We start from the raw sequence: 57671 nt of genomic DNA on the forward strand, positions 1-57671 counted from the left end.
GGTCTTACTTCATTCAACATTTCGATTGTTAAACCGAATCCCCCAGCCCAATCCTGATACCAGTTCAAGTGACGCTCTTCCACTTTAATATTTTGAATGAGCCAATCTCTAGTCTCAGTTACGCCATCTAACGAAAATGCTGTCGCTTTTGCTAAAGCCCCAGCCATATACGACGGAAAATGAGCGACCAAAGGATAAAAATTTAAAAGTGCTGAACGGAAACACTCAAGGCTTAAAGTACCATTTGCCATGTCTAAGAATAGAGGGTGTTTACTTACCCGTTCTTTAGCTGGCACAAGATCATCCCAAAAACGCTGGGACCATTCTGAATGAGTCGTAATTTCTAGTTTTGTTCCATATTGATTCATAGCAGTCATTGCGATGCATCCTATTTCGTATGACTTAATTCAATCACGTTCCATGATTGTTGCTTTTTTATAAATTGTATCCTAATACAGCAAATATACAAACAATGTTATTTAATTTGTAACAGTTTTTATTCGATTCACCTTTATCAGGTTGAATAATTATATTATTTAGATGTAAAGTCTAGATATATATTCGAAAAGTATATAAATTTCTAATAATAAAAAGTTGATTTGGGTAGTAAATAAATATTTTTTTATTATCTAATACACATTTTATTTAATTGGGTGTAACGTAGTAAAAAGTAATCCCTATTTTACATTTATAAAAACATTGGGAGTGGTGAGAGATAAGATGAAGTTGAAAGCTTCCAATATATTGGGACAAGAACAAATCGACTTACTAATTTCTCGCGGGCTAAATTTAGTTTGGTTTCCTAAAGAATTAGAAGTAATTTATCGAGATCAGTACAGAAATGAAGCTGCACATGAGTTTCGCTATCGTGCGCCAATTATCTTAGGTTTATATTTATATCTTAGCTTTGGTACCTATCAAGTTTTGCCTGAAGATCTCCGACTGACATGGGTTGCATTTTATGGTTGGGTTGGGGTCATTATTTCGATCGCATGGGTCCTCGCCTTTGTTCCAAAACTCAATAAATGGTTTGATCATTATGTGGGTTTAGGGTCTATGGGTGCTGTAGCCATTACGTTCACTCTAATTAACGTTTTAGAGCAAGGTCAGAACAATGTTCTATTCCATGCAGCTATGATGTATGCAGTTGTCATCATTTACGGCTTTGTTGGAATGAGATTCTATACTGCGATTATCGCAGGTTGGTGTGGTGGCTTAATTGGTGTGATTGCAAGTACAGCACTAAGTGGTTCTATTGATTGGACTTTCTTGAACAGAACTTATACATTTAGTAGTTTTCTCGGCATGGCACTGGCCTATGCCACAGATCGTCAACATCGAGAAAATTATCTACAAAACTGCATGCTTGAATTAAACCGTCTAGAATTAATGCGTCAAGCTCAACAGCTTTCAATCCTATCTCAACAAGATGCATTAACTGGTTTAGCAAATCGTCGCTATTTGGATGAAGTGCTTGAAAATGAATGGAAACGTGCCATTCGCCATGAAGTTCCAATTACGATCATGATGATTGATATCGACTTTTTTAAACTTTACAACGATACGTTAGGACATATTCAAGGCGATCAATGCCTTCGCAGAATTGCAATCCTGCTCGGCTCAATCGCATCAAGAAGTGGTGATCTTGCTGCGCGTTATGGCGGTGAAGAGTTTTTGTTACTGTTCTCCATGACAGATAAAGAACAAGCAATTATCCAAGTTCAACGTTTAATGGAACTTGTTCGAACGATTGCGATTAACCACCCGAAAAGCAGTGTATCCAAGCATGTTACGATCAGCGTTGGCGTAGCTACGATGACTCCACATTTAAATGATAGTCTTTCGGAGTTTGTATCACAGGCAGATCATGCATTATACATCGCGAAAAGTAATGGTCGAAATCAATACCATATTGCAACTTCAGATAATGTCATTTCTGAGACACTATAATATTTTAACTATTATTTAAAAATATTTAATAATTTTTTATTTAAATTAATTTATTATTAAAAAGACCCACTAATAATATTTTACCAATGGGTCTATTATATTAAGGATCGATTGGTTTAAATGGTGACAATACGTCAGCATTTTGTGCACGATTTCTCATAAAATGATCCATCAGAACAATTGCTAACATCGCCTCAGCAATTGGTGTTGCTCGCACACCCACACACGGATCATGACGACCTTTGGTGAGTACATCAGTATTTTCACGGTCGATTGTAATCGTCTTGCCCGGTGTGGTAATGCTTGCCGTTGGTTTTAATGCAATCGCAACACGAATTGTTTGTCCACTTGAAATTCCGCCAAGTATTCCACCAGCATGATTTGCAAGAAAGCCATCTGTGGTGAGCTCATCACGCGTTTCATGCCCAAACTGACCAGCAACAGCAAAACCATCACCAATCTCAACACCTTTTACGGCGTTAATGCTCATCATGGCATGTGCAATGTCTGCATCTAAACGATCAAAGACTGGTTCACCCCAGCCTACAGGTACTTTTTCAGCAACAATTTCTAGTTTTGCACCACAGCTTGTACCTTGCTCACGCAAAGAAGTTACAAGTTGCTCAAAACGAGGAACTGCATCTACATCACCACAGAAAAAAGGATTATTCGGCACTTCTGCCCAATCTAATTTCTCTGCGACTTCATTACCGATTTGTGTGACATGTCCGCGAATATCAATACCAAACTTTTCAGCTAAATATTTCTTAGCAATCGCACCTGCTGCAACACGCATTGCAGTTTCACGCGCACTAGAACGACCACCACCACGATAATCACGGAAACCGTATTTATGCGTATAAGTATAGTCTGCATGGCCTGGACGGAAAGTTTGAGCAATATTGCCATAATCTTTAGATTTTTGATCTGTATTACGTATCAATAAACCAATCGATGTACCTGTCGTTTTACCTTTAAAAACACCTGAGATAATTTCGACTTGATCAGACTCTTTGCGTTGTGTAGCAAACTTTGATGTACCTGGTTTACGGCGATCTAAATCTTTTTGCAAATCTTCTTCACAAAGCTCAAGACCCGGCGGCACACCATCGACAATTGCCATCAAGCCGACACCATGTGATTCACCACATGTTGTTACTCGAAAGAGTTGCCCAATACTATTCCCTGCCATGTTTTAGCCCCTTACTTAATTTTGAACTGATTGCTGAAATATTTCTTTATAACGGCGGCATTGTTCAGCAGTTAATGCAAAAATACCTGAACCACCTTTCTGGAAAGTTAACCAATGGAAGTCAACTGTATTGAAGTTCTGACGCATTGCCCATTCAGAATTACCCACTTCAATTACAATCAGACCATCTTCAGTTAAATAATCGGCTGCTTGAGCTAACATTTTGCGAACTAAGTCCAAACCATCTTGACCTGCTGCAAGTGCGAGCTCAGGCTCATGTAAGAACTCTTCTGGTAAATCAGCCATATCTTCAGCATCCACATACGGTGGATTGCTAACGATTAAATCATATTGATTTTCAGCTGGAATTTTTGAGAATAAATCAGATTCAAGTAATGCGACTTGATATTGTTTATCATGATGTTCTGCATTGATTGAAGCAACTTCCAATGCTTCTTTTGAAATATCTGTCGCATCAACTTCAGCATCTGGATAAGCATAAGCAAGCGCAATTGCGATACAGCCCGAACCCGTACACATATCAAGAATACGTTGAGGTGTTTTAGGATTTTGGTGCTCAGGCAGGCTATTTAAGGCTTCCAACATTTGACCATTTTCATCTAAGCAATATGGTGCAAAACGCTGTTCAATCAATTCTGCTATTGGAGAACGCGGAATAAGCACACGCTCATCTACATAAAATGGCTTATTGAAGAAATAAGCAAGGTTTAATAAATAAGATGTTGGAACGCGCTCATTAATACGGCGTTCTAATAAGCTGAGGAATTCAGCTTTTTCACTAGGTAAAAGCTTCGCATCCAAGATTTCAGCATCTGCATTCCACTCAAGTGAAAGCGTTTGCAAGACAAGCGCTGAACTTTCTGCAAAATAATCTTCTGTACCTTGACCTAAGTGTGCATCGTATTGACGAAGTGCTGTCACACCGAAACGGATGAAATCTCGAATGCTGACTAGGTTTTCAGCCGCTTCTTGTAAATGTTCAGGGCTGATTGTAGGTCGCTCCACTTAGGCGTCTCCAAAATGCGAATTGCAAAAACGCTTTATTCTAACGGGATTCAGCCTTATTTAACAGAAAAAAAACCGCCTATGATCAAGGCGGTTTTTTAGTTAACATCGTGGAATATTAGACTTACAAACCTAATTTTTCAGCAACATAATCTGAGTCTTTATCGCCACGCCCAGATAAATTTACTACGATCTTGATATTTTTATCTAACTTTGGCGCTTCACGTAAAGCCCAAGCAACTGCATGTGAACTTTCTAAAGCAGGAACAATCCCTTCAACACGAGAAAGTGTCATAAATGCATCTAAACATTCTTGGTCAGTCGCTGTTTCATACTGTACACGACCAAGTTCTTTAAGATAACTATGCTGTGGCCCAACACCGGGATAATCCAATCCCGAAGCAATTGAATGCACAGGCAGTGGTTCACCTTTTTCATCTTCAAGCACGTAACAAGCCATACCATGGATCTGACCGGGTTTACCTAAAGTTAGCGTTGCGGAGTGTTTATCTGTATCCAAACCATGTCCAGCAGGTTCAACACCTACCAGTTTTACTTCTGGCGTATTCAAAAAGGCAGTAAAAGCGCCAATTGCATTTGAACCACCACCAACACAAGCCACTACATAATCAGGATGTTGACCAAAACGTTCATTTGCCTGAGTTTTAATTTCATTACCAATAATTGATTGGAAATCACGAACCATTTTTGGAAATGGATGTGGCCCCACCACAGAACCGATTGCATAAATATAGTTTTTCGGATCTTTTAAATATTCTTCGAAAGCACTATCTACCGCATCTTTTAGTGTTGCAGTTCCTTGTGTGACTGAAACAAGCTTAGCACCCAAAATTTTCATTTTCACGACATTTGGATGTTCTTTTTCAATATCGACTTGCCCCATATGAATCTCACATGGGATACCAACCAATGCACAAGCCGTTGCCAACGCGACACCATGTTGACCAGCACCTGTTTCTGCAATGACTTTGCTTTTACCCATATATTTAGCAAGTAAAGCTTCACCAAGACAATGATTAATTTTATGTGCGCCTGTATGATTCAGGTCTTCACGCTTTAAATAAATTTGCGCGCCACCAAGTTGTTCAGATAAGCGTTTTGCATAGAATAATGGACTTGGGCGTCCTACATAATTTTTGAACAGATCATTTAACTCATTTTGAAATTCAGCTGTATGACGAATTTCTTCATAAGCTGTATTGATCTCGTCCATCGCCTCTTTTAAATGAGGTGGAATAAATTGACCGCCGAACTTGCCAAAAAAGCCCGCTTCATTTGGTAAAGCTATCCCGTTAATATGATGTTCCATTCCAATTCCTGTTTTTATAAAGTATTAATATAAATTTTAGCGAGATAAGTATCGCGTCATATCCTCAATGCCTTTTAAAGTCATCGGATACATATGATCTTCAAAAGTTTCTTTAATCCATTGAATCGTTTGCGTGTAATGCCAATAGCCTTCCATCTCAGGATTAAGCCATGCTGTTTTATCAAAATGCTGACGCAAACGTCTCAACCATACTTCCCCAGATTCTTCATTCATATATTCAACTGAGCCACCCGCAGACTTTAATTCATAGGGAGCCATACTGGCATCGCCAACTACGATAACCCGATAATCACGTCCATAAGTATGGAACAGATCCCATGTATTCATACGGGTTGAACTACGACGATGATTATCTTTCCAAACATAGTCATACAGGCAGTTATGGAAGTAGAAATATTCTAAGGTTTTAAACTCCGACTTTGCCGCACTGAATAGTTTTTCACACTCAGCAATATAGGCATCCATCGAACCACCCACATCAAACAACATCAAAATTTTGATACGGTTACGACGTTCAGGCACGAGCTGTACATCTAAGATGCCTTGTTTAGCAGTTTCACGAATCGTACCGTCTACATCTAACTCTTCTGCTGCGCCCTGACGTGCAAACTTACGCAAACGACGCAATGCAATTTGCATCTGACGTGTACCTAAGACCTGATCATCATCAAGATTTTGGTATTTACGTTGTTCCCATACTTTTACAGCTGAACGTTTACGCCCTGGCCCACCAATTCGCACACCTTCTGGATGATCACCAAAAGCACCAAAAGGTGATGTTCCACCTGTACCAATCATACGATTGCCGCCCTGATGTTTTTTATGTTGTTCGCGTAAACGCTCTTCCAACATTTTCATCAGTTCTTCAAGCGAACCTGCTTTTTGTAGTTCGGCACGTTGTTCAGGTGTTAGATGTTTCTCGAGTAATTCAAGATCAAACCAGTCTTTTGGTAACTTATGAACTTGTTTCAGCAATTCGTCTAAATCAAAAGTATCAATGCCATCAAAGTAATCTTTCATAGCACGGTCAAACTTATCAAAGAAGCGTTCATCTTTGACTAAAACTGTTTTAGCCAATTGATAGAATTCTTCCTGATCAGCAAATACAAGACCTGAAGCAACCGCCTGATTGAGATCAATGAGTTCCCGAGTTGTTACAGGTACACCATATTTACGTAAGGTGTAAAACAATCGCACAAACATTGGCAAACACTCTTAACGGCGTGACATAAATGCTAAACGTTCAAGCAACTGTACATCTTGTTCATTTTTAATGAGCGCACCGTATAGTGGTGGAATCGCCTTTGATTTATCGTGATTACGTAATACATCTTCAGGCATATCATCAGCCATCAACAAACTTAACCAATCAATCAATTCAGACGTTGATGGTGGTTTTTTCAGATTCGGAATTTCACGTAACTTAAAGAAGACTTGTAAAGCTTCACTGACCAAGGTATTTGAAATACTTGGAAAATGTACAGCAATGATGTCACGCATCGTTGCTTCATCAGGGAACTCAATATAATGGAAGAAACAACGGCGCAAGAATGCATCTGGAAGTTCTTTTTCATTATTCGATGTGATGATCACAATTGGGCGCTGTGTCGCTGTAATTGTTTCACCTGTCTCGTAAACATAAAATGACATTTTGTCGAGTTCATGCAGTAAGTCATTTGGGAACTCAATATCAGCTTTGTCGATTTCATCAATCAACAAGACACAGCGTTCTTCACTGGTAAATGCTTCCCACAATTTACCCGGTTTAATATAGTTTTTAATGTCGTAGACACGATCATCACCTAACTGACTATCACGTAAGCGTGAAACAGCATCGTACTCATATAAACCTTGCTGCGCCTTAGTCGTTGACTTGATATGCCAAGTAATGAGCTTTAAACCAAGACTTGTCGCAACTTGCTCAGCAAGCAAAGTTTTACCTGTGCCTGGCTCTCCTTTAACCAAGAGTGGTTTCTGTAGAGCACGCGCAGCTTTGACTGCGAGTTTTAGGCTATCGGTAGCAATATATTGATCTGTACCAGTGAAGTGTTGTGTATCAGCAGACATTTAAAAACCTTATTTTTCTATATTTAACTTTGTATCTAAACTGTACTTGCAGTTTTATTGATCGTGTATTTTGACCAACAGAAACCAATGAGCAACCCAACACCGATTACAAATAGAATCAATGATGCATTTGCCCAAATAAGTGACTGTTCTTTGGTTAGCACGCCAAACAGCAATCCAAAAATCGCAGGAGCCAACTCTGAATTTGGACCTTCAGAAACCGTTGGGGTAACTAAAATCGCAAACACAATAATCCATAAAACCCCACCAATAGGATTTGGAAGACGTGTCATCAAACGATACCAGCACCACAATGCGATGAGTGTTCCTGTCACATAAACAATGATCGCAACATTTTCTTCAGGAAACTGATCCAGTACTGAAAGAATATGCGACCATATAGCTGTTAGTGTCTCAAGCACCACGCAGACCCTCTGGTTCAACCGCATTTGGATTAATTAATCCTTCAGGCGGCATTTGAATGAAAAAGCCTTTCGTTTGTAAAGAGTCCAAAACATGTAGGACATTTACACGAGCAAGCTTACGTTCTGTATGGAGTTCCAAATGCATGACAAAAGTCGCTTTACCAAATGCGGTTAAGACAGTCTCAGGAATAATTTCAAATGGGTTTTCCTGTTCTTTGTCATCAGGATAGTTTGGACGAGCAATATACATATACATTTCATCTTTTTTGCTCGATCTATAAATATCGCAGTGCATGTTTACTCACATCTATTAACAATCAAAGACAGCATACATCAAAATAAAAATGGATACATTAAGGATTGTTAACGCTTTAGTCGCCTTTTTCTCCTCTATAGAGAAAACGTAGCCTATAAAGTGAAAACAAAAGCATACAACGCTCTTTTATGACAAATGTGATAATTATCAAGCGATTTTAATTTGAACCTCTGATATGCAGCAAAATAAATACGACGATCCAAACTTCTTCACTGAATATGCAAAAATGCCCCGTTCTGTAGACGGTTTAAAAGCGGCTGGCGAATGGAGCACATTTCAAACACATATGCCTGATTTGAAAGATAAGCGTGTGCTTGATTTAGGCTGTGGTTACGGTTGGCATTGTCAATATGCGGCAGAACAAGGTGCGTTATCCGTGATTGGTATAGATCTCTCTGCAAAGATGCTAGAAAAAGCTAAACGAATCACTACATCAGATCGTGTCACCTACCAGCAGACAGCAATTGAAACATTCCAAGCAGATACAGCATCATTTGATACGGTTATCAGCTCATTAGCACTTCATTATATTCAAGATATCGATGCGGTATTTCAAAAAGCTGCCGATCTATTGAAGCCATTAGGAGAGTTTTACTACTCGGTTGAGCATCCTATATTTACAGCACGTGCTCAACAAGATTGGTTCTATGATGCAGAAAGCGCCGCTTTACATTGGCCAGTAGATCATTACTTCGAAGAAGGTCAGCGAAATACTCACTTCCTCGGTGCTGATGTCGTGAAATATCACAGAACTATTGAGACACATATTACAGGATTATTAAAAGCGGGATTTGAGATCACTGCACTCATTGAACCAACACCACCAAAAGAAATGGTTGAGCGAATGGGTTGGCAAGATGAACTAAGACGCCCAATGATGCTGATTATTAAAGCAAAAAAAAGAGCTAGTTAATTAGCTCTTTTTTATACTACCTAGAAACCTTCATTTGCATCGCTAGATAATCAATGTCTTGCTGAAGTAATTCGATCATTGGTTTGGTTAAAATATCGTATCGCCAACCCAGTAAATAAGGTGGTAGGTCTTGCTCATCTAAATGAAACACAACGTGTTCATAAATTGCATTCAACCACTTCTTACGTAGCAACACTTCTTTAGGAATAGATGTTTGAGCAACTATCTGCTCTATCAATGCATCAATTTTAGGAGCAATTTCTTTTGAATTGCTTTTCACTGGACGCGCTATTCTTAATGGCCACTCAGCTTCAGGGGGTAAAAACTTGAGTAGATCTAGAATCATTTTACCATGCTCACGCACAACATTCGGGCGAATATCTTTCACTTGAGCAAGTTGGAAGTTATTGCGAGGATTCTTTTCAACCAAATCAATCATAGTTGAATTTCTAAGAATAAAACTACGTGGTTGATTTAATGCTTTGGTAATTTGTTCACGCCAGATACTCAGTTGTTGTAACTGCATTAACTCACGGCGAGAGTGGCGGTAATTTCCAATATCTGTATACAGCTCAGGAAGTGGCGTTTCCATTGCGATATCTTTAGTTAAATTTTGGCAATCTTCCAACACATACTGATACAAACCTTTTGTTTGCAGATCATTTTTAACGGCATCAGCAAGTTTTACCAAATATAAAACATCATTCGCGGCATAACTCATTTGCTCTTGGCTCAATGGGCGAGCTAGCCAATCTGAACGCGTTTGATCTTTTTCAATATCTATATTTAAATATGTTTTAAGTGCATTCTGATAACTTACCTGTAAACCATGCCCAAGAAATGCCATGGCAACTTGAGTATCAAATACATTTTTGAGCGGCTTTTGATCTGCATAATGATAAATCAAATCAATATCTTCGCCACATGCATGGAAAATATTTTGTTGAGCAGCAAATAATTTTTGCCAGAAATGCTCGAGGTCTAAAGATGTTCCATCTAACAATACAACCTGACCATTCAAATTAATCTGACATACCCCTAATTTGGGGTAAAGGGTATCAACCTTAATAAACTCAGTATCAAGTGCATATGTGGAACATTGTTCCATCTGAGTGAGGAGAACAGCTAAATCTTTTTGCTGCTGGATAAACTGAAACATATTTGCTCAAGTAAAAAATAAAAGAACTACTCGCAATAGAACTGTAGAATTGCAGTTATTGCTCAACACAAGATCAAATGCAAAAAAAATTTAATCAGTATTCCACATGCAAAACATAAAAGTACTCCTAAATCCATTTAACAAAAGCGAAAGTCCTTTTCGCTCGCCAATAGTGCCATATTTTAAAGTAAATATATCTACGATAATGTAAGACAAAATGTAAAATTTAATTATTTGTTTAAATTAACAGCATGAATTTAATGTAAATAAATAAAATATCCGACAAAAGTATTATTTCATACGCATGCGGTTATGAACCGCCTGACTCAAGGTATGGCTGTCCACATATTCCAATTCACCACCTTGTGGTACACCTTGTGCAATTCGAGTCATATGAATCGGTAAATGCTTGGTTGCTTCAACCAAATAATGTGCAGTCGCTTGACCTTCAACAGTCGCATTTGTTGCAAGAATGACTTCTTCAATCGTTCCTTCGCTTAGACGCTGAATTAAATATGGAATACCAATTTCTTCAGGACCAATACCATCTAAAGGTGATAAATGCCCACCTAACACATGATATTTTCCACGAAAACTACCACTTTGCTCGATTGCCATAACATCTGCTGGAGATTCAACCACACAAAGTAATTGTTCATCACGCTCAACAGAAGCACAGATATCACAAATCTCATTCTCAGTTAGAGAATGACAAATACGGCACTCATGGATATGACTCGATGCTTCATGCAAAGCATGTGACAAAGCAAAAGCACCTTCACGATTTTTCATCAGTAAATGCAAAGCCATACGCTGTGCTGATTTTGGGCCAACACTCGGTAAAATACGTAATGCTTGAACTAATTGTTCAAATCGTTCACTAAACACAATTAGATTACTCGGTAAATTCTCCCCTCAGTCGTAAATCCCTCTTGATTCAAGAGGGATTTAGGGGGATTTAAAAATTAAAAAATGATGAATTAGAATAAACCAGATAAGCCTGGTGGTAAGCCCATACCAGAGTTTGCACCTTGTAACTTCTCTTCAGAAATTGCTTCAGCTTGACGTGCAGCATCATTCATCGCCGCTGCAATCAAATCTTCAATCATGTCCGCTTCGTCTTGTAATAAGTCTGGGCTAATTTCAATACGCTTAACGACATTACGGCAAGTCATGGTGACTTTAACCAAACCACCGCCAGCTTCAGCATGAACTTCTGTATTCGCAAGCTCTTCTTTGGCTTTTTTAAGGTTTGATTCCATATCTTTTTGCATGCGCTGAGCTTGCTGCATGAGCATATTAATATTCATAAGTCTCTCTCGTTAAACTAAATCTAGACCGCGTGATAAGTCGCGAATAATATCATTAATATCTTCTAAACCAACAGACACACGAATCAATCCTTCTTCGATTCCTGCTGCCTGCTTGGCTTCTGCGGACATTCTACCATGTGAGGTTGTTGCTGGATGAGTAATCGTTGACTTCACATCACCCAAATTACTTGTAATTGACAAGAAACGAGTATTATCAATCACTGTCCAAGCACCTTCACGCGCATTCTTTACCACGAAGGATACAACACCACCGAAACCTTTCTGCTGTTTTTTAGCAAGTTCATGTCCCGGATGATTTGGTAAGCCAGCGTAATATACTTTCTCAACTTTTTCATGCTGAGCAAGCCATTCTGCAAGCTTTTGAGCACTTTCACAATGCGCTTTCATACGTAGGCTGAGAGTTTCTAAGCCTTTCAAGAAAATCCAAGCATTGAATGGGCTCATTGAATTACCCAAAGTACGGATAACGCCATTCACTTCTTCAAGTAAATCATGTTTACCAACAACAGCACCACCTAAGGCACGACCTTGACCATCAATATATTTAGTCGCAGAGTACAATACCAAGTCAGCACCAAATTTAATCGGTTGCTGTAAAGCAGGTGTACAGAAACAGTTATCTACAGCAAATAAAGCGCCATGTGCGTGAGCAATATCCGCAATCGCTTGCATATCACCTACTTGAGCCAAAGGATTTGATGGTGTTTCAATGAAAAGAATGCGTGTATTTGGGCGGATCGCATTTTTCCAGCCATCAAGATCATCTAAATCAACGAAAGTGACTTCTACAGCAAACTTAGCAACGTATTTTTCAAATAAAGCGATGATTGAACCAAATACAGCACGAGAACAGATCACATGATCGCCAGCTTTTAAGTAAGCCATACACATTGCATGCACAGCCGCCATACCAGAACTGGTTGCAACCGCACGTTCCGCCCCATCCAATACCGCTAGGCGCTTTTCAAAAGCCTGAACTGTAGGGTTGGTATAGCGAGAGTAAGTATTACCAGCAACTTGTCCAGAAAACTTAGCAGCAGCATCAGCAGCACTTTCACAAACAAAAGATGATGTTAAAAAAATTGGTTCACTATGCTCACCCTCAAAAGTACGGTCATGTCCCGTACGAATTGCAAGAGTATCTAGCTGATATTCTAAATCATCGCTTGGATTCATCGTTTTGTATGCCTTATGATCATCGTGGTCGAATATGCCAACATTTTGAGCGCCTAAGGTATTTAAGGTCAAGGCATAAGATATAATTATCGCTTAGACTTCGTGCAATCTTGACTCATGATGAGACTATTAAAGATGAAATCGCTTGTGGAACAGCAAAAAATAAATTTTAAACATCTCGCGATGCGTGTTTTTGAATCGGACAAACTCGTATTGTCACAATCAACACCATACCAAGTGATTGCTCAGTTTAAACAAACTCGTGTTCGTTTTTATGCTTCTGAGAATAAACGCTATAAAGAGCCTTTGGTTTTTGTAGCACCGCTTGCAATCAATATGGATATCTACGACTTATATCCGTATCGTTCTCTAGTTAAACACTTCCAAGAAAGTGGTTATGACGTTTATCTTATTGATTGGGGCAAATTGACCTACAAAAATTATCAAATTAACTTTCTGTCTTTTATTGATAAATTTATTCCTCGCTGTATAGAAGCCATTCAACAACATTCGAAATCACAAAAAATATCTCTACACGGCTGGAGTATGGCAGGCATCTTTGTGACTTTATATACGGCTCGTCATCAACCCAATGCTGTTAAAAACCTGATTGTTCTGGGCAGCCCGATTGATAGCTATGCGTCTGGCTATATTGGCAAGCTATACAAAACGCTTGCCTACGTTACCTCTCGCAATCCAACTGTTAAAGATTATATTTATAATCGCTTACCAAAGTTGATGATTCATTCCCCAGGTTTCTTAAACTCATTAGGATTTAAATTACTAGACCCTAAAGGATGGCTGGATGGCAACATTCAACTTTTAAAGAATTTAGATAATTTAAAATTAGTACAAGAAGACGCAACACTCAGTCATTTCTTAAACAATATGATTGATTATCCTGGGGGTATTAATCAAGACATGCTATTTAATGTCTGGATGCAAAACCCGCTGAAAAACGGCGCTATCACCTTAAAGAATAAAACCATTGAGCTAAAAAATATTGATTGTTCTTTATTTGTGGGTGCAGGTAAAGGTGATCAAATGGTTACAGCAGATGCTGCATTTCCATTAACTCAGTTGACAAGTAGCCGAGATGTCACGTTTACTCTTATACCTGGCGGGCACTTAGGTTTAATGTCCAGTCAAAAAAGTTCAATCGAGTTCTGGCCAACACTCACTGATTGGTTAGCGGAACGTTCAACTCCAATAAAAAGGTAAACTATGACTCAATCTGTTGCATTTATCGGTTTAGGCGCTATGGGCTATCGCATGGCAGCTCATTTACCAAAGTATTTCGAAAAGGTTTTTGTTTGGAATCGAAACTTTAGTAAAGCAGAACAACATGCAACAGAATATGGAACAACTGCTGTCGAACTTGCACAAGCAGTTCAGGCTGACATCATTTTTTCATGCTTACCAACTAGTGATGATGTTGAAGCATTAATCGATACAGTCCAGTTGAAAGCAGGTTCGATTTGGATTGACTGTACGAGCGGCGTACCTAACTCAGCTCGACGCTTGACAGAAAAGCTAAAATCGCAAGGTGTGGACTTCTTAGATGCGCCTGTGAGTGGTCAAACCATTGGTGCAGAGAATGCAACACTCACTGTGATGGTCGGTGGCGATGTACAAGCATTTGAACGTGCTTATCCTGCGATGGCGGCTGTTGGTAAACTCATTCAGCATGTTGGCGAGTCTGGTGCTGGATTTGCAGTTAAAGCGATCAATAATATGCTGCTTGCGGTTAACTTATGGTCTGTTGCAGAAGGCTTTAGTACATTAAAAGCACACGGCGTTAACCTTGATGCAGCATTGAATTGTATAAATGCGTCTAGTGGTAAAAGTATGGTCACGGAGACCATTTTTCCACAACGCGTACTCAGCCGTGAATTTCCAGTAACCTTTGCTTTACCATTATTGGCTAAAGATACAGGTATTGCTTTAGATTTGGTGCATGATGCTAAGCTTCCTGCCCCGATTCTTTCTCTAACACAAAGTTTAATTCAAGCTGCGAATCTAACTTCAGAGCCAAATAGTGACTTCTCTTCAGCTGTCAAAATGTACGAATCATGGAGCAAAATTACGCTTAAATAAAGCTGCATGTGCTTTAGATTCTTTTGATTTAGATAAACTTTTAATTAGCACAAGTGCAATACTCAAACAGAATATTGCACACGCTTTTAGTTCATATCCATTACGCTTACTACAAAATTTTAAAACACATTTTATTGATCTTCATTTTCCTACTTACTCAAACTTTCCGATAATCAACCTTATTGAATATCTAATAAGTTAGTAGAATTAATTACAATGAAAACAATTAGCTAGATCAACATTATGAAGAAAGTAAATCTTTTGCTTCTTTCCACTTTAATTTTAATGTCTTTTGCATTTCAGAATGTGTGTGCAAAGCAATATGTATTTATTGGATATGATAGTTTTTGTGGCTTACCAATCTTTACGGGGCAAAACCCACAAATTGCCACAGCTGAAAAAGACAGCTATGGTCGACCAATTATTCACATTGATCCTACAGCATTAGCCAATCTAACAAGTTCTCGAATTTTTACACTTGCCCATGAATGCGCACATCATAAGTTAGGACATACCTCAAGATTAGGAGAAATGGAACGCTATCATGGAGGAACACGCAAACAAGAACTAGAGGCTGACTGCTGGGCAGCAAAACAATTAAGCCGATATGGACAATTTACCGACCTGCAATTCCAAACTTTAAAAAATTTAGCTGAGGGTCATTTTATAGCAAATGGCTATCCTTCTGGAGTTGAGCGAGCACAAAACATATATTCATGTGCTACAGGAACAATTGTAAGACATGATGCCTCACCGCGTTGCTCCAAAAAATTAGTACCTCAAACCGTTGTCGTTACTACTTACCAGATAATCCCCACTCAAGTACCTTGTTCACATGTGAGAATGGGACCTTACGGCCCTTTCGCTATACATCAATTTGATCTTATTCCAAGAAAAGTACCTATTCAAACACCTACAACAAAGATGGTAGAAGTGACTCAATGCGAATAAATCAATATACCGTAATATCAGGAGATATCACTTAAGATATTAAAAACAATACATTTATAATTTAATTCAAAAGGAAATTCCGTACTAAAATTACATACTGACTATAGAGTTTCATTGAAATTTCATTAAGAAACCTTATATTGGTATATACGTAGCGACCAAGCGCCATATGAAAATACTGTCATAAAGCTTTGGTTTATACCTTTTTGATTAGAGGAACACCTCATGAATAAGTTTACGGTTGCAGTTTGTGCTGGATTAATTACCCTCACAGGATTTAATCTTCAAGCAGCTACACCAGAACAAGAATGTAAAAAGTTGCAAGATGATTACAACTTAATCTACGCTTCTAAAGGATTCTGTTTCAAAGACGCAGACGCTAAAGCTAAATATGGCAACGAAAACTGCCATACAACAAAGCCAAAATTTTCTGACAAAGAACAACAGCGTCTTGATCAAATTAAAGAACGTCAGAAAGAACTTAACTGCAAATAATCTTTTCTCTTAGCTTTTCATTTAATTAATCTCTAAATGAAAAGCTAAATTGTTTTATACCCTATTAAAGGACTAATCATGGCGTACGATGACCAAAATATTTTCGCAAGAATCCTTCGTGGTGAATTACCTGCAATCAAAATTTATGAAGATGATCAGGTGCTTGCATTTATGGATATCATGCCACAAGCTGATGGTCATGCTTTAGTTATTCCAAAAACTCCTGCGATTAGCTTACTGGACTTACCTGCCGATGCAGCAGCCTATACCATTCAGATCGTTCAAAAGATTGCGAAAGCGATTGAGACAGGTCTTGATGCAAAAGGTATTGTTCTTATGCAACTCTCTGGAACAGCAGCAGGTCAAACAGTTCCACATGTACATTTCCATCTGATTCCAAGTTCAGTACATGAATTAGGCCGACATGCGGCACAAATGGGTGATCAAGAAAAGATTAAAGTGTTAGCAGAAAAGATTAAAGCAGCACTGTAATATTTCACTGATATAATGCGAGGTTCTTACCTCGCTTTTTATTTAATGGTAAATAAATCAATAATTAATCAAATTATTACCAAATATAAATCGTAATAAAACTGTCACTTTTCCTTCACTTCGTTGTAACAAAGTTTGCCGATACTGCATACAAGTCAGTGAGCTGTGTAACTTTTTGTACATAAGCAAGCTTATAACAGTAACTAAGGCATATGCCATTTACAAAAAAGTGTTTTGGAGAAATCTCAATGAAAAAATTGCTTCTTGCTGCTACTGTAGCAACTTTAGCCATGAATGCAGCGCAAGCAGCACCAACATTGTATGGTAAGCTCAGTGTGACTTTGGACAATATTGACAACAACGGCTTTAAAGATGAAAGCGTAACAAAAGTAAATTCAAATGCTTCACGTATTGGTGTTAAAGGCGAAGAAAAATTAACTGACAAATTATCAGCTGTGTACTTAGCTGAATGGCAAGTAAATACTGATGGTGACGGTACTGATCTTGGTATGCGTAACCGTTACATCGGTATTAAATCTGATGGTATTGCAACATTAAAAGTTGGTCGTTTTGATTCATACTTCAAAACAGCTGCTGGTAGCAACCAAGATATCTTCAACGATCACAACGAACTTGATATGACAGCTGTTCTAGTTGGTGAAGATCGTTTGAACAACGTTATTGGTTTTGAGACTGATAAAAAATTATTAGGTGGCTTAGCGTTCAACATCATGTTCCAACAAGGTGAAGAATCTTCTGCTGCTGATAGCGCATCTAAAGGTAAAGAAGGCAGCCGTGATGGTTTCGGTGATGGCGTTTCAACATCTCTTACATACGAAAATAAAGACATCGGTTTAGCAGCAGCAGTAGCTGGAAACTTCGGTGTAGCTTCTAAATACAATGCTTACAGCTTATCTGGTATTTATACTGATGCAGTACGTGTAACAGGTTCTTTAGACCTAACTCCAGCTGGAGTTGATGGTTTAGTATTCGGTGCTTTATGGCAAACTGCTCAACCAACTGACGATACAGTATCAACTACAGATGGTACGACTGTAACTTCTTATAAAGGTTTACAAGAAGATGCTTACGGCGTAACTGCTGCTTATAAGATCCCTTCTACACCAATCAAGTTAAAAGCTGAATATATCTCTGCTACAACTGAATCAAATGGTCGTGATGATCGTAAACAAGATATGTATGGCGTTGGTGCAGACTACCAAATCAACAAACAAGCACGTTTCTACGGTGTTGTTGGTCAACAAAAACGTGATTGGTTAGCTAAAAACGATACTAAGACTGTTATCGGTTTAGGTATGGAATATAACTTCTAATTTGAAGTTATAGGCTAAAACCAAAAATAAAAGGGCAAATGCCCTTTTATTTTCATTTCTATTTTTAAAAACAACTAAATTCAGAAGTTAAAAAATTATTTTAAGAAGCCACTCACCATATTCAACACATTTTGAATATCATTATTTGCTTCTTGTTGGCTGGTATTGCTACCTTGCGGCGTCAAAGAATCAATAACTTGTGGAAGAACTGAAGCAATTGCACCATAAATTGCTTGCTTAGGGGCTTGTGCTTGTTGAGCAACTTGCTCAACATCTTGATCGTCAAATAGGCTTTGAATATTTTGTGTTGGAACTTCCTGTGCATTCTGTTGCTGTGGATCTACCCAACTTTGCACTTGATTGGCTAAGCCTGCATTTTTTAGTTTATCTAGCGCTCCTTGGAGGCCGCCTTGCTTTTGAATCCACGCCAGAACCAAAGGTAAAACAGCAATTAATAATGTTTGAGCCGTATTTCCACTTGTTGCATTAGTCTGTGTAGAAGAACTTCCACCACCTAATTGACCCAACACAGAGCCAAGTATCCCGCCTAATCCACCTTGTTGATTTTGAGTATTTTGCTGACCACCCATTTGACCGAGTACAGAACCTAAAATTCCACCTAAACCACCACCCTGATTAGATTGCTGACCGCCTAAAGCTTGCTTTGCTAAAATTTCAACAATATTTGTTAAATCTGTCATGACCCATATGTTCCTATTGGAATTATTTATTCCAAAAGAATACGCTGCTTTATAAGCTCACAACAAAGATGAATTGTTAAATTTTGCAAGAACTTGCAACAATCTAGCGCAACCTCTATCTGGATAAATTTAAAAGCGTTTAATCTCCTACCAGCGGAATTTATCCCAGTTTTCAGGGTTTGCCCAAAACTTAGAGTTAAACCAGTCAGGTACATGCTTATAGGTCAGAATATTGAATTGCCACAGTGCAAAATCACTGTCGTGTGCTGTTTTATCGATTAACTGCGTAAACCCAAGCGAACGAAGTAGTTTTTCATCACTTAATTTACTTACCACAACAATTCGCTTTGCCATCAAATCACGCAATTTCACCAATAACTGTGCTTTTTGTACGTCATTGATAGTTTGCATTTCATCTGTATCAAATAATACAAAACCTAAATCATAACGCTGCGTAAATGGCAGACTTAAAAAGTCAGTTACGTTAAAATGATGCCATTGAATTGAAGCATTCTGGTCAATCTGCTGACCTATACAAAGTGCAGTATGAATGGGCTGTTCTTGAGATAAATCGTCTAGCATAGAAGTGATGACATTCTGTTCAGCCATAACTGCAACCCTTGATTGAAAAAGATGAGAGTTTATTAATGGAACTACAAGGCATTTGTCACAAAATGCATGCAGCGCTCAAAACGCATAGTGTAACTGATCAATCAACAAGCAAGGCAAATGTTGAATATAAATTTATATTAGATCGTTCAGAAACTGACCTACCTTTTGTTTTAGGTCAAGAAATTGAGATCGAATGGACGGGGAATATTTATTGTACCTCATGTGGCGCAAAAACACCGAAGTCCTATTCACAAGGACATTGTTTTAAATGTTTTAAGACAAAGGCTGAGTGTGACCTATGTATTATGAAGCCTGAAACCTGCCATTATCATTTAGGGACTTGCCGCGAAGATCAGTTCGCACATGATATCTGTTTCCAGCCTCATATTGTATATTTAGCCAATTCAAGCGCTTTAAAAATCGGTATTACCCGTATCGTAAATATGCCAACTCGTTGGTTAGATCAAGGCGCTACGCAAGCATTACCGATCTTAAAAGTTGGCTCACGTCGTTTATCTGGTCATTTAGAAACTATGTTTGGTACGCAAATTGCCGATAAAACAGATTGGCGTAAATTACTTAAAGGCGAAGCTGAACCCTTAAACCTCGTTGAACAACGTGATCAAATTATTGAAGAGTTTGCTCCAAAAATTCAAAGTATTCGAGATGAATTTAGTCAGAACCTTGAATTCAATGAAGGTCTTGAGTTTCTCGAAAATGAAACTCCGCGAGAGTTCATTTATCCAGTAGAACAATATCCTGAAAAGATTAAATCCCTCAACTTGGATAAAACGCCTAAAATCCGAGGTGTTCTACAAGGGATTAAAGGTCAATACTTATTACTAGATATTGGTGTCATCAATATCCGTAAATACACAGGTTATGAACTAATCCTGCGCGCCTAAACAAAAAAGGTGGCAATTGAGCCACCTTTTTTTATTCCGATGATAAACAATTCAAAATGGCATGTACTGGATCTTCAGTATTCCCTGAAATCAGTTGTTTATGCATACTCAAATGCTGCATCATTTGAATATGTGCTGTTTCATGATCCATCAACTTTTCTATTTCTGTCGCCAAATGTTGTGGCGTAGCATCCGCTTGGATCAACTCCTCGATGACTTTTTTACCCGCAATGATATTCGGTAAAGAGTAGTACGGAATCTTCACTAAGAACTTCGCAATAATATAAGTTAACCAGTTCAGTTTATAGAATGTCACCATCGGACGATGCAACAACATTGCCTCCAAAGTCGCCGTACCAGAGGCAAGCGCCACAATATCACTTGCATTCATGACCATACGACCCACTTTTGACTCTGAATCGGTATTTTCTAATACATGAATTTTGTCTTTTACCGTGATGTCTAAGCTTTGAATACCCTGCTCAATTTGCTCTTTTCTTGCATCATTAATCGCAGGAATCAGAAACTCAAGATCAGGATATTTTCGATGTAAGATTTCAGCAGTACCGGCCAATAAGGGCAATAATCGCTCGATCTCACCTCTACGACTGCCTGGTAATAATGCAACATGTGTTTTATGAACAGGCAATCCTAATTGTTGTTTAGCCTCAATATTTGGGTTCTTGAGTGGTAATTGTTTTGCTAATGGATGACCAACAAATGCCGCTGGCACGCCATGATTTTCATAAAATGTTTTTTCAAATGGGAATAAACATAATATGAGGTCAATCGTCTTCTTAATGCCATGAACACGGCCTTGTCGCCAAGCCCAAACTGAAGGGCTCACATATTGCACTGTTTTAATTGGCAAATTCTTTTCTTTGATGGTCTTAGACAGACGTAAGTTAAAATCAGGCGCATCAATACCAATAAAAATATCAACTGGATGTTCAGTCCATCGCTCAACTAACCCATCCCTCACCGCAAATAATTTTTTTAAATCTTTGAGAACCTCTACTATTCCCATAACCGATAGAATTTCCATCGGATAATAGCTATGAAACCCTTCTGCAATCATTTGAGGGCCACCAATTCCCTCAAACTCAGCCTCGATCCCTTGCTCGCGAAAACTGCGCATGAGTTTAACACCTAGAGTATCTCCAGAAACTTCACCCACGACGATTCCAATTTTTAGTTTTTGCTTTACCAAGACCAACGCCCCATTTAGATACTGAGTAATTCTAACAAAATGATTTTACATCGAATCATAGCACAGGAATCAATTTGTTCTTGATTGGTGAAAATGCTCCACTATCTAATTTAACTTTCAAAATTAAAAACAGTATCTATATTTACGATAGCTGAGTAATTGCTTGAGTTTTATTTAGATATTAATATTAACAAGAATCATTTTCATATGTGATTTATTTTTATTAACCTCCTAAGACATGTTATGGCTAAATCAACCTCAATTAGCATCACCTATCGAATTAGTGTGTTTTACCGTTTCGTTTTTACATTTGTATTTGGCTATCTATGCACGATGTATTTATGTTCAAGCCTAACTACTCTATTCGCAAAAATTTTAGCTAAAGCAGAGGCGATTTATCTAGCTGCATTCCTGTCTATTCTGTTCTATGTAGCATTCATCATTATTAGCTTCTGTATCAACTCCTTATGGAAAATCACATTGATCAGTTTGATACTCGTAAGCTGCTTATTTGGTCTATCAGTAGGTGTAAATTAACCATGCAAAACAAAGGCATTCGACAGTCTATGGCTTGGTTACACACATGGACAGGTTTAATTTTTGGATGGCTGTTATTTGCCATTTTTTTGATGGGAACAAGCGCTTACTATCGTCATCACATCAATCTTTGGATGCAACCTCAGCTCGCACAATATCAAGTAAATCAAGATGTCGCGGTTAAAACGGCGGTTGAATATTTAAATAAAAATGCAGCCGATGCTAAATCTTGGTATGTCAGTCTTGCCAATCAAGAAAATCCCGTGAATAAAATGTACTGGGAAAAAGCAACTGGAGGGTACGAAAGCAAAACATTAGATGCCAATACAGGCGAAGAGTTAAAGTTATCAAATACTCAAGGTGGTGATTTCTTCTATAATTTTCATTTTCAGCTTTATGGTATGCCCGTATTAATTGGGCGTTTAATTACCAGTCTTGCTGCATTTATTATGTTAATTGCACTTATTTCAGGAATCATAACGCACAAAAAAATTATCACCGATTTCTTTACATTACGAACTTTCAAATCACAGCGCTCATGGCTCGACTTTCATAATGTCTCATCTGTACTAGCACTGCCCTTTTTCCTGACAATCACTTTCACTGGGTTAGCGATTTTCTTTTATCTCTACTTACCATTCGGAATGAAAAAATTATATCCAGATAATCCTTTTCAATATTTCACTGAAATTAGAACAATCAGTGTGAATAATAATCATAATGCTGATCCAATCAAAACTGAAATGCTGCCAATTCAAACGCTCTTGGGAAAAGTAAAACAACAATGGGCCGATCAAGCACTTGCAACAATAGAAGTGAAAAATCCAAATACGGATCAAGCGACGATCAGTTTTAAACAATTAGAGGATCGCTCAATCACCTTAAATCAACCCCAAATCACTTTTGATGCGACAGGTAATATCTTAGGAAATACTAAAAATAACAGTGCTGTAGCGACTTTAAATGCGGGTGTATATGGTTTGCATATGGCAACTTTTGCTCAGCCTTTACTGCGTCTAGCTTTCTTCTGCTCAGGGATTTTAGGATGTTTGATGATTGCATCTGGCTTATTACTTTGGAGCTTAAAACGTCAAATCCAAAATAAATCTAATCAATTCCATTTAGGGCATTATTTGGTTGATCGTTTAAATATCGCGACGTTTATAGGCCTGCCAATTGCCATGCTCGCTTATATGTTTACTAATCGGTTTGTACAAATCACTGAAACTACAACAAATTATGAGATATACAGTTTCTTTGTTGTATGGATGCTGAGTTTAATCATTGCGCTTTTCACCAAGAAACAATATTTATGGCAATCTCAAGTTGCTATTTTAGGCTTAGTCGCGATTGCTCTACCTATCTATGATTTAATTTATCTGCTCAATCATCAACTTGTTACTGATTTTCAAAGTTATTGGGCTTTTTTAAGAGTAGATTTATTCTTTATTTTATCTGCTGGATTTGCTTTATTTGTTTATAGAAATATCCATCCGATCCAACAAAAATCGGCACAAAAAATCAAAACGAAATTGGCACAGACTGAGGCAAGCGCATGATCGTACTCAGCTTTTTACTTATCTTATTCGGTATGTTTGTGCTTTATAAATGTAGTGCCAAACAGATTAGTCAAGCATCTCCCAATCAACAACAGCGATTGATTCGTTTTAAAATGCAGTTTAGAGGATGTGCATTTATCTGTTTCTTAGTTGCTGGTAGCTTGCTTGCGCTTACTTATGGCCGTTCTATTGGATTTGTCAGTTGGTGGATTCTAGCGACACCAGTTACTTTCCTTATGGTTCTTCGCATAAATAAGGTGATGTCAAAACCGCAGAAGAAACTGAAGAATTAATGTGTTTAAAATTTCTTTAGCTTTTTTTTGCATAAGTAAATCACTATTCATCACAACGAGTTATCTAAAAAAGGCATAAGATATGCTGGTTTTTGCATAATTAGGCATATTGTCGATGTTTGGTCCTATTGAATTTATTATGGCTGGTGTCCTCGTTGGCTTCTGTGTAGGTATTACAGGTGTTGGCGGTGGTTCATTAATGACTCCCATTTTAATTAGCCTTTTTAAGATTGAACCACATATCGCTATCGGTACAGATTTACTTTATGCATCTATCTCTAAATTCTGTGGATCGGTGGTACATGCAAAAAAGCTCAATATTGTTTGGCCAATTGTTCTGTGGCTAGCTTTAGGTAGTATCCCAGCTTCATTTGCAACGTCTTGGGTACTTGAACATTATCTAAGTCAATCAACTCACTATAAAGCAGTCTTAACTACAGTTTTGGGTTTCATGTTGACTTTGACTGGTATTTCAATTGTCTTCCGCACTCAAATTGAAAAGTTTTTTGACCGTTTCCGTAATCGTGAACAAGCGAATATGGAAAGTGAACAACATGCGTTACAACATAAACGCTTGTATATTCTGATCATGGGCATCGTGCTCGGCATCTTTGTAACACTATCGTCTGTTGGGGCTGGCGCTTTCGGTATCATGGCATTGGTGATCATGTTTCCAAATCTACCAATGATTCGTATCATTGGTTCTGATGTGGTGCATGCGGTTTTATTGACAGCCGTTGCTGGTTTAAGTCATATGTCATCTGGTAATGTCGACTTTACATTATTAATGTGGCTACTGGTTGGTTCCATACCTGCGATTGTCGTTGGCACGCTCATCAGTTCTCGTATGCCAGAACGCTTGATCCGCAAGATTCTTGGTATTACCCTATTTGCCTTAGGTGTTAACTTTATGGTGAACCCGATTAAAGCAAAACCAAAGCCAGTTGAAACTCATCAGGCTGTTGTAATTCAACAAACAAGCTATTCAACAACAACGGTTTAAGCCAATAAATGTCGATTGTTTCTGCACAAATTATGCGATTCGCTAGTTAATCAGTCGACATTTCGTGCTATATTCGTAGACAAAATAACCTCTTCTTTTAGATTAAATTTGTGACAGCAATGAATACTCTACAGTCAAATCCAGTTTCTCAGCCAGATATCGACGACGTTAATATTAAAAGCATTCAGACTTTGATTACTCCAGCGGAATTGAAAGCTGATCTTCCTTTATCTGAAGCTGCTTCTCAAACTGTATTACAAGGACGTGCAACTGTACGTAATATTTTAGACGGCAATGACAAGCGTCTTTTTGTCGTGATTGGCCCTTGTTCAATCCATGATCCTAAAGCTGCGCATGAATATGCTGATCGTTTGAAAGAGTTAAGCGAAAAAGTTAAAGATACGCTTTATCTTGTAATGCGTGTTTATTTTGAGAAACCACGTACCACCGTTGGTTGGAAAGGTTTAATCAATGACCCTGACATGAATGACTCTTTCAATATTGAAAAAGGCTTACATATCGGTCGTGGATTATTGATTGATTTAAATGAAAAAGGTTTGCCATGTGCAACTGAAGCACTTGATCCAAACTCACCACAATACTATCAAGACTTGATTTCATGGTCTGCGATTGGTGCGCGTACTACAGAAAGCCAAACTCACCGTGAAATGTCGTCAGGCCTATCATCTCCTGTTGGTTTCAAAAATGGTACAGATGGTGGCTTAACAGTTGCAACCAATGCAATGCAATCTGTTAAACATGGCCATAGCTTCTTGGGTCTAAATGAAAATGGTCAAGTTGCAATTATTAATACTAAAGGCAACCCTTACGCTCACGTCGTATTACGTGGTGGTAATGGTAAGCCAAACTATGATGCAACTTCTGTTGCCGATGCTGAAGCAGCTTTGGCAAAAGCTAAAGTTAGCAACAAGATCATGATTGATACTAGCCATGCCAACTCAAACAAAGATCCGTACTTACAACCTTTAGTTTTGAAAAACATCACTGAACAAATTCTTGATGGTAACAAATCAATCGTTGGGATCATGGTTGAGAGTCACCTTAAAGGTGGTCGTCAGGATATTCCTGAAAACCTATGTGATCTAGAATACGGTAAGTCAGTAACTGATGGCTGTATTGATTGGGATACGACAGAAAAAGCATTACTCGAAATGCATGAAGCATTAAAAGACGTACTACCAACACGTTAAGCTACATTCACAAGAAAAAGCCCATGTAATATGGGCTTTTTCTTTTATCTATTATTTATGTGTTGGATAAGCTTGCACAGATTTTATAATTTCTTCTCTCGCTTTTTGCACATTCTCCCAAGCTATAAATTTGACCCATTTACCCTCTTCCAAGTCTTTATAGTGTTCAAAAAAATGTTTAATCCGATCTAAAATAAGAGGATGAATATCATCTATATCCTTTATAGACTCATATAAGGGAGATGTTTTGACATGAGGAACCGAGATAATTTTAGCATCCATTCCATGCTCATCCTCCATATACATCACACCCACAGGGCGACTACGAATCACAGAGCCAGCAACAACAGGATAAGGTGCAAGTACGAGAACATCTAAAGGATCGCCATCTTCACTCAAAGTTTCAGGTATATATCCATAGTTAGTAGGATAAGACATTGCAGTACTCAGAAAACGATCAACAAATAAAGCATCATATTCTTTATTCATTTCATATTTTACAGGTGCATGATTTTCTGGAATCTCAATTAAGCTGTAAAAATCATCTGGAATATTCAGACCTGAAATAACCTTAGACATTATTATTCTCCTTATGTCCAACATAACCAAATTCAATTGGGGTTTTGGTATAAAAAATTGAAATGTTTTCTTGAGAGATAGTCGAAAGAAACGATTGTTCTTGCTCAATATTCACCACAAACTCAATTTGAATCGGACGATCAGCAAGTTCAAAAAAATGTGCGGCGTGGAGTTTTCCATGTCGATCAAAACTCTCAACACCATGACTTACAGTTGCACCTTTTAAACCTATAGATTGAGCTTCGGTCAGCAGCCACTCATACAGAAGTTTTCCTTTGTAATTTTCATTTTCTTCAATATAGAACTTGAGTAAATAACCTTTCATACGCATCTCCAATAAATAGAATGCGTAGTCCTACGCACCCTATTTATTCTTTATAAATTTAGGGTAACGTAGGCATCATTAGCCTCTATTCATTTTAATGACGAGGCGGTTTTTGCAAGGAAGAATGCCATTTCCTTATTTCAACGTATTTATCTTAGTCGCATCTCAACGTATTTGCAATTTTAGATTCAAGCGAATAAAGCCTTATATATTTACATGAATAATTAAGAGATAAGTCTCTTATTCACTATAAATTCTGTTGTAAATGTATCCAATACATTTTGAACTGTAATATTTTTTTAATTATACTGCTGCCACATTTCTACTACGACGCTTTGCTGATATGCAATCCAGTTTCCGTCAACACTTGCTAAAGTGGCGTGCCTCCCTAGGCACGGTAACTTTGCTTTGTTTACTCTGGCATATCTTCTTGCCCACAATGGTGCATATAGGTGTCGTACCTGCGCTCTATGCAATGCCAAGCCATTGCCAAGTCACAGATATACAAAATAGCTTGATGGCTTCAGAAACACATTCAATTCATCATCACACGATGCATCATATGCAACACGAACAGCATATGCAGCATGCTGAGCATTCACATCTTAGTGAACATGCACAGGCTGTTTTTGCGCTTGCAAGTCAAATCATGAAACATTGTCCTTTATGTTCTCATGGTTTAGATGCTGCTGTGATCATACCATTACTTGCTTTTGTACTTATCTTTCTTTTGGCGTGGTTTAGCCGTGTACGCTGCCTTTGCTATACATGGACCGAAGATTTACATATACCCCGTATCTTCTACACACTTCCCTTAAAACAAGCCCCACCACTCACTTTATAAACCGCATTTTTACATCGTGCCCAGTAAACCACTGTGGTACAGCCCTGTTTATTGCTTTTATAGAGTTCAACATGACTACTCAATTCCGTTTGTCAGTATTAACCGCTGCTTGCCTTTCTGCGAGCTATAGTTCAATCATTTTTGCTGAAGCTACACCTTCTGAACAACCGCAAACATTAGCCACAATTGTGATCACCGCAAACCGTGAAGGTGAATCAATCAACAATACACCTGCTGCAATCAGTAAAATTAACGCTCAAGATATCGAAGATAAACATGCAACATTCATTGGACAAGTGCTTAATCAAGCACCTGGCGTCCGTATGAATGATCTGGGTAATGAACAACACATGATGTCCATTCGCCAACCGATTACTACTGCTGCGGTTTATCAATATTTAGAAGATGGCTTATCTATACGTCCTGTGGGCGTGTTTAACCATAATGCGTTATACGAAGTCAATTTGGCTGGGATCGATAATATAGAAATCCTACGTGGCCCAGCGAGTAGCTTATACGGTAGCAATGCGATTGGTGGAACGATTAACTTTTTAACTAAAGCACCAAGTTTAACGCCCACAGCAAATATAGGTTTAAGTGCCAGTTCTGAGGGATACCGCCGTTTAGATGCAGGTGCATCCAATACCTTTGATAGCGCATATGGTGAGCATGGCTTAAGGATTTCCGCATACGCGAGTGATCGTGGTAATAGCTGGCAAGATCACGCCGAAAGTAATAAACAAAGTGTGACTTTAAGGCATGATTGGCATATTTCAGATGCAACACAACTGAAAAATATTGTCAGTTATAACCATCTCAAAGCGGATATGACAGGTAGTTTAAATACAGATGACTATAACAAACGTCCGGGTTATAGCTATCAAACATTTACCTATCGTGAAGTTGATGCAACTCGTATCTCCTCGCAACTCAGCCATAGCTGGAGTGACCAACAACAAAGCCAAGCGACCTTGTATTATCGTGATAATACGACTGATCAAAACCCTAGCTATAGCATCCGCACAGATATCAAAAATGGTAAGCCAACTGGCACTTATAGCGGTCAAACAACTTATAATGCATTTCAATCTTATGGTTTGAATTTACAGCACTCGATGAACTTCGACCAAGTAAAGTTGATCGTTGGTGCGATGGCTGATCACTCACCGAATCAAGCCAAAACCAACGATATAGAAGTGTTCCGTGATCCAAACACCTTAGTTTACACAGGTTATAAACAACGCCAATTACTTCGCGATTTTAATGTCGATGTCAACAACCAAGCTCTTTACAGTCAGATAAATTGGCAGGCAATAGAAAATCTAAAATTAGTTGCTGGCGCACGTTATGACTGGATCAGTTATGACTATGATAATAAATTAACACCCTCTAAAGTCACTGGTGCGCCTGATGAAAAACGTAACTTTCACAAAGCCAGTCCTCAATTAGGTTTTGTGTGGAATATAACCCCTGATATGGACCTTTATAGCAACTGGTCACAGGGCTTTGTTCCTCCAGAAGTGAGTAGCTTATATGGTGCAAACCTCGTTACACCTGATCTAAAAGAGGCAACATTTAACAATATTGATGCGGGTTTGCGCTTTAAGCTTTTTGATGATCGTCTTGATGGAGAAATCACTTTATATCGCTTAAATGGCAAAGATGAAGTCATTAGCTATACCAAACCTGATAATACACGCGAACCACGTAATGCGGGTAAAACGCTGCACCAAGGTGTTGAAATTGGTGGGACATGGAAAATTAGCGACTTGTATGATCAACGCCTGAAACTTTCTGGTAGTTGGTCAAAACATGAATACAAAGAGTTTCAGCCATCTAGTGTTTTAGATTACAGCGGCAATACCATGCCAAGCGCACCAAAAACATTTGGTACAGTTGAATATCAAATCAAACCTACGCCTGAACTATTACTTTCGGCCGAAGGTGTTTATGTCGGTTCATACTGGATTAACGATGCTAATACCGAAAAATATGATGGACACACCATTCTAAATTTACGTGCGAATTACCGTAAAGCTGCATATGAAGTTTATGGACAAATTCTAAATGCAACGGATGTTCATTATGCGGAAAGCACTTCGTTTAGTAATAACCAAGTCAACTATACCCCAGCTGCGCCTCGAACGTACTTAGTCGGTTTAAGCTATCATTTCGGGAAATAAAATATGAATGCCAAGCAACTTAAGAAGCTATTGTCTCTGCACCGTAGTTTTGGAACAGTTCTCGGCATTTTAGTTTTATTGTGGGCTTTAACTGGTGTGTTGCATCCTATTATGAGTGCAACACAACCTCAGCCTGTAAAACGAATGCCACCATCTCAGCAACTTGATTTGCATACTGCAATACCTGCAAATCAAGTATTACAGCTGCAAAACATTCAACAGTTTTCAGCATTACAAACGATACAACTGACACCTGAGCAAGTTGCCTATCGTATATTGAAACCAAAGCAGAATATTGCTGAATACTACGACAGCCGAACTGGTCAAATCATTAAAAATGCAGAACAATTTAATGTAATTCGATTAGCCAATTGGTACACAGGCTTATCGAAACAGCAGGTTGTTTCAGCACAAATCATTACGAGTTTTAGTGATGATTATCCTAGTGTGAACCGTCTGCTTCCCGTTTGGCGTGTCAATTATGACAATGGACTTAGAGCTTATGTTGATCCGTCGCAATCAAGACTTGCAACATTGTCAAATGATCAAAAAATGTGGATGGCGAAAATTTTCCGCCTAGGTCATACATGGACTTGGGGTGATCAACCTTGGAAAGGTCAATCACTGATTATGCAGCTCGCCTTGATTGGAATCTTGTGCTTAGTTTTTATGGGGTTTGGATTATTTTTTAAAATTCACAATCGTAAAAACCATCGACTACGTCAAAAACCTATTCGTTTTTTACATCGTTATCTAGCGATTAGCTTAAGTACATTTATCTTGTTATGGGTCATAAGTGGTTTTTATCATATTTGGAATAAAAAGTCTGAAATACCTGTATTTAATCCTATTTTTCATGCACAAGATTTAAGTCCTGACGCGTGGAAACGAGCTACACAACATCCAGTTCAGGGTCTAAGCATTGTACCTATTACATTTGGTCTAGATCGTAGTCATGCAGCGTGGTTAATCCAATCGGCAGGCAAACCTCAGTTGCAAGGAAGTATGACCGCAGCGAATGAACATGATCATCACCGTCACTCAAAAGATACGACACCGGCGATTCAAGTGATTGATGCATACAGCTCGGAAGATTTAGATATCCTTGAGCAAAGTAAAAACTTAGCAGCAAGTTACTTAAATCTATCTATTCATCAATTCAAACAAGCAACTTTGATCACAAGCTTTGGTGGTGAGTACGGTTTTATTAATAAACGCTTGCCTGTCGTGAAAGTAGAAACGAGTTTGAGTAATCAACTTCGAGTCTATATCGAGCCAAGTAGCGGTGTGATCGCAGCTCAAGTCACGCAACAAGATGCTTTGGAAGGATTTAGCTTTGCTTATCTACATAAATGGACATGGTTGCCAATAGATAAGACACTAAGAGATATTCTTCTAGCAACCATTGCTGGATTGATTGCTTTACTCGTCATTCTCGGTTTCTTCATTCGAACTAAACGCTAACAACTATCAGACTGATCTGTCTTTGATAAGGGAGTTTAGTCACTAAACTCGCATCTAAATATAAAAAGAACCCATCACCACAGTCATGATCAATCCCGTTTCAACTAATTCAATCGCTGCACCAACGGTATCACCAGTAATCCCGCCAATTCTTTTTACAAATAATGATCGCAAAATAGTCAGTAGAAAAATCAAGCAAATAAAAACTACAAAACCCAACCATTTATACAGACAAAGAAATGGCAATGTAATGACAAAAACCATCCAACCAGCTACTTTAGGTAGATAATCAGTCAAAGAGCTGCCCAAACCTTTTTCACGTACATATTGTGTTGTTAAAAAAAGAAATAAAGGAACACAACGTCCTAACACAGGAAGTATCAGCAAAAAGTAATTTAAATGCTGTTCTAGTAGCACATATAAAGCTGCAAACTTTAAAAGACAAACAACAATTAAACTGAGTACACCCATCGGGCCACACGCAGGGTCTTTCATTATTTTTAATGTGCGTTCTGGATCACCAAAACCACCCACCCAAGCATCAGCAGTATCGGCTAAACCATCAAGATGTAAACCGCCCGTTAGCCAAATCCATAACACAAGAATGATACTTGCAATGAGTAAGGTTGGAAGTTTGACTAAGAGAATTGAACAAGCAAATAAAATAAGACCGATAAGTAGACCAATAACAGGATAAAAAAGAATGGCTTGGCCATTTTGTTTTGCACTTGGCATCGTTTTTAGTTCAACTGGTAGAACCGTCAAAAATTGCAAGGCAATCCAAAAAGGCATCATATTTAATCAGCTTCATTCAATAATTTTTAATTGACAGATTATGAAGAAATAAAATTGGGAATAGCAAGCCTATTCCCAATCAAAAAAGATCAGTAGATTATTACATTTGATAACATTGTTTTAATTTTAAATAGTCATAGTAGAAACTATTTGAGTCGGTACGCGCATAATCACATGATGGCTTAAATAAGGTTTCTTTCTCGTTGTAGAACATTTTTGACCAAGGTGTTCCCCTGAGCATTTTGGTAAATATCCCACTGTAAATTTGCTGCCATAGGAGAAACCATTTCACCTCGCCATGCACTGTTGTCATAGCTATAGGTCTGACGTAACGGCAACGGTTGCATCATTTTATTTAATCCCAAACTTGTTGCCAATGGAATAACGATTTCAGCATGAGCGAATCTCAAAACTGCACGATGTGACTGTTTTCTTTCAATAACTGCATCAACTTGACTAAAAAAATCCTTTTTTAATCCCTGCGCCATCACACTTGTAACACCATTTGATTCGGTAAAACTTGGGCCTTTAGCATAAAAATCATCGGCATCGTTGAACTCTGCATAAAATTTTGCGGCATCCGCTGGCATGTATTTATCAAAACTCACGCCTTTAAGCTCAGACTGCATTCCACCTGAGATCGAATACAACTCATAAATATAAGCAGCCGCATCTACAGCACTAGCAATCTTATTCTTTCCTTTACCATTTTCAGTCACGGTTTCACCTGATGGAGCAGTTACGGTGTATGAGCCAGTGTTCAAAAAAATATATCCGCTTGTACCTAATTTTTTAATAAATTCAGGTTTAAAAATCGGTGTTAATACACGCATTGCAACCTGTTCAGCACGCGTATTTTCAGCCAGTTCATCTAATTTATTAGCTAAATCAGCATCATCTTCTTCAAACTGTTGATAAGCCTGACTTGCATCATAAATCGCTTGTTGCTGTACAGATAAAGGCTGTGTTAAATCTTGTTCTTGGTTCAAGCTGTGAAAGTAAAGTTTAAAACGGTCTACACCACCATCTTCAATCGTTGGAACACTACTACTGGCTAAACTGGTATACGAAAGCGGTGTAATTTGGTTTTTAAGTTCAGGCTGTTGTTGAATCAATTCATTTGTAAAGAATTTAGCACTATCTATTGCGCGATCTACACCAGAACTTTGTACTAAAATAGACGCTGGTTGAGCAGCTGCGGTTTTAAATAATGTGGGTAAACGTTGTAATAAACGATCCGCAATACCGCGATGTTCTTGAATCCCAACCATTGTTTCATTGCCATAACCAAACTGACGAATACCATCAATACCATAACCCAGCAAAATATTTGCTTTCATCATTGCTTCAATATCTGCACCCAATTGCTCACCTAACGGCGTTAATGCATTCTCGGCTTTGGCTTGTTCCCATAAATTATAAAGCGCTAAATCATATTTAATACTTGATAAACCTCTAGAGCCATGACGAGCAACTAATTCAGTGAATACTGCTTGATAACCTTCAGGAATTTGCTCATAGGTCTTTATTTCTTGCTGTGGTTGGTAAGGTGTTTTGGTTTGATAAAATTTAGATGAAATATCTGTATCAGGAGTTTTTTGCGAATTTTGAGAATCATCACTATTACAAGCCGTCAATAAAATACTGAGATATAACACACTGCTTTTAAATAATATCTTCATAATTAATTTACTTATAGATAAAGAAATGTCATGTATCTTAGGCAGTCACAATGACAGTTCTATTACATCGTTAAAATAAAAAATATTAAAGAAAAGTGGTCAAACTCGTTCGATAAACGTCAATTGATCTAATGATTTTAATAATTCAATTTGATATAGATTGCCTAATTCAGCTGGCATTTTTAACAAATCATTGAGGTGTTGCTCTCTAGCGAGGCAGGTTAATAACTTGATGACACCACCATGCGTCACAACTAATGCATTTTTCCAATCTTCGGTTTGCATTTGAATTGAAATTTCTTCAAAACCTATCATCACGCGTTGCTTAAACTGGGCTAAAGACTCACCATTTGGCGCGTGATACTGTGTTGGAAACTGCCAAAAATTTGCCAACAGCTCTGGAAAGTTTTCATAAATATGCTGAGTAGCTAATCCTTCCCAGTCACCAAAGTTCATTTCCTTGATGTTCGAATTAACGATGAGAGGTCGTTGTATTTTCACAGCTAATCGTTCCGCAAACAACTGACAACGGCGTAATGGCGAAGTAAAAAGGACATCCCAAGATGAACCATTGTCTATATTGTTCTGAATGGTTGATTGCATCTGCAACCAACCTGGTTCTGTCAGCTCATCATCGGTGTGGCCACGCAAGGTATGACTTAAAGTCGTTTCTCCATGCCGAAGTAAATCAATCAGCAACCTTATCACCTGATACAGCTGCTTCAGCAAAAGTTGCCATTTGATTATGTAAAGTGCAAGCAAGTTGAATCATTGAAAGCGCTGAACCTGCACCACTGCCTTCACCTAATCGCAAGTTCATTTTTAAAATTGGTTGCGCGTCTAATTCTTTTAAAATGCGTTGATGACCATACTCAGCAGATTGATGTCCAAACAACATCCACGCCCGTGTCTGAGGCTGGATTCGAACAGTACATAATGCAGCAACAGAACTGATGAAACCATCAACCACGATTGGTATTCCAATCTGTGCACAACGGAGATATGCACCTGTCATTGCTGCGATTTCTAAACCACCTACAGCCGCAAGTATTTTCAAAGCATCATCAGCAACATGTGCTGCATGTAACTTGACTGCTTGATTAATGACAGAAACTTTATGTGCAAGCTGCTGATGATTAATTCCAGTACCAACACCTGTTAGTTGCTCAGCACTTTCATTCAATAACAGACTGGCTAATGCTGATGCAGAACAGGTGTTCCCAATACCCATCTCACCAGCAATAAAGATATCTGCCGCTTTAGCTCGAGCAAGATCAACACTCTCTTTCCCTAATCGCATAGCTGCAATGCATTCTTGCTCAGTCATTGCGGCTTGCTGTGCAAAGTTCGCTGTTCCAGAACGAATACAATGACGCTCAACGCCGGTATATTGGTAAGGCTCACCTACTGTTCCGCAGTCAATCACTTGTAACTGAGCTTGATGATGTTTCGCAATTACACTAATTGCAGCGCCACCTGAAGCAAAGTTTTGCAGCATTTGACGTGTGACAGCTTGTGGATAGGCTGAAATATTTTCCTCTACAACACCATGATCACCTGCAAAAATCGTAATCCAAGGTTGTTGAATCTGTGGATGAACAGTTCCTTGTAAACTCGCAAGCTGAATCGCAATTTGTTCTAAATCACCCAATGCACCTGTAGGCTTAGTCAATTGTAGTTGACGTTGCTCAGCTTGTGATTGTGCCGCGATATCAGGCTGTTGAATAGACGCTAACCACCAAGAAGCTTGTTCAGACATGTTATTTCTCATCTTTTAAAATCATCGGAAAACCTGCGACACAAAACATCACTTTATTTGCGATTTGGCCTAAAGCTTGGTGTAAACGCCCTGCTTCGTCGACAAAACGACGGCTTATTTCGCCCATTGGGACAACACCCAATCCTGTCTCATTACTGACTAAAATAATGTGTGATTTTAATTTCGGTAGCACATTTAATAATTTTTCTGTTTCTATCTGCTGCAAGGCGATATCTTCTGATAGTAATAGATTGGTTAACCATAACGTTAGGCAATCAACCAAAATGACATGATTCTCACGATCTAGCAGTTGAAGCTGATCCGCGAGTAATATGGATTCTTCACATAAATGCCAATCTGCTGGACGTTGTTGTTGGTGATGTTGAATACGTTGTTGCATTTCCTCATCTAAGGCTTGTGCTGTCGCAACATAAGTAACTGTCAAACCAGTATCTTTTGCAATTTGCTCAGCCAAACGGCTTTTTCCAGAGCGAGCACCACCTAAAATCAGTTGTAACATATTTAACCTAATCTAATTTGGTGATAAGGATAGAGTAATCCTTGTAAAATCTGAGCTTTATAATAGCCGAAACTTAAATATTTCACCTGAATTTTAAATGGTTTTATTGCAATGCTTTGAATACGATCCAACACTAAATCACTTTGCCAAGCATCGTTATACAAACCTAAAGTAATATGCGGACAATACTCAAGTGCAGCTATTTCATTTGAATATTGAGCGAGTTGCTGACGAATCCCATCTAAAATTTTATTGTTATCTTCAACTTGTAGAAATAATGCACTGCTGAAGCTATCCAACTGGTTAATTTCAAGTTCGAAAGGTTCTATTTCCAGCGAGTTTAATGCCTGAACCTGCTGCTTTAATGTATCAATTTCAAAGTCATCATCATAATGTGAAGATTTTGGCGTTAGAAACCCACAAACGAATAAAGTGATGTGGTACTGCCGTTGATTAGAATCGATCAACAAGTCTGAAAATTTTGTTTTAATATGATCGAAATACTGAATAACTTCTACTTGATCTATTTCGATATACCACACAGCAAAATCTGAACGACCATGATGCCATTCAGGATAATCACGGCGTTCAGTTGAAATGAGCTGAGTAGATGCTTGTAATAACACAACTTTAAACACTTATAGAAAGTTGTGTTATTCAAACATAAATGACTTTAACAATTAAAGCGCTTTTCGTGTATCGCTTTAGGCATATTCAGGATTAAGTTCTAAACTCAAAAAATCGAATTGAATACCTGTTTCTTTCAATTCATTTTGGATGCCTTGCACGACCAAACCTGACAAAACTTTCTTCTGGCTATCCGTAATATCCATCTGAGCAATATTTTTGTGAAGATGTTGTGCTACCTCTTCACCATCAAGATTTAAATTTTTAAGTGCATAAACATAACCATACACCGCACCTTTCAATAAATTTTGATAAGGAAGTGCTTGATGAATATGATTTTCAATGCTTCCAAACACACGCTCATTAAAGTTAAGCTTTCGCAGCGGATCACGCGCGACACGTTCACATGGATCTTTATAAGCTGATCGACACGAGTTCAGGAAACTTTCAGCCATACGATCTAGTTCTTTGGCTTGATTCGGTACAATATTAACCAAACCTAGTTTCACTTCATCGACAACCTGTTCCGCATATTTCTTGATCTTTGAATCAGCCATTGCAATACCAATCATTTCATGGCCGATGGTACTTGCATACCACGCTAGCATTGCATGACAACCATTCCATAAACGGTTCTTAATGATCTGAATATCTGAAATTTGATCAACCAAAATCATTTGGCGCATCTTACTCAATAATGGACTGCGATTTTCAACATAAATCGGCATATCCGTTTCACTATGGAACAAGATTAAGTCCATATTTTGTAAGAACTGACCTGCTTGGAATTGTCCACGCATATCTTCCAGACAGTTAGTAATTTGCTGTTCTTGCTTTTCCGTTAAAGCAGTTTCATCAGAAAGCTCGATGGTTTCATCATTAAGATCAGACTGATACTGCTTAAACAGACGATGCTTAATATTTAACTGGCGATATAAAGCTTGATCGGTGAGTTTTGAAACCATTCTGTTCACAACGGTATCACAGAAGTAATGTTCACTTAAAATGTGCTCAGCAATATCTTCATCTGTAATTTCAAGCAAAGCTTCTCGAATATTTTTTAAGACTAAATACTTGGCACATACTTTATTGAGAATAATCAGGAACGTGATCGGCTCATTGTTCTGCATATCCTGAGACATAAAACGCGCCAACAGCCCTTTAGCAATAATTTTTGCTTCAGATGCAATCGCCTGTTCTGGGAGACAAAGTGCGATTAAACTCGATTGCATATACATCTCGAGCATTTGTTGTTCATTATCAGCATCAATCACGCTTAGATTTTCAATACGTTCATCATAAGAAGACTGACCAAATCGAATACTATAACTGCCAAAGCTATTTACAGACTCAAGATATAAACGATTTCGCGTAGATGCTAACATTCGTTTTGGACGTGTGTAGCCATCCCAATGCGATAAAATTTGGGCAATATACCCACCACCAATTGCCCCGAAGCCATGAATACCAACAGTAAGCTGATTCAAACTTTGCGGAAATGGTTCTTGTAAATGTGGCATACCGATTTCGGGAGTGTATTCATCCAAAGCATTCAAAAATTCATACATGTCTTGATAGTAGAATTTTGCTTTAGACAACATTCGGTCATTTGGTTCTTTAATATCTTTAAATAAAATCGTGATACCGCCTGCATCACTCGCAGAACAAATACCATTTTCAGAATCTTCAAACATTAAACATTGTTGTGGCTGTAGGTTTAATTTTTGCGCCGCTTTTAAAAAGATTTCTGGATGAGGCTTACCACGCTCTACTTCATCCCCACAAACCAGTAAATCGAAAAACTTATATACATTTGCATTAATTAAATATTCTTCAGCGATTGCTCTACGACTTGAAGTCGCAACAGCCATACGCAAACCAGACTTGCGTAGTCGCTCTAATACCTGAATGAGACCCTTTTTAATCGGTACACCATTCATACGAACTGATTCTAACTCTAATTCATCAGCGCGCTTTCTTATTTGCGCGTAAGGTACATCCTCACCATAGAACTTTTTCGCTAGTTCTTCAGCAGTTCGAGCACTCAGTCCCAAACATTGCATTAAATAGTCATCAGAGAATTCCTGTCCAATGAGCTCTTCTGAAGCTTGTTTCAATGTTTGAAAACGTAAACGTTCCGTGTCAAACATCGTCCCATCCATGTCAAAAAGCGCTCCTTGAACAGGATAATCATGAAAAATAAGCATTTGTACTCCTTTCTTTTACTATCGATTTTTATAGATTAACTAAAAAATGAGCATAAAATCCGAATTGTAAATAAATGAAATAAATTTGATCAAAAAACAATCAAATCATTTCAAATCCACACTATAATTGTAATTTATGGGGAAGTTAATTTGCATAACCATATAAAATATGAGTGCTATTTGATCATATGGATCAGTCTATAGAGAGATTAAATGTCTAAGGCCTTCAGCCAAATTATGTTGATTAGACTTTAAAAAGTAAATAAATATCCAAAGCTATGATTATCACTGAGACATAGTTAACCCCCATGTCTCAGTTGCAGCACCTATATTATTTACGAGATTTAGGCTGGTTGAGCCTCTGATTGTTGTTATGAAGCTTTGAAATAGCTCTCGAACTTATTATAAAAAGTCTCTCGATAACAGTAGTACAACATCGCCGTTTTTTCTGGCATTGGAATTAACCGCTGGCTTTCATAACACATTTCTTCAACTACAGCCGCATACGGCTTAACGGTATGATCAGGTTCACCTACAATTTTTTTTGCTTGCGAATGTTCAAAAATATAAAAACTTAGTAAACGAATGGTTGGACGTAAGAAACCTTTACCAAAAACTGACTTATCACCAAACAGTAAGTGCCAACCTAGATCTTGCTCATCTCCTTCGTAATAACGGCCTAAACGATCACGTTTCCCTTCATAAATTTCGGTATAACCGACATCTTTACCGTCAATCCCGACAATCAATAAACGTTGATGATCATCTGCCAGCATCTTGTCAAAATAAACCTGTAAATCTAGTTCTGACTTATTCAATTGCCACTGAGGAATCACATGCGGTTCATGCATCCATTGGTGTAAAAGCGGAATATCTTGCGGGTATTGTACTTGACGCAAATAGTATTGCGTTCCGTCTTCATAGTATTCGAAATAGTCTGGAAGTTTTTGTGAAAGCGTAAGCATTATATAGTTCCTTGCTTTTATCATTAAATGATAATAATAATTGTTTTCATTAAATGGTGGAATTTATTTTTCTTGTTTTTTGTTAATTTAATTTATTTATAAGAGCGTATTCGCTTCTACCTTGAAAAGCTTAAATAAACGCTAAAAGCTCTAGTGCTGTAAAAATAAAAGCGAAAATGATCGAACCTAACCAAATCAAAATGAAATATTTTCTAAATAGATAAAAACTAAGTACTTGTAAAAAAAATGCTGTTGTTAGTATCACGAATAGCCATGTTAAAGGTCCAACTGAAGAACCTTCATAATGACAATTCATTAGCAATGAAATCATCAGGAATAAAACTGTTAGCCAAGGCAAAACTCTTTTAAGATTTTGATTTAACCCATCGTATTTCAGATGCTTCTGACCAAACTGACTCAACATACAGCCCTGCATCATGGCAGCTAAGGACCAAAACAATGCTGCAAAACTCATTTTATCTCTCCAGATACTTTAAACTTTTTGAGATAGAACAGGATTGCTGCGATATAAGCCAAAGCAAGCAATAGAAAAGCAAGATCAACACCTGCCAACCACCACTGACCATGAACTGTACTATTTAATAAAGATGCTTCAGGCACGGTGATAAAACTAATGATTGGAATCATGAGCAAGACCAATGCCGTAATGATCAACAAAGATAAAATCGCTTTGCGAACACTTAAAGTTAAGCTGAATAACAGGCTCAAAATCCAAATCATAAAAAAAGTAGCCACTTCATAGCTGCTTCTGCTTTCAAACGTTGCAGGCAATATTCGCCCAGCGAATAAATAAGCTGCGGAAGCCAAAGGAAGCCCTAAAAAGGTAAAGAAATTCAATTGTTGTACTAATTTATAACTAAAATGATTTTGGGCTTTGATTCGCTTCTTTTGCCATAGCAATGCTCCTGCTATCAACATTACACAGCCAATAATACCCATGCACGACAAAATAAAACGCATCCACATCGATGCAAAATAACCAAGATGAATACCATACGTCGATGAGGCCAATTGAGCTACAGCACTTAAGTTTCTTGGCTGCTCAAGTAACTCAGCCGTATTTGCCGCAAAAAAATATTGAGGTGTATTTAAGGTGATAATATTTTTATAATTATATTCAAAACTAATCACCGCATCCGCTGTATTGGGTTTTCTTACTTCAAATTTATCTAAAAATGCCCCTGTTTGTGTCTGAGCTGGTAATTGCTCAATAAATTTTTTAAACGGCTGCATTGTTGTAGATGACGATGATGTAGAGGGTTTCGCCATCTCTATATACTGCATTTCATTATAAAATTGAGGAATCCCTGCTTTCCCATAATGCTGCGACAGTCCCCACGGCAATACTAGATAAAATAGAATCAATAAGCCTGTAAACCCCATAATCAAATAAAAAGGAAACGTCACAATGCCCGTTATATGGTGTAGGTCGAGTAAAGATCGTTGTCCTTTATAAGATCGGAAAACAAAGAACTCCTTGATGATTTTCTTATGAGTAATAATCCCTGAAATCAGGCTAATTAAAAAAATAATTGAAATAATAGCGACAATAAAACTGCCAATTTTGCTGGGTAGCGGATACAAGGTGTAATGCAATTTAAACAATAAATCACCACCCAAAGTATCACGTACTGGATTCAGTAAATCGCCAGTGAGTGGATTCTGTAATTGTTGATGCCGTCCATTTTCATCTTGCCATTGTAGTAAATTGACAGGCATTCGCTCATTTGCAACGGTGACTCGCCAACGTTTCGCATCTTCAGCGTGTTGGTTAAGATAATCAAAAGCAGTTTGAGCGGACTGTTGAGTAGATGGAATATGTTGAATACGACTCATCGCTTCAGGTTGCGCCCAGACATTCAACTCTGTACGAAAATAAGCGACGGAACCTGTAAAAAATATAAAGAAGATGCCCCATAAAACAACAATGCCAAACCAGCTATGCACAATGGCTTGTATTTGACGAAAATTCATTAGGTCATTCCCCATCTGTTTAATAACCAATAACCTGCAAGAAGTAATACTCCTAAACTATTCATACTCCAAAACCAAAGTTTAGATATCACCGCAGTGGCTAATACCACATAGAAAATGAAGAAAATAAAACTTAAAAATACGGCCAAATAGACGTTTTCTGCTGTCGCAAACGGTAACCAATTTGCCAAAACCAAACTTAGCCAAGAGCTATAACAATAGGCTGCAAGACAGATGAAAAATACTCTGCGATAAGTCAGATTAAATTTCTCTTGTTTTTCAATTCGGCTCATCTTAATTACCTTGCACTCAAAAAAAGCTTAGAGAGAAAGAAATACTCATTATCCAATCAATATTTCTTTCTCAAATTTTATTAGTAATTAATTGTATAGCTTAGTCCATAGGTACGACCTTCAGCAGGTAAACTTGATAACTTAGCAAATGAGACAGCCGATTGTTGGCTATATACAGTACGATAATCTTTGTTCCACACATTATAGACACCAAAGTCTAAGCGCCCTTTTCCTACAGGGAAATGTGTTAGCACATCCATGGTGGTATAACCTGTAATTTTTGCCGCTGAGTTTGGAAGGATATTATCGTCAGTTACAGCAACTAAATCGTCTTTGGCTGCTTTATCTGTACCTTTAACCGCTAACATTTGTACGCGAACGCCATAACCCTCATCATTATTCCATTCACCAAAGACTGTTCCTTTGGTCGGAGAAACTTGGTAAGCATTGAGTTCACGCCATTTCCCAGCAGCATCTTCGTATTGTCCACGGGTATAACCGAGTGTTCCGCCGACTTTAAAATTTTCCATGAATGGATAACTTGCAGTGAGCTCTGCACCATATACACGTTGATCTGCATCAGCCACACTAGCAGAACGGTTAGCATTAAACTGTACAACCTTATCGGACGTATTATAGAAGCCTGTTACACCAAGATTTAAACCATCATCTTGGTTTAAACGCCAACCCAATTCATAGCTATTCACTGTGATCGGTTCAATATTCGCTGTTGAAAGCGTATAAATCGCAACATCACGTAGCATACGTTGAACATCTGGATAACTGAAACCTTGTGAGAAGTTCGCAAATACTTGCTGATCATCCGTTAATTTGTATACAGCGCCTAAATTGAATAGAAACTTGTCTGAATTGGTTGAGTCACTTGGAATGACGGTCAAATCAGCACTTTGCCCTTGAGCTGCTCGTTGAGCTTGTCTTGATGGAATATAAGCATCTGTATCTGCTTTGATATATTGATAACGCGTGCCTGCTTGGATATTTAAACGATCCGTCAGTTCATAATCAGCTTGTAAAAAAGCACCGATATTTTGAATCGTTGTATCAGGCCCAGCACCATAACTTTTGCCTGTACTTGTATAAGTTAGACCATTATCCAATGCATTCAGTAAGTCATAGTATTGATGATCTTTTTCATGATCGTAATCTAAACCATACGTTAGTTTTAAGGCACGATCAGCAACGCTTAGTTCTTTTTGAAGTGTTGAGCGAAGCCCAGCAACTTCAATCTCAGATTGTGATTGGCTTGCAAATTGAGTCAGTGCATAAACAGGGAAAAATCGTGCATTTTCTTTGCGGTAGTACGCCTCAAGATTTAAGGTTTGCCCTAAAAACTCTTGATTTTGATATTGCGTATTTACTGCATAACGCTCAGTAAATGGTTGATTATCTAGTTTCAACCCTTTGACTGCTTTATATGAAGGATTGTTTACGACATCGCCCGTATAATCGCGTCCATATTCTGTGTCTTGCTTGTCTTTATAATATTGCGCACCAAAGCTCAAAGACTGTGTATCTGTTAAATCAATATTCACGCGACCATTTACATCGATTGTGTCGGTATCTTCACGGCTGGTCTGGTATGGATCGGTTGCGATACGCTCTCCCTTACCATCGAATTGAGAACCTCGACTGGTAAAGTTCGCACCTAAGAAACCATTGATATTGTCTTTATCGAATGAAACGGTTTGTCCAACTTCATAAGCTAAACCATCGCCACGGAATGTATCAGATGAAGTGATTCCAACTTTGGTTTCAAAGCTCAATGGTTTTGATGTATCAGCACGCTTGGTAATGATATTGATGATGCCACCTGTAGCACCAGAACCATAAATACTTGTAGCGCCTGAAATGATCTCAATACGTTCAATCATACTCGGACTAATACTATTGAGTTGTCGTGATACATCACGTGAACCTGTCTGAGATACACCATCAATCATGACCAATACATTACGGCCACGCATCGTCTGACCATAGTTACTCGTAGTTCCACTACTTGGTGCAAGTGATGGAACAAGTTGCGCTAATACATCAGCAACTTTACGTCCCGCCGTTGCTTGCTGCGCAATTTGATTATGGTCAATGGTTTGGACAGTCCCCGCAATTTCTGCAATATTTTTTGGTGTCCGCGTAGCTGTAACAACGATTTTCTCTAATTGTGCAACAGGTTTTTCCTTAGATTCTTCAGTAGCAACTTCATTTGAACTTGTATCTGCATAGACATGCTGAGCAAACATTGCCATAACAGCAAGACAACATGGTGTCATTTTAAACAGTACTTTTTTCGCCCCAAACTCATTCTTCGCTTTCATTTTCTCATTTCTCCAGAGCCCTAATATCACTCAAAAAATATCCAAAAGGCGACTCATCATACTAAATTTAAATATTAATGAGAATGATTTTTATTAAAAATAGTATTCATTAATTTCATTCAGACGAAAAAAATTGTCTTTTTTGAGTTTTTCCTCAGTTTCGAGCTGTTGAAACTGCTCCAAATATTGATGTGCTGTCTCAATCGCCAAGACAAAAACTCCATCTGCATCAGCCACTAATAGATCACCAGAATGCACCGTGAACTGATTAATATAAATTTCCGTGTCCATTTCAACCAAGCTCTCCCCCTCATTACGCGTGGTTAAGCAACTGACAGCATGTGCAAAAATGGGAAGCTTTAATTTTAATAACGCCTGTCGATCAGTAATAGCACCAAGCACGACAACGCCAGCTAAACCACAATGAATCGCTGCGACACTTCTTTGCTCCCCCCAACATGCACGCTGTAAATCATATCGTGCATCAATGATGAGGACTTCGTTCGACCGACAGCTCATTAAGACATCTCTTAATTTGCTTGCATTTTTTGACTCAAGCCGCGCTGTCCTAATCACACCGACTAGCCTTTGTTCAGGAGACATTGGTAAAACATGTGGAATATGCCCTTCATCCAATACATGCCCAATGGTCGAGGTCGCGATATTTTTATACGCCTCTATAAGCGCTTCTAGGTTTATGTTCTGGTTCATAAAATGTTCTCATTTGATCTGTTTAGCTGTGATGGACAGTTGCGACATAAAGTTTGACCAGCTTCATCTAACTGAAAATACAAACAGCACTTTTTTCTCATATAGGTTGCAAGCTCTGGATGCCAGTGACTCCAAAGACGAACAAAAGGATTTTCAGCTAAATGAAAACTTTGAGCTGAACGTATTTTGATGAGCTGTTGTTGTTGCTGTAATTTTTCTTGCATCTCAGGACTTATGTTTTGCTGTGTCCATGAGTGATAGAACTGCACCACACGAACCGCAGCATTTTCCCAAAGCAAGGCATAAGACACTCTTCCAACCTTAGCGATCTGTTGAAACAAACAATTGAGCTGATCAAAAATCGCACCAACATCCTGCAAAGACATCACTTCAAGAGATAAAGCCTCAGTGTTTGTCAACTGCAATGTCCGATCCCAGTACCATTCACAGTGTAAGTTGACAGCTAAGATTGAACTCTGCCATTTCACAAAAGTTAAAGATGCCGCCTGGCAATAAAGAAAAGGTAAGATCCAAACAGTAGACCAATATTTGACAAATAAAGAGCTGGCACAGCTTAGGTTTTTAGCATGAATACGTTTTGCAAAGTCTTGAAGAGTATTTTCACAAATCGAATCATCAAGCAAATCTGCTAAAGTGATCGCCTTTGTGTCTAAGTAACACACCTCCAGTTTCAGATGTTTGCGCAACGCTGAAACTGGCGTGGTTAATCTTGCTTGATTAGCACAGTAACTATTCATGCATCGCTACTATGACTGATTGAAAACTTGCCAAAGTGGATTGCTCGTTTTTCCGATGCCTGAAGGCATACTGCCTATTCGAGTCTCTTGTTCAAGCAACGGTCGAAGCAATTGTTTATAAGGCCAATGTGGTGACTCAAACAACAAACATTGTAATTGCTTTCGAATTTCAGGCTGAAAATCTAATTGTTCCAGTATCTGTTGCAACTCAACAGCCAACACCTTCCAAAATTCACGCACTTCAATCTGATAATGTTTCGCCAAAGTCTCGACAATACAGCCAAGGTTGACTTGAATGCCTAAAGTCTGAATGTAGAACAATAATTCTTCGACTGAATCATGATAGAGCGTATTTCTAAAATCATGTGGACTTAAATAATCTGGATCATCCAAACCATTTTGTAATACCCACGGTAAGTAAATACGCAATGAGTCATGATCTCTAAACATCAAACCATCAAATTGACCATCTTTAAACACCAGACATAAATTTTGTCCATGAATTTCTCCCATCAACCCCAAACGGAACAGACGTAAATTCACTTCAAAAAAGCATGCACATAATTGGGCGAATTGATCTAACACCTCGACCGTTCCATTCGACAGCCCTTGTCGCTGCAAAATATAATCAAACACAGTGGGCTGACCTGAAATCTTGTGTCCCAGACTTGCCATTGGAATCAGTTGATACGGCTGCTGCAATAATTCAGGTGGAATATGACGGCGTTGAGCGGCTAAATGTGTCGGTTTCTCTACAAATAACCATTCATTATCAGCACTTCGATCTTGCTGCTTTTCTGGTAAATAAGACCACCATTGAGTTTCTTCACATAACCATAATTTTTGTTGTAGCACAGGATCTTTTTGCTGTGCTTGTAACAATAGTTTCTGGTTTTTCTCTCCATTAATCATTTTTACGATCGGAAGAAAGCGTAATGAACCAAGTGCTTTAATCCCTATCGGCAATTTCAGACTTTCTTGTGGAATATACTCAGACAATAAACTTCGCATTGAAGCAGTGGCGTACATTCCTTTTGAAATAAAATTCAATGGCTGACAGATACCTACAGCGACATCCTCAGCAAAGAATTGTTCAAATAAATGCTTGAACTGCCACGGATGCACAGGCATGGCGATATGCGATTCACTCAATCCGCGCTGGAACATTTCCTGTTTCAGTTGATGTCGTTCGGCGCGATTAATGAAAATTTGGCGAGGCTGTTGCGTAAAAATATCGTCAACACCCTCACCAAACATCATTTTGTCTTTATGTACCGCAACCCAGTGGATACTGAGTTCCTGCGCAAATTCAGGACAATATTGCAGGTATTCCTGTTGACTCAACCCTTCCTTCAACTTGGATAAAGGATGATAAGGACGATCCCGATAACCCGCATATTGCTCTAAAATACGAAATATCTGTGCGGAACTTTGATGCATCAACTCGTGTGTATTCACTTTGTGTTGTTGCAGCAAACGATATTGCTGCAAACACTTCTGGATCTGATCTGCAAAATTTTGAATTTTATTCGTCTGACAGTGCTGAAATACCCCCATATCTTGCAAATATTGGAATAATCCCAATAGTTCAATCGACTGAAGTTGACCCTGATCATTCATCTGATCTACTAAGAGAATTTCAGACTCAGCAAAAAAACACCAAGGTTGAGCAATACCTTGATTTACAGGAAAAAAGACACATCGCTTTGATTGCTGCTCAAGTAACAATACAAAGTATTGCTGCTCAAGTCGTTCATTAAAATATGGTTCTAGATCAATATCAAATCCACTGAGCTTTGCTTGTGCTGTTTCAAAATCAACAACATATTGCTCAGGAATCAACTCCTCGACCAATAAGGCATTCACAAAATCTTGTAAAATAGTTCTGTCGGTCAATTGATAGACAGGTTGAAGCGCATTCATAAATAACCTCACTTCACCTGAGCTTTAAAAGGTGCTAATGGGTTATCAACAAACTTAATTTGAATACGACCATCACCAAATAAGCGACGCTTGGTCAATGACTCAATACGTAACTTGTCGGCAAATACATCAAAGATTTGATAACGCTCAGTATGTTCAGGATGTTGTTGCTGATACTCCTGAATTACATCCGCTGCCCATTGCCAAAAGTCCTGTTCTGCCACCGCATAAGTTTGATTTAGAAAAATTGCAATGTCTGTCAGCGCCACAAAGAATAGACATGCACAACTAAAATCACGAATCCCATCCAAGTCGTCAGTCAAAATAAAAGACATACTATTGGTTTTGGCATGTTCAGGCGGTAACTGATCGAGTTCAGGCGCTAATTCTGGATGTGTCAAGTGTGCTGGGCTATAACGTACACCATCATGAAAATCTTTTAGCAACACTCGGGTTGGCCAACCTTTTTCATGTACCAAAATAATATTTTGCCCATGCGACTCCGTTGCAATACCTTCAGCGAATAGCAAATGAATCAGTGGGGTAATGACAACTTTCAATAATTGACGTGTCCATTGTTCCACACCGTATTGCTGTATCCACGGTGCAATTAAGGCTTGCCCATCTTTTTGAATATGGCTCACCCCATTCAGTGGAATCGCATCTTCACCTTCACGTAAATATTGATGCACACTTTCACGCCATAAACAGCCAATTGTTCCATAGGCTTGTTTTGCATGTGAAGCAGGCAAACGAGTGAAATCCACACTCAAACCATAAACTTCACGCAATACCGCAAAATCTAATTTTTTCGCAGTTTCACTTTGATCAATCAAAGCTTGCAACCAGTCAGTAATGATTGGCCCGTTCATCACAGTATGTTTTGCCAGTACTCGTGAACTCGACGTATTGGTTAAACTCATCGAAAGTTTGATATATGGTTTTTCTGGATGCTGCAGATTCGTCACAGTTCTTAAGGACTGCTGTGCCAAATAACGATCATGGCTGTGACCTAAATACATAATTTTTTGATCGGCAATTTCTTCGGCAAAAATTGAGATAAGATGATTTTCCCATTGCCAAGGATGAACTGGAATCCACACATAATCAGCGCTTTCTTTAATTGGATTTTTAAGTTTTTGCTGAAATTGGACTAAGTCTTGTGAATTTAGTTGTGCCTTAAAAAATTCTTTTCTATCAATACTATTAGAATGGTTTTCAGCAACAATATCTTTATGTATAGCTAACCAAACGAGCGCCATCGGTTGTGCAAATTCAACGCCATAACGGACATTATCTTGTAAACTGAAACCAACTCGTGACTTATAACAAGGATGATATGGATGACCATCCATTAAATAAGATTCGAGAATATCGTAAGGATATTGAATTGCAGGCAAGGCATAGTTTTCAAAACACACTTGTGACTGTAAATCGTGAATATATGTACGTTTTAATTCAAAAATGAAATCTTCAACTTTCGCGGCGTCTGTAATTGAACGCAGAATTTCATCTATGACTTGATTCAGACGAGCTGGTTGCTGCTTACCGTGCGCATCTTGGCGGAGAACATCTTGATCACGCGCCAATCGAACTAAGTTATAACTATATTGACGCTGACCAGACGCTTTATATTGCACCGTTTGCTGTTGACGATCCTGCACCTGAACAATAAAACTTTCACCATCATGATCAGCAGCAATGATCTCTTCGAAAATAAGCGCTTGTAATAATTGTTTTATTACACGCTGTTCAACCGCTTTCGACTGTTCAGATTGTGGTTGTTGCCATGCTTGAAAGGTATTTTGAATCAGATGTGTATTTGATAAAACTGGATGTAATTGTCCCATGTTGATCTTCCTAATTATTTAATTCATTTTGTGTTGGTCTGGAAAACGCCATGCATAAGGCAAAGCGCACAAGATAAGCACAGTACAAAAAACAAAAATTTCTTGAATGCCTTTAAATGTGTCCAGCGCTGTATTTGAACTTGTTTGAAAAATGTCTTGGCGTAATTGCAGATATAAAGCAGCAAGTACCACGGCAACTGCGGCAAAAAGTCGACGGAACAGATTATTTAACGCAGCAGCCTGAGTGACCAAATGTTGCTGTTGCTGACGTAAACTATTTAAACCTGCTGTGGTTGAAGGCATATAAGACAGTCCCATTCCCAAACCATGCAACATCATGCAACAGATAATGAACCAGACATTTTGTATAGGTGCCCATGCAAGCAATGCAAAAGACAATGCGGTGATGATGAGACCAAAGTTCATGATTTTTGACGCGCCGTATTTATCGAGATATTTTCCCGCAGGCTGACTACATAGACCAGTCACAAGTGCGCTACTCATAAGGGCAAAACCCGTCCAGAGCGGACTCAGCTTTAAACTCTGTTGAATCCATAACGGTACAAGCAACATACCGATAAATAAACCAACCGTTTGTGCCACACAAATCATCAGACTAAATCGAAAGCCTTTTACATCGAACAATGCTGGTTCAATCAATGGACGAGTTTGGACTTTTTGCCTTCTAACAAACTGCCAGAATGTTAGGACACAAATGCCAAGCAACAACCAATAGATCGGTTGGACTAAATCTGCAAATTGATGAATCTGACTTAAAGTAACTAACAGCAAAATAATGCTTGTACTTAGATAGATGAATCCAAGCCAATCAAAGGACTGATTCATATCGCCTTGTTCTTTAGGTAGATAAAGATAGCCCAACACTAGAGCAATACAGGCAATCGGCAAGTTGATAAAGAATAAAGCCTGCCAATCGAGCCAGACCAAAACTAACGCACCCAACATCGGCCCGATTGCCAAAGTCAGCATGATCATCGAACCCCATAATCCTGTAGTACTGCCTCGTTGTTCAGTCGGTGTAACCAAAAAGATCAAGCCCAGCGACAAAGGAATCATGAGACCGCTGCAAAAACCCTGCAAGGCTCTCGCGATAAGAACAGACTCAAATTGATTAAATAATCCACCAATTGTCGATGCCAAAGCAAAGCACAACAGTGCAGTTAAATAAGTTTGTCGTTTACCAAAACGTTGACTGAAATAGCCAGCGAGTGGCAAGCTGATACTCATTGCCAATAAAAAAGCAACAACGACCCAACTCGCCCAAATCTCTCCAATTTGAAAATATTGCATCAATTGAGGAATTGCTGGGTTAAAACTACTATTATTTAAACTTACTGTGCCTGTTCCAAGCATCACAGTAAGTAAGACATAACGCTGCAACCCGACTTGAACAGATTGAGCGGTTGGTACAGAAGATTGCTCCATACACTTTTCCTCTGTACAACCTAGTCAATATGCTCTGATAGTTTTAACTGTGAGTAAAACGTTGGCGAAGTATGTCGACGCTGATCTGATTTCTGAGAAACACGCGACAGCATTGAGTCAGCTAACTGTGCATGATTCCGCACTGGTTGATCTAGTTTTACAGATGCAGCAACACCAAACTGTTGGTAAGACTGAGCCTTATCGAGTTTAAATAACTCCCTACCCAAAAGTTGATTGGCAATCGTCGCTGCTCGATATGCACCTAGACCGAGGTCAGGTGTTCCAACACCATGATGAAACACTTCCATATTCTGTAAGAAGATCCTCCCATCACCTTGATACTTCACTTCAAAATCTGAGCTAACCTGCCAACGATTTGTCTGATCAAGTGAAATTAAAGACTGTAAATTTTGTAAAAAAGCAGGCTTTGGATAGCGATAGCCTGTAGCAGCAATCACACAATCTGCATCAACCAAATACTTCTCATTTTGCTGATGCTGCTCAAAACGCAAACGTATTTTTTGATTTTCTAGTACTTCTGCATACTGTAGCTGATGATGCCCTGCCAAAGTCACATCTGTATTTTGACCACCAATACTACGATGATAAAGTCGCTCGTAAATGTCACGAATCGTTTTACTACTAATCCCTTTATATAAATTTGCCTGTTGAACAGGTAACTCAGCTTTCAGTGCGGTAGGTAAATGATAGAAATAGTGCATATAATCAGGGCTAAAATGCTCAAGCCCTAACGGTGTATTTTCCATTGGGAAAAAACCCGCTGATCGAGTTAACCAATGTAAATGGAAGTTGGCTTTCACCTGTCCTTGTGCATATTGACGATCAAATAAATCGATAAAAATTTCTGCCGCAGACTGCCCTGAGCCAATCAACACCACATCACCTTTTAGTTTTTCAGGACAACTTTTCAAATATTCAGCTGAATGTAAACATTGCGTTGTTTGTGAATAAATATGCTGCAAACTTTCAGGTAAATGCGGAACAGTCCCTATTCCTAAAACCAATTGACGCGCACGATAGCGCTGTATTTCGCCGTTGAATAAAACCTCAACCTCAAAACCACCTTTTACGGGTTGGACTTCAAGAACGCGACTATTAAATTGGACATTATCCAGTTGTTTTACAACCCATTGACAATAATGGTTATATTCTTGGCGTGGAATATATAAATTTTCACGGAAATAAAATTTATATAATCGCTGGTGATGCTTTAAATAATTGAGAAAACTATAGGGACTTGTTGGCTCGACCAAACTTACTAAATCCGCCATAAATGGGACTTGCAGTAAAGCATTGGGCAATTGCATACCCGCATGCCAGTCAAAGCCATCTTTTTGTTCAAAGAATTGATATTTAAGCTCACTTTTCCCCTGCAAAAGACTAGCAAGACTCAGATTGAAAGGCCCTAACCCGATTCCAATAAAATCAAGCATAGCTCACATCCTTCTGCTCTACGAACAGTGGATTTTGCAGCTGCACATAAACAGACTGATACTCAACAGGTGCGATCAGTTCATCAAGTTCATGTAAACGCGTGAGTAAATTTCCCTTATAAGGCAACGTCTCATTAAACAATAAACCTTGCAATAACGTACTTTCAGGATACTGTTGCAATAAATCTTGTAAGAAACCTTTAAGATGCTCAAGCAACTCATCTTCAGTGATATAACCAGTTGCACCAATTGCATTGATGATGCCAAACAAAGTATTGCCAAAGAAATAATAACTAAAACGCTCATCGACAAAATCTTTAGGTCCAACCGCAAACGCTTTCTCTTTTAGCTCTGGTAATACTTTTAAGATCTCAGTGGCAAATTCTTCGATGTAATAGAAACCTTGATTGTCACGTAGCCATAATGTTTTTGGAAAATTATTTTCCATTTCTAAGAGTACATTTTGCTGATGAGATTCAAAAGCCATACCATAACGATGATATAAATACATCAATGGCTCTAGGCTGACTTTAAGGAAGCGATTGAACCAATCCAACGCAATTTCAGAAAAATCAGTGTCTGAATGCGTTTTTTCAATTTTTGCAAATAATGCGTTAAAGCGATTTAACGATTTACTTGGATGATCTTGGCAAAGTGATGCAATACACGTCACTTGCTGCTGCGGATGGAAAGGTTGATCACGGAAAATACAAATACTTTCATTCACTACCTCATTATCTATTTTTAATGCCATCCAAGCTGGGTCATTGACTGCTTTTAAACTTGGGCATTGTTTTAAAATATTCTGACCGTATTCACTGTGCCATAGGCGATGAGTTAACTCTCCACGATGACACTCTTTCGCCAAATTAACGCGGATTGAATTGGTAATCATCACAGAAAGTGAAGGTTTGACCATCCACGGTGCACTAAAGCTTGCTAAAGTACGAATCGATGTTGTCGGGAAAAATTGCCATCCTCGTAAACCAAGATCGATCAATTGACCCGTTTGCTTGAGTCGTTCAAACCAAGATTTGCTTTGTAAATAACGTGCTTGCCAAGGATGTAAAGGCAATAATTTATATTCAGTATGCGTTTTTAATAGATTGAGATCATTTTCAGACAGATACCATTGTAAATTCGTTTTAAGCTCTTCGGAAATTTCCTCGTTTGTGGCTGACCCTTCCGCAATGTAATCCTGATGTACAAACCAATAATGAAGTTGGGTTTGTCCTTTATGTTCTGGCGAAAACTTCAACCAATCCTCATGTACAAAACCCGTTCGACTTTTAGGCGCGGGATGCATGCTATGCCCTAAAATCAAAGCTTGTTCGGTTTCAATAAAGCTTTGCCCTGCTTTCACAAGATCATCAAAATCATGTTCACGCTGCATTAAAAACTGCTGTAGTGCATCTCGGCTTTGAATCCACTTTTCAACTAGAGAAGCAGCATCTAAAGGAATTGATGATTCAAAGACAAGTTCTTCCAACAGCAAGCCCACGATTGCAACTGGGCTAAATGTTTTAATCTGTCCTTGAATCGTTATTTGTGGGAGAGCATGTAACCGATGTCGCCCAACTCGACTGACATAACTTAATGGGAAATAGCATTGGGCTTGGATAGAGTGAATCGGAACTGATAACAGCGTCAAACCTTGGCTAAACGCTTGTTGTTGGGGACTCTGCTGACTTTTATTTAGCAAGTGACCTTTGCCAGTTTCTTGCGTGTAAGCGTTGACGAAGTGTTGTATCGCCAACCGATTGGCAAGTGATTGCATCAGACTGTATCCTCTTATCGAGAGAGTAGAATTTATTTTTCGTAATGTTTGAGCTCTAAACACACCTCAACCACAATTAATCATGATTAAGATTATGCTAATGATAATTATTATCATTTAATAATTCAATTTAATAAATCACCCTAAAAATACAGACTTAAATATATGAATTAACTGAATTAAATATAAAATTAAGATTAAAAAGGATACAAAAAGATAATAATTATTCTCATTAAATAAAATGATGGTTTTAAGATTCTCAATAGTTTTTATAGATAAATTAATATTTTAGTAATAACAGCTATTTAGCACGTTTTATTCACTTAAATGTCTAATACATCACTAAATGAAGCACCAAGTAATTTGGCTAGATCATGAGGATTCAAACCTATATCTAAGCCCCTTTTCCCACCGCTGACATAGATTTTTTCAAGAGATTGCGCCGTTAAATCAATTACTGTTTTTAAACGCTTTTTCTGCCCTAATGGACTAATCCCACCGACTAAATATCCTGTTAATCGCTCAGCGTCTTTAGGATTCGCCATTTGAAGTTTCTTACACCCTACTGCCACTGCAACTTTTTTTAGATTTAATTGATGATTTACTGGAAGTACTGCAACGTAGTAATTTTTTTCGTCTGTTACCATTAAAGTTTTGAATACTTCTTCTACTTTTAAATTTAATTTTTCAGCAGCTTCCAAGCCAAAACTTTTGGCATTTGCATCATGTTCATATTCATGAATTGAGAATGGTATTTTATTTTTTTCCAGTAGTTTACATGCAGGTGTCATTTTCTTTCGGACTATTCGTAATTCATTTGATAAGTGGTATTAGTGTAGCATTATTTATAAGAAATCTTAAACTTGCTTAGGCTATTTTAGATGTAAATCTATTCTTGATATCTCTATCTTGAACCTCATATATTTTCTAATAGTGAAATGAATAGGCTCTATCAGTTAATGAGTTACAAGCATAATAATTTAATGGCAATGCGAGAAAGCTATTGGAATGATGAATCATCTTCTACCGTTCACGCTGAAAAACAGTTTCTGAGGAATACTTTGATTGAGGAAGGTATCTTTGAGAATGCGACTTTAGATGACACGAAGTATTTTTTCTTCACATTACCCAGTATTATTATCGTCAAAGCTCATGCCTTAGGCTTTCATCACAGTCATGTGAAACGTATGTTGATTAAACATATTCACAGCAACCGCGCTGCATTAATGCGTAAATCAGTACTGAAAATTCAGTTTAAAATATAGGACATCTGTATAGTTAAGCTAGATTTAGGATGAAAAATCTACTTAGGCTATTTTAGATTATTGATCTATTCCACAAATTTAGACTGATAATTCAAGAGATTGAACTATTTTAATACGTTCAAAAGCTGTAATATCCTCTACACTTTATCTCTCGGCTTTCAACCATCCGATTTCAGCATAGGATTTTTCTTTCATGTCAGATCAGAACGATAAGCTTAAGAACCTAAAAACCTCGTCTGTGGATCGTCGCTTATCTATCGCTAAAGCCTCTTTACTTGCTGGAACACGCTGGGCAACTGCAAGTGCTACTTCCCTTTTCTCTAGTGAAGAAGAAAAAGAGAAGAAACGTAAAAAAGCTATGGCTGAACAAGCACATTATTTAGTTTCTGAAATTGGGAAATTAAAAGGTTCAATCGTAAAGATTGGACAAATGATGGCTTTATATGGTGAGCATTTCTTACCTGAAGAAATTACTCAAGCACTCAATACGTTGAATAATCAAACCGTTGCCCTTGCTTGGCCTGCGATTAAAAGTCATTTACAAGAACAACTCGGTTCTAAATTAGATGATTTAACGATCGATCATGAGCCGATTGGTACTGCTTCCCTCGCGCAAGTACACCGAGCAACGCGTAAATCAGATGGATTAGAGCTTGTTTTAAAAATTCAATATCCGGGTGTCGCAGAAGCGATTGACTCAGATATGAATCTATTCAAGAACATGCTGAAGCTTACCCGTATGGTGCCGCAAACTCGTGAATTTGATCAATGGTTTGATGAAGTCCGTGAAATGATGCATCGTGAAGTCAACTACGATATTGAAGCAGCGACAACACGCCGTTTTGCTGAACGCTTGAATGATGATCCACGCTATATCGTGCCTCAAATTGTTGATGAATTCTGTGCTGAAAAAGTTCTATGTATGACTTTTGAGCGTGGTGTGCCCATTAATAGCCCTGTCATGCTTTCATTGCCTCAAGAACGCCGTAATCAACTGGGTGAAGCTTCGCTTGAAATTGCTGTTCGAGAGTTATTTGAATGGGGTGAAATGCAAACTGACCCGAATTTCGGAAACTATCTTGTTCGTCTTGGCAATGGTGATGATCTAAAAGATCAAATCGTTCTCCTCGACTTTGGTGCAATTCGCCAATTCGACGACAATTTACTTACGGTTGCTCGAAATCTGATTCATGCAGGATATGACCACGATAAAACGGCGATGGTTAAAGCAATGACGGGTTATGAATTCTTTGACGGAATGCCAGAAAGTATCAAACCTGGGATGGCTGATGTTTTTCTAATCGCGACAGAAGCGTTTAGTTGCCCGAGCAATAATCCTGATATGCCAGCTGGTGTAATGGATGAACAAGATCGTTATGATTGGAAAAAAAGCCAATTACATAGCAGAGTGATGCAACAAGCTGCGCAGTCTATGGCTTCGCGCTATTTCTCAGTTCCACCTAAAGAATTTATGTTTATTAGCCGTAAATTTATTGGTGCTTATACCTTCATGACTGTCATTGAAGCAAAGACTAATGTTCGCAAAATGATTCGTCAATTTGCATAATTTTCGCTAGAAAGTCATTTTGACCAATCTGATTTGTCAG

55 protein-coding genes, 1 pseudogene and 1 riboswitch (1 of these 57 only partly in view) are annotated in these 57671 nt (G+C 38.3%); of the genes and pseudogenes, 19 read left to right on the top strand and 37 right to left on the bottom strand.

Features of this window, described 5'->3' with window-relative positions; translation table 11 throughout:
• Window positions 1–377 carry the 5' portion of a TenA family transcriptional regulator gene (locus tag ACT4_RS14230; RefSeq protein WP_007483269.1) on the bottom strand. Its footprint begins 370 nt before the window's first position, so 377 of the gene's 747 nt are visible here — the first part of the coding sequence; the start codon lies at window positions 375–377; its stop codon lies beyond the left edge, outside the window.
• Between the two features lie 343 nt (window positions 378–720).
• On the opposite strand from ACT4_RS14230, the gene ACT4_RS14235 reads away from it, so the two are divergent.
• Complete coding sequence (locus tag ACT4_RS14235) at window positions 721–1950, top strand: GGDEF domain-containing protein (protein WP_007483270.1); 1230 nt, start codon at window positions 721–723, stop codon at window positions 1948–1950.
• A gap of 100 nt (window positions 1951–2050) precedes the next feature.
• Here ACT4_RS14235 and aroC read toward each other — a convergent pair whose 3' ends face one another.
• The 7 genes from aroC to ACT4_RS14270 all read right to left on the bottom strand — a co-directional run bounded on the left by aroC (window position 2051) and on the right by ACT4_RS14270 (window position 8306).
• Complete coding sequence (gene aroC, locus ACT4_RS14240) at window positions 2051–3142, bottom strand: chorismate synthase (protein ID WP_007483272.1); 1092 nt, start codon at window positions 3140–3142, stop codon at window positions 2051–2053.
• 15 nt (window positions 3143–3157) lie between these two features.
• Entirely contained in the window at window positions 3158–4168 is a 1011-nt protein-coding gene (gene prmB / locus ACT4_RS14245; protein WP_007483275.1) for a 50S ribosomal protein L3 N(5)-glutamine methyltransferase, read from the bottom strand.
• Window positions 4169–4292: 124 nt separating this feature from the next.
• On the bottom strand, window positions 4293–5498 hold the full coding sequence (gene trpB / locus ACT4_RS14250) for a tryptophan synthase subunit beta (protein WP_007483277.1): 1206 nt from the start codon (window positions 5496–5498) through the stop codon (window positions 4293–4295).
• A 36-nt stretch (window positions 5499–5534) separates the two neighbouring features.
• On the bottom strand, window positions 5535–6722 hold the full coding sequence (locus tag ACT4_RS14255; protein WP_007483280.1) for a VWA domain-containing protein: 1188 nt from the start codon (window positions 6720–6722) through the stop codon (window positions 5535–5537).
• 12 nt (window positions 6723–6734) lie between these two features.
• Window positions 6735–7586 carry a MoxR family ATPase gene (locus ACT4_RS14260; RefSeq protein WP_007483281.1) on the bottom strand — a complete coding sequence of 284 codons (852 nt, stop codon included), beginning with the start codon at window positions 7584–7586 and terminating at the stop codon, window positions 6735–6737.
• A 35-nt stretch (window positions 7587–7621) separates the two neighbouring features.
• Window positions 7622–8008 carry a hypothetical protein gene (locus tag ACT4_RS14265; RefSeq protein WP_007483283.1) on the bottom strand — a complete coding sequence of 129 codons (387 nt, stop codon included), beginning with the start codon at window positions 8006–8008 and terminating at the stop codon, window positions 7622–7624.
• Window positions 8001–8306 carry a YcgL domain-containing protein gene (locus tag ACT4_RS14270; RefSeq protein ID WP_004879455.1) on the bottom strand — a complete coding sequence of 102 codons (306 nt, stop codon included), beginning with the start codon at window positions 8304–8306 and terminating at the stop codon, window positions 8001–8003. Before ACT4_RS14270 ends, ACT4_RS14265 begins: the two co-directional genes overlap by 8 nt.
• 196 nt (window positions 8307–8502) lie before the next feature.
• Here ACT4_RS14270 and ACT4_RS14275 point away from each other — a divergent pair, with 196 nt between their 5' ends.
• Window positions 8503–9240 (top strand): bifunctional 2-polyprenyl-6-hydroxyphenol methylase/3-demethylubiquinol 3-O-methyltransferase UbiG, encoded by a 738-nt coding sequence (locus tag ACT4_RS14275; RefSeq protein WP_007483285.1) that lies wholly within the window; start codon window positions 8503–8505, stop codon window positions 9238–9240.
• Between the two features lie 16 nt (window positions 9241–9256).
• Here the strand turns inward: ACT4_RS14275 and ACT4_RS14280 are convergent, their stop codons facing one another.
• The 4 genes from ACT4_RS14280 to ACT4_RS14295 all read right to left on the bottom strand — a co-directional run bounded on the left by ACT4_RS14280 (window position 9257) and on the right by ACT4_RS14295 (window position 12909).
• Window positions 9257–10399, bottom strand: coding sequence for an HRDC domain-containing protein (locus ACT4_RS14280; RefSeq protein WP_007483288.1), 1143 nt, complete (start codon window positions 10397–10399; stop codon window positions 9257–9259).
• A 291-nt stretch (window positions 10400–10690) separates the two neighbouring features.
• Complete coding sequence (gene recR / locus ACT4_RS14285; RefSeq protein WP_004879447.1) at window positions 10691–11287, bottom strand: recombination mediator RecR; 597 nt, start codon at window positions 11285–11287, stop codon at window positions 10691–10693.
• Window positions 11288–11379: 92 nt separating this feature from the next.
• Window positions 11380–11709, bottom strand: a complete 330-nt coding sequence (locus tag ACT4_RS14290) for a YbaB/EbfC family nucleoid-associated protein (RefSeq protein ID WP_004662103.1) — start codon at window positions 11707–11709, stop codon at window positions 11380–11382.
• 12 nt (window positions 11710–11721) lie between these two features.
• Complete coding sequence (locus ACT4_RS14295; RefSeq protein WP_004879445.1) at window positions 11722–12909, bottom strand: O-succinylhomoserine sulfhydrylase; 1188 nt, start codon at window positions 12907–12909, stop codon at window positions 11722–11724.
• Between the two features lie 135 nt (window positions 12910–13044).
• On the opposite strand from ACT4_RS14295, the gene ACT4_RS14300 reads away from it, so the two are divergent.
• From ACT4_RS14300 to ACT4_RS14325, 6 genes are all read left to right on the top strand, one after another.
• A complete protein-coding gene (locus tag ACT4_RS14300) occupies window positions 13045–14130 on the top strand; it encodes an alpha/beta fold hydrolase (RefSeq protein WP_007483294.1) in 1086 nt (361 codons plus the stop codon).
• 3 nt (window positions 14131–14133) lie between these two features.
• Window positions 14134–15006, top strand: a complete 873-nt coding sequence (locus ACT4_RS14305; RefSeq protein ID WP_007483296.1) for an NAD(P)-dependent oxidoreductase — start codon at window positions 14134–14136, stop codon at window positions 15004–15006.
• A gap of 243 nt (window positions 15007–15249) precedes the next feature.
• On the top strand, window positions 15250–15957 hold the full coding sequence (locus ACT4_RS14310) for a hypothetical protein (protein ID WP_007483298.1): 708 nt from the start codon (window positions 15250–15252) through the stop codon (window positions 15955–15957).
• A 225-nt stretch (window positions 15958–16182) separates the two neighbouring features.
• Window positions 16183–16452, top strand: coding sequence for a YARHG domain-containing protein (locus tag ACT4_RS14315; protein ID WP_004879438.1), 270 nt, complete (start codon window positions 16183–16185; stop codon window positions 16450–16452).
• A 78-nt stretch (window positions 16453–16530) separates the two neighbouring features.
• Window positions 16531–16944: an HIT family protein gene (locus tag ACT4_RS14320; RefSeq protein WP_004879437.1), complete on the top strand. Its 414-nt coding sequence runs from the start codon at window positions 16531–16533 to the stop codon at window positions 16942–16944.
• 248 nt (window positions 16945–17192) lie between these two features.
• Window positions 17193–18278 carry a porin gene (locus ACT4_RS14325; RefSeq protein ID WP_004879436.1) on the top strand — a complete coding sequence of 362 codons (1086 nt, stop codon included), beginning with the start codon at window positions 17193–17195 and terminating at the stop codon, window positions 18276–18278.
• A gap of 95 nt (window positions 18279–18373) precedes the next feature.
• On the opposite strand, the gene ACT4_RS14330 is transcribed toward ACT4_RS14325, so the two are convergent.
• Both ACT4_RS14330 and ACT4_RS14335 read right to left on the bottom strand, forming a co-directional pair.
• The gene (locus ACT4_RS14330; RefSeq protein WP_007483301.1) at window positions 18374–18979 is read right to left on the bottom strand and encodes a YidB family protein; all 606 of its coding nucleotides are present in this window, start codon (window positions 18977–18979) and stop codon (window positions 18374–18376) included.
• 147 nt (window positions 18980–19126) lie between these two features.
• Window positions 19127–19588 carry a DUF6231 family protein gene (locus ACT4_RS14335; RefSeq protein WP_007483303.1) on the bottom strand — a complete coding sequence of 154 codons (462 nt, stop codon included), beginning with the start codon at window positions 19586–19588 and terminating at the stop codon, window positions 19127–19129.
• A gap of 38 nt (window positions 19589–19626) precedes the next feature.
• On the opposite strand from ACT4_RS14335, the gene ACT4_RS14340 reads away from it, so the two are divergent.
• On the top strand, window positions 19627–20496 hold the full coding sequence (locus tag ACT4_RS14340; protein ID WP_007483305.1) for a DUF2797 domain-containing protein: 870 nt from the start codon (window positions 19627–19629) through the stop codon (window positions 20494–20496).
• Window positions 20497–20527: 31 nt separating this feature from the next.
• Here the strand turns inward: ACT4_RS14340 and lpxB are convergent, their stop codons facing one another.
• Window positions 20528–21706: a lipid-A-disaccharide synthase gene (gene lpxB / locus ACT4_RS14345; RefSeq protein ID WP_007483307.1), complete on the bottom strand. Its 1179-nt coding sequence runs from the start codon at window positions 21704–21706 to the stop codon at window positions 20528–20530.
• A gap of 243 nt (window positions 21707–21949) precedes the next feature.
• On the opposite strand from lpxB, the gene ACT4_RS17555 reads away from it, so the two are divergent.
• The 5 genes from ACT4_RS17555 to ACT4_RS14365 all read left to right on the top strand — a co-directional run bounded on the left by ACT4_RS17555 (window position 21950) and on the right by ACT4_RS14365 (window position 26309).
• Window positions 21950–22243 carry a hypothetical protein gene (locus tag ACT4_RS17555; RefSeq protein ID WP_007483309.1) on the top strand — a complete coding sequence of 98 codons (294 nt, stop codon included), beginning with the start codon at window positions 21950–21952 and terminating at the stop codon, window positions 22241–22243.
• 2 nt (window positions 22244–22245) lie between these two features.
• Window positions 22246–23802: a PepSY domain-containing protein gene (locus tag ACT4_RS14350; protein ID WP_007483311.1), complete on the top strand. Its 1557-nt coding sequence runs from the start codon at window positions 22246–22248 to the stop codon at window positions 23800–23802.
• A complete protein-coding gene (locus tag ACT4_RS14355; protein ID WP_007483312.1) occupies window positions 23799–24095 on the top strand; it encodes a hypothetical protein in 297 nt (98 codons plus the stop codon). Before ACT4_RS14350 ends, ACT4_RS14355 begins: the two co-directional genes overlap by 4 nt.
• A gap of 115 nt (window positions 24096–24210) precedes the next feature.
• A complete protein-coding gene (locus tag ACT4_RS14360; RefSeq protein ID WP_007483314.1) occupies window positions 24211–25098 on the top strand; it encodes a sulfite exporter TauE/SafE family protein in 888 nt (295 codons plus the stop codon).
• Between the two features lie 119 nt (window positions 25099–25217).
• Window positions 25218–26309 (top strand): 3-deoxy-7-phosphoheptulonate synthase, encoded by a 1092-nt coding sequence (locus ACT4_RS14365; protein ID WP_004879424.1) that lies wholly within the window; start codon window positions 25218–25220, stop codon window positions 26307–26309.
• A gap of 51 nt (window positions 26310–26360) precedes the next feature.
• Here ACT4_RS14365 and ppa read toward each other — a convergent pair whose 3' ends face one another.
• A complete protein-coding gene (gene ppa / locus ACT4_RS14370; RefSeq protein WP_007483318.1) occupies window positions 26361–26888 on the bottom strand; it encodes an inorganic diphosphatase in 528 nt (175 codons plus the stop codon).
• On the bottom strand, window positions 26881–27213 hold the full coding sequence (locus tag ACT4_RS14375; protein WP_007483320.1) for a DUF190 domain-containing protein: 333 nt from the start codon (window positions 27211–27213) through the stop codon (window positions 26881–26883). Before ACT4_RS14375 ends, ppa begins: the two co-directional genes overlap by 8 nt.
• A 62-nt stretch (window positions 27214–27275) precedes the next feature.
• Window positions 27276–27357: riboswitch (Fluoride riboswitch) on the bottom strand.
• Window positions 27358–27556: 199 nt separating this feature from the next.
• Between ACT4_RS14375 and ACT4_RS14380 the strand changes: the two genes are divergently transcribed.
• From ACT4_RS14380 to ACT4_RS14390, 3 genes are all read left to right on the top strand, one after another.
• Window positions 27557–28057: a hypothetical protein gene (locus tag ACT4_RS14380; protein ID WP_034605240.1), complete on the top strand. Its 501-nt coding sequence runs from the start codon at window positions 27557–27559 to the stop codon at window positions 28055–28057.
• A 71-nt stretch (window positions 28058–28128) separates the two neighbouring features.
• A complete protein-coding gene (locus tag ACT4_RS14385; protein WP_007483325.1) occupies window positions 28129–30240 on the top strand; it encodes a TonB-dependent receptor in 2112 nt (703 codons plus the stop codon).
• Between the two features lie 3 nt (window positions 30241–30243).
• Window positions 30244–31704 carry a PepSY domain-containing protein gene (locus ACT4_RS14390; RefSeq protein ID WP_007483327.1) on the top strand — a complete coding sequence of 487 codons (1461 nt, stop codon included), beginning with the start codon at window positions 30244–30246 and terminating at the stop codon, window positions 31702–31704.
• A gap of 54 nt (window positions 31705–31758) precedes the next feature.
• Here the strand turns inward: ACT4_RS14390 and ACT4_RS14395 are convergent, their stop codons facing one another.
• The 20 genes and pseudogenes from ACT4_RS14395 to ybaK all read right to left on the bottom strand — a co-directional run bounded on the left by ACT4_RS14395 (window position 31759) and on the right by ybaK (window position 55590).
• The gene (locus ACT4_RS14395; RefSeq protein ID WP_007483328.1) at window positions 31759–32499 is read right to left on the bottom strand and encodes an adenosylcobinamide-GDP ribazoletransferase; all 741 of its coding nucleotides are present in this window, start codon (window positions 32497–32499) and stop codon (window positions 31759–31761) included.
• 100 nt (window positions 32500–32599) lie between these two features.
• Window positions 32600–34181, bottom strand: a pseudogene (locus ACT4_RS14400) (histidine-type phosphatase).
• Between the two features lie 99 nt (window positions 34182–34280).
• Complete coding sequence (locus ACT4_RS14405; RefSeq protein WP_007483331.1) at window positions 34281–34880, bottom strand: histidine phosphatase family protein; 600 nt, start codon at window positions 34878–34880, stop codon at window positions 34281–34283.
• Entirely contained in the window at window positions 34870–35940 is a 1071-nt protein-coding gene (gene cobT / locus ACT4_RS14410) for a nicotinate-nucleotide--dimethylbenzimidazole phosphoribosyltransferase (RefSeq protein WP_007483334.1), read from the bottom strand. The genes ACT4_RS14405 and cobT overlap by 11 nt, the downstream gene beginning before the upstream one ends.
• A gap of 1 nt (window position 35941) precedes the next feature.
• Window positions 35942–36460, bottom strand: a complete 519-nt coding sequence (cobU, locus tag ACT4_RS14415; protein ID WP_007483335.1) for a bifunctional adenosylcobinamide kinase/adenosylcobinamide-phosphate guanylyltransferase — start codon at window positions 36458–36460, stop codon at window positions 35942–35944.
• A gap of 2 nt (window positions 36461–36462) precedes the next feature.
• Entirely contained in the window at window positions 36463–37086 is a 624-nt protein-coding gene (locus tag ACT4_RS14420; protein ID WP_034605253.1) for a 2'-5' RNA ligase family protein, read from the bottom strand.
• Between the two features lie 78 nt (window positions 37087–37164).
• Window positions 37165–39294, bottom strand: a complete 2130-nt coding sequence (gene mtlD, locus ACT4_RS14425) for a bifunctional mannitol-1-phosphate dehydrogenase/phosphatase (protein WP_007483338.1) — start codon at window positions 39292–39294, stop codon at window positions 37165–37167.
• A 371-nt stretch (window positions 39295–39665) separates the two neighbouring features.
• Complete coding sequence (locus tag ACT4_RS14430; RefSeq protein ID WP_007483340.1) at window positions 39666–40259, bottom strand: GNAT family N-acetyltransferase; 594 nt, start codon at window positions 40257–40259, stop codon at window positions 39666–39668.
• A gap of 130 nt (window positions 40260–40389) precedes the next feature.
• Window positions 40390–40734: a hypothetical protein gene (locus tag ACT4_RS14435; protein WP_007483341.1), complete on the bottom strand. Its 345-nt coding sequence runs from the start codon at window positions 40732–40734 to the stop codon at window positions 40390–40392.
• The gene (locus tag ACT4_RS14440) at window positions 40731–42254 is read right to left on the bottom strand and encodes a PepSY domain-containing protein (RefSeq protein ID WP_007483342.1); all 1524 of its coding nucleotides are present in this window, start codon (window positions 42252–42254) and stop codon (window positions 40731–40733) included. Before ACT4_RS14440 ends, ACT4_RS14435 begins: the two co-directional genes overlap by 4 nt.
• The gene (locus ACT4_RS14445) at window positions 42254–42547 is read right to left on the bottom strand and encodes a hypothetical protein (protein ID WP_007483345.1); all 294 of its coding nucleotides are present in this window, start codon (window positions 42545–42547) and stop codon (window positions 42254–42256) included. The genes ACT4_RS14440 and ACT4_RS14445 overlap by 1 nt, the downstream gene beginning before the upstream one ends.
• Before the next feature lie 80 nt (window positions 42548–42627).
• On the bottom strand, window positions 42628–44880 hold the full coding sequence (locus ACT4_RS14450) for a TonB-dependent receptor (protein WP_007483346.1): 2253 nt from the start codon (window positions 44878–44880) through the stop codon (window positions 42628–42630).
• A 93-nt stretch (window positions 44881–44973) separates the two neighbouring features.
• Window positions 44974–45591, bottom strand: coding sequence for an RraA family protein (locus ACT4_RS14455; protein ID WP_007483347.1), 618 nt, complete (start codon window positions 45589–45591; stop codon window positions 44974–44976).
• Window positions 45588–46349, bottom strand: a complete 762-nt coding sequence (locus ACT4_RS14460) for a (2Fe-2S)-binding protein (RefSeq protein ID WP_007483349.1) — start codon at window positions 46347–46349, stop codon at window positions 45588–45590. Before ACT4_RS14460 ends, ACT4_RS14455 begins: the two co-directional genes overlap by 4 nt.
• A gap of 9 nt (window positions 46350–46358) precedes the next feature.
• Complete coding sequence (locus tag ACT4_RS14465; protein ID WP_007483351.1) at window positions 46359–48272, bottom strand: IucA/IucC family protein; 1914 nt, start codon at window positions 48270–48272, stop codon at window positions 46359–46361.
• 8 nt (window positions 48273–48280) lie between these two features.
• Complete coding sequence (locus tag ACT4_RS14470) at window positions 48281–50122, bottom strand: IucA/IucC family siderophore biosynthesis protein (RefSeq protein ID WP_007483352.1); 1842 nt, start codon at window positions 50120–50122, stop codon at window positions 48281–48283.
• An 18-nt stretch (window positions 50123–50140) separates the two neighbouring features.
• Window positions 50141–51568 (bottom strand): DHA2 family efflux MFS transporter permease subunit, encoded by a 1428-nt coding sequence (locus ACT4_RS14475; protein WP_007483354.1) that lies wholly within the window; start codon window positions 51566–51568, stop codon window positions 50141–50143.
• A gap of 20 nt (window positions 51569–51588) precedes the next feature.
• The gene (locus ACT4_RS14480; protein ID WP_007483356.1) at window positions 51589–53022 is read right to left on the bottom strand and encodes a lysine N(6)-hydroxylase/L-ornithine N(5)-oxygenase family protein; all 1434 of its coding nucleotides are present in this window, start codon (window positions 53020–53022) and stop codon (window positions 51589–51591) included.
• Window positions 53015–54799 carry an IucA/IucC family siderophore biosynthesis protein gene (locus tag ACT4_RS14485; protein WP_007483357.1) on the bottom strand — a complete coding sequence of 595 codons (1785 nt, stop codon included), beginning with the start codon at window positions 54797–54799 and terminating at the stop codon, window positions 53015–53017. The genes ACT4_RS14480 and ACT4_RS14485 overlap by 8 nt, the downstream gene beginning before the upstream one ends.
• A 323-nt stretch (window positions 54800–55122) precedes the next feature.
• Entirely contained in the window at window positions 55123–55590 is a 468-nt protein-coding gene (ybaK, locus tag ACT4_RS14490; protein WP_007483359.1) for a Cys-tRNA(Pro) deacylase, read from the bottom strand.
• 168 nt (window positions 55591–55758) lie between these two features.
• On the opposite strand from ybaK, the gene ACT4_RS14495 reads away from it, so the two are divergent.
• Both ACT4_RS14495 and ACT4_RS14500 read left to right on the top strand, forming a co-directional pair.
• Window positions 55759–56064 carry a hypothetical protein gene (locus ACT4_RS14495; RefSeq protein WP_004879367.1) on the top strand — a complete coding sequence of 102 codons (306 nt, stop codon included), beginning with the start codon at window positions 55759–55761 and terminating at the stop codon, window positions 56062–56064.
• A gap of 193 nt (window positions 56065–56257) precedes the next feature.
• Window positions 56258–57631: an AarF/ABC1/UbiB kinase family protein gene (locus ACT4_RS14500; RefSeq protein ID WP_004879365.1), complete on the top strand. Its 1374-nt coding sequence runs from the start codon at window positions 56258–56260 to the stop codon at window positions 57629–57631.
• The last annotated feature ends 40 nt before the right edge of the window (window positions 57632–57671 follow it).

The organism is Acinetobacter sp. NBRC 100985 (genome assembly GCF_000241225.1).
Classification (GTDB): Bacteria; Pseudomonadota; Gammaproteobacteria; order Pseudomonadales; family Moraxellaceae; genus Acinetobacter; species Acinetobacter venetianus.

Excerpts from the sequence above, each read along its gene's own strand:
- ACT4_RS14235 (WP_007483270.1), top strand. The coding sequence starts at position 721 with ATGAAGTTGAAAGCTTCCAATATATTGGGACAAGAACAAATCGACTTA.
- aroC (WP_007483272.1), bottom strand. The coding sequence starts at position 3,142 with ATGGCAGGGAATAGTATTGGGCAACTCTTTCGAGTAACAACATGTGGT.
- trpB (WP_007483277.1), bottom strand. The coding sequence starts at position 5,498 with ATGGAACATCATATTAACGGGATAGCTTTACCAAATGAAGCGGGCTTT.
- ACT4_RS14255 (WP_007483280.1), bottom strand. The coding sequence starts at position 6,722 with ATGTTTGTGCGATTGTTTTACACCTTACGTAAATATGGTGTACCTGTA.
- ACT4_RS14260 (WP_007483281.1), bottom strand. The coding sequence starts at position 7,586 with ATGTCTGCTGATACACAACACTTCACTGGTACAGATCAATATATTGCT.
- ACT4_RS14270 (WP_004879455.1), bottom strand. The coding sequence starts at position 8,306 with ATGCACTGCGATATTTATAGATCGAGCAAAAAAGATGAAATGTATATG.
- ACT4_RS14275 (WP_007483285.1), top strand. The coding sequence starts at position 8,503 with ATGCAGCAAAATAAATACGACGATCCAAACTTCTTCACTGAATATGCA.
- ACT4_RS14280 (WP_007483288.1), bottom strand. The coding sequence starts at position 10,399 with ATGTTTCAGTTTATCCAGCAGCAAAAAGATTTAGCTGTTCTCCTCACT.
- ACT4_RS14290 (WP_004662103.1), bottom strand. The coding sequence starts at position 11,709 with ATGAATATTAATATGCTCATGCAGCAAGCTCAGCGCATGCAAAAAGAT.
- ACT4_RS14295 (WP_004879445.1), bottom strand. The coding sequence starts at position 12,909 with ATGAATCCAAGCGATGATTTAGAATATCAGCTAGATACTCTTGCAATT.
- ACT4_RS14300 (WP_007483294.1), top strand. The coding sequence starts at position 13,045 with ATGAAATCGCTTGTGGAACAGCAAAAAATAAATTTTAAACATCTCGCG.
- ACT4_RS14305 (WP_007483296.1), top strand. The coding sequence starts at position 14,134 with ATGACTCAATCTGTTGCATTTATCGGTTTAGGCGCTATGGGCTATCGC.
- ACT4_RS14310 (WP_007483298.1), top strand. The coding sequence starts at position 15,250 with ATGAAGAAAGTAAATCTTTTGCTTCTTTCCACTTTAATTTTAATGTCT.
- ACT4_RS14315 (WP_004879438.1), top strand. The coding sequence starts at position 16,183 with ATGAATAAGTTTACGGTTGCAGTTTGTGCTGGATTAATTACCCTCACA.
- ACT4_RS14320 (WP_004879437.1), top strand. The coding sequence starts at position 16,531 with ATGGCGTACGATGACCAAAATATTTTCGCAAGAATCCTTCGTGGTGAA.
- ACT4_RS14325 (WP_004879436.1), top strand. The coding sequence starts at position 17,193 with ATGAAAAAATTGCTTCTTGCTGCTACTGTAGCAACTTTAGCCATGAAT.
- ACT4_RS14330 (WP_007483301.1), bottom strand. The coding sequence starts at position 18,979 with ATGACAGATTTAACAAATATTGTTGAAATTTTAGCAAAGCAAGCTTTA.
- ACT4_RS14335 (WP_007483303.1), bottom strand. The coding sequence starts at position 19,588 with ATGGCTGAACAGAATGTCATCACTTCTATGCTAGACGATTTATCTCAA.
- ACT4_RS14340 (WP_007483305.1), top strand. The coding sequence starts at position 19,627 with ATGGAACTACAAGGCATTTGTCACAAAATGCATGCAGCGCTCAAAACG.
- ACT4_RS17555 (WP_007483309.1), top strand. The coding sequence starts at position 21,950 with ATGGCTAAATCAACCTCAATTAGCATCACCTATCGAATTAGTGTGTTT.
- ACT4_RS14350 (WP_007483311.1), top strand. The coding sequence starts at position 22,246 with ATGCAAAACAAAGGCATTCGACAGTCTATGGCTTGGTTACACACATGG.
- ACT4_RS14355 (WP_007483312.1), top strand. The coding sequence starts at position 23,799 with ATGATCGTACTCAGCTTTTTACTTATCTTATTCGGTATGTTTGTGCTT.
- ACT4_RS14360 (WP_007483314.1), top strand. The coding sequence starts at position 24,211 with ATGTTTGGTCCTATTGAATTTATTATGGCTGGTGTCCTCGTTGGCTTC.
- ACT4_RS14365 (WP_004879424.1), top strand. The coding sequence starts at position 25,218 with ATGAATACTCTACAGTCAAATCCAGTTTCTCAGCCAGATATCGACGAC.
- ppa (WP_007483318.1), bottom strand. The coding sequence starts at position 26,888 with ATGTCTAAGGTTATTTCAGGTCTGAATATTCCAGATGATTTTTACAGC.
- ACT4_RS14375 (WP_007483320.1), bottom strand. The coding sequence starts at position 27,213 with ATGAAAGGTTATTTACTCAAGTTCTATATTGAAGAAAATGAAAATTAC.
- ACT4_RS14380 (WP_034605240.1), top strand. The coding sequence starts at position 27,557 with ATGCAATCCAGTTTCCGTCAACACTTGCTAAAGTGGCGTGCCTCCCTA.
- ACT4_RS14385 (WP_007483325.1), top strand. The coding sequence starts at position 28,129 with ATGACTACTCAATTCCGTTTGTCAGTATTAACCGCTGCTTGCCTTTCT.
- ACT4_RS14390 (WP_007483327.1), top strand. The coding sequence starts at position 30,244 with ATGAATGCCAAGCAACTTAAGAAGCTATTGTCTCTGCACCGTAGTTTT.
- ACT4_RS14395 (WP_007483328.1), bottom strand. The coding sequence starts at position 32,499 with ATGATGCCTTTTTGGATTGCCTTGCAATTTTTGACGGTTCTACCAGTT.
- cobT (WP_007483334.1), bottom strand. The coding sequence starts at position 35,940 with ATGTCTGAACAAGCTTCTTGGTGGTTAGCGTCTATTCAACAGCCTGAT.
- cobU (WP_007483335.1), bottom strand. The coding sequence starts at position 36,460 with ATGTTACAACTGATTTTAGGTGGTGCTCGCTCTGGAAAAAGCCGTTTG.
- mtlD (WP_007483338.1), bottom strand. The coding sequence starts at position 39,294 with ATGCTTATTTTTCATGATTATCCTGTTCAAGGAGCGCTTTTTGACATG.
- ACT4_RS14430 (WP_007483340.1), bottom strand. The coding sequence starts at position 40,259 with ATGCTTACGCTTTCACAAAAACTTCCAGACTATTTCGAATACTATGAA.
- ACT4_RS14435 (WP_007483341.1), bottom strand. The coding sequence starts at position 40,734 with ATGAGTTTTGCAGCATTGTTTTGGTCCTTAGCTGCCATGATGCAGGGC.
- ACT4_RS14440 (WP_007483342.1), bottom strand. The coding sequence starts at position 42,254 with ATGAATTTTCGTCAAATACAAGCCATTGTGCATAGCTGGTTTGGCATT.
- ACT4_RS14445 (WP_007483345.1), bottom strand. The coding sequence starts at position 42,547 with ATGAGCCGAATTGAAAAACAAGAGAAATTTAATCTGACTTATCGCAGA.
- ACT4_RS14450 (WP_007483346.1), bottom strand. The coding sequence starts at position 44,880 with ATGAAAGCGAAGAATGAGTTTGGGGCGAAAAAAGTACTGTTTAAAATG.
- ACT4_RS14455 (WP_007483347.1), bottom strand. The coding sequence starts at position 45,591 with ATGAACCAGAACATAAACCTAGAAGCGCTTATAGAGGCGTATAAAAAT.
- ACT4_RS14460 (WP_007483349.1), bottom strand. The coding sequence starts at position 46,349 with ATGAATAGTTACTGTGCTAATCAAGCAAGATTAACCACGCCAGTTTCA.
- ACT4_RS14465 (WP_007483351.1), bottom strand. The coding sequence starts at position 48,272 with ATGAATGCGCTTCAACCTGTCTATCAATTGACCGACAGAACTATTTTA.
- ACT4_RS14470 (WP_007483352.1), bottom strand. The coding sequence starts at position 50,122 with ATGGGACAATTACATCCAGTTTTATCAAATACACATCTGATTCAAAAT.
- ACT4_RS14475 (WP_007483354.1), bottom strand. The coding sequence starts at position 51,568 with ATGGAGCAATCTTCTGTACCAACCGCTCAATCTGTTCAAGTCGGGTTG.
- ACT4_RS14480 (WP_007483356.1), bottom strand. The coding sequence starts at position 53,022 with ATGCTTGATTTTATTGGAATCGGGTTAGGGCCTTTCAATCTGAGTCTT.
- ACT4_RS14485 (WP_007483357.1), bottom strand. The coding sequence starts at position 54,799 with ATGCAATCACTTGCCAATCGGTTGGCGATACAACACTTCGTCAACGCT.
- ybaK (WP_007483359.1), bottom strand. The coding sequence starts at position 55,590 with ATGACACCTGCATGTAAACTACTGGAAAAAAATAAAATACCATTCTCA.
- ACT4_RS14495 (WP_004879367.1), top strand. The coding sequence starts at position 55,759 with ATGAGTTACAAGCATAATAATTTAATGGCAATGCGAGAAAGCTATTGG.
- ACT4_RS14500 (WP_004879365.1), top strand. The coding sequence starts at position 56,258 with ATGTCAGATCAGAACGATAAGCTTAAGAACCTAAAAACCTCGTCTGTG.